Annotated in this window: 56 protein-coding genes and 1 tRNA gene (1 of these 57 running past the window's edge); 6 read left to right on the plus strand and 51 right to left on the minus strand. The window is 42.6% G+C overall.

Annotated features, from left to right (window positions below):
* Positions 1-234: 234 nt before the first annotated feature.
* Positions 235-306: transfer RNA gene (locus HPK16_RS12990), tRNA-Arg, on the minus strand.
* 201 nt (positions 307-507) lie between these two features.
* On the opposite strand from HPK16_RS12990, the gene clpP reads away from it, so the two are divergent.
* Positions 508-1,101 carry an ATP-dependent Clp endopeptidase proteolytic subunit ClpP gene (gene clpP, locus HPK16_RS12995; RefSeq protein WP_181677364.1) on the plus strand — a complete coding sequence of 198 codons (594 nt, stop codon included), beginning with the start codon at positions 508-510 and terminating at the stop codon, positions 1,099-1,101.
* A 49-nt stretch (positions 1,102-1,150) separates the two neighbouring features.
* Here the strand turns inward: clpP and HPK16_RS13000 are convergent, their stop codons facing one another.
* The 7 genes from HPK16_RS13000 to HPK16_RS13030 form a co-directional block, all read right to left on the minus strand.
* On the minus strand, positions 1,151-1,915 hold the full coding sequence (locus HPK16_RS13000) for a LytR/AlgR family response regulator transcription factor (protein ID WP_181677365.1): 765 nt from the start codon (positions 1,913-1,915) through the stop codon (positions 1,151-1,153).
* A gap of 15 nt (positions 1,916-1,930) precedes the next feature.
* Entirely contained in the window at positions 1,931-2,998 is a 1,068-nt protein-coding gene (locus HPK16_RS13005; protein WP_181677366.1) for a sensor histidine kinase, read from the minus strand.
* Positions 2,999-3,301: 303 nt separating this feature from the next.
* Positions 3,302-3,463 carry a cyclic lactone autoinducer peptide gene (locus tag HPK16_RS13010; protein WP_181677367.1) on the minus strand — a complete coding sequence of 54 codons (162 nt, stop codon included), beginning with the start codon at positions 3,461-3,463 and terminating at the stop codon, positions 3,302-3,304.
* Positions 3,450-4,052: an accessory gene regulator B family protein gene (locus HPK16_RS13015; protein ID WP_181677368.1), complete on the minus strand. Its 603-nt coding sequence runs from the start codon at positions 4,050-4,052 to the stop codon at positions 3,450-3,452. Before HPK16_RS13015 ends, HPK16_RS13010 begins: the two co-directional genes overlap by 14 nt.
* A 14-nt stretch (positions 4,053-4,066) precedes the next feature.
* Complete coding sequence (locus tag HPK16_RS13020) at positions 4,067-4,645, minus strand: hypothetical protein (RefSeq protein WP_181677369.1); 579 nt, start codon at positions 4,643-4,645, stop codon at positions 4,067-4,069.
* A gap of 336 nt (positions 4,646-4,981) precedes the next feature.
* Positions 4,982-5,302 (minus strand): hypothetical protein, encoded by a 321-nt coding sequence (locus HPK16_RS13025; RefSeq protein WP_181677370.1) that lies wholly within the window; start codon positions 5,300-5,302, stop codon positions 4,982-4,984.
* Positions 5,251-5,625 carry a hypothetical protein gene (locus HPK16_RS13030; protein ID WP_181677371.1) on the minus strand — a complete coding sequence of 125 codons (375 nt, stop codon included), beginning with the start codon at positions 5,623-5,625 and terminating at the stop codon, positions 5,251-5,253. Before HPK16_RS13030 ends, HPK16_RS13025 begins: the two co-directional genes overlap by 52 nt.
* A 227-nt stretch (positions 5,626-5,852) precedes the next feature.
* Here HPK16_RS13030 and HPK16_RS13035 point away from each other — a divergent pair, with 227 nt between their 5' ends.
* Positions 5,853-6,494 (plus strand): hypothetical protein, encoded by a 642-nt coding sequence (locus tag HPK16_RS13035; protein ID WP_181677372.1) that lies wholly within the window; start codon positions 5,853-5,855, stop codon positions 6,492-6,494.
* A 225-nt stretch (positions 6,495-6,719) separates the two neighbouring features.
* Here the strand turns inward: HPK16_RS13035 and HPK16_RS13040 are convergent, their stop codons facing one another.
* The 5 genes from HPK16_RS13040 to rapZ form a co-directional block, all read right to left on the minus strand.
* A complete protein-coding gene (locus HPK16_RS13040) occupies positions 6,720-7,148 on the minus strand; it encodes a hypothetical protein (protein WP_181677373.1) in 429 nt (142 codons plus the stop codon).
* Positions 7,149-7,330: 182 nt separating this feature from the next.
* Positions 7,331-8,347: an NADPH dehydrogenase NamA gene (namA, locus tag HPK16_RS13045; protein WP_181677374.1), complete on the minus strand. Its 1,017-nt coding sequence runs from the start codon at positions 8,345-8,347 to the stop codon at positions 7,331-7,333.
* Positions 8,348-8,377: 30 nt separating this feature from the next.
* Positions 8,378-9,346: a DNA-binding protein WhiA gene (gene whiA / locus HPK16_RS13050; RefSeq protein WP_181677375.1), complete on the minus strand. Its 969-nt coding sequence runs from the start codon at positions 9,344-9,346 to the stop codon at positions 8,378-8,380.
* Positions 9,347-9,352: 6 nt separating this feature from the next.
* Positions 9,353-10,318 carry a gluconeogenesis factor YvcK family protein gene (locus tag HPK16_RS13055; RefSeq protein ID WP_181677376.1) on the minus strand — a complete coding sequence of 322 codons (966 nt, stop codon included), beginning with the start codon at positions 10,316-10,318 and terminating at the stop codon, positions 9,353-9,355.
* A gap of 1 nt (position 10,319) precedes the next feature.
* On the minus strand, positions 10,320-11,195 hold the full coding sequence (gene rapZ, locus HPK16_RS13060) for an RNase adapter RapZ (RefSeq protein WP_181677377.1): 876 nt from the start codon (positions 11,193-11,195) through the stop codon (positions 10,320-10,322).
* Positions 11,196-11,575: 380 nt separating this feature from the next.
* Here rapZ and HPK16_RS13065 point away from each other — a divergent pair, with 380 nt between their 5' ends.
* A complete protein-coding gene (locus HPK16_RS13065; RefSeq protein WP_181677378.1) occupies positions 11,576-13,663 on the plus strand; it encodes an immunoglobulin-like domain-containing protein in 2,088 nt (695 codons plus the stop codon).
* Positions 13,664-13,721: 58 nt separating this feature from the next.
* Here the strand turns inward: HPK16_RS13065 and lipA are convergent, their stop codons facing one another.
* Both lipA and HPK16_RS13075 read right to left on the minus strand, forming a co-directional pair.
* Entirely contained in the window at positions 13,722-14,624 is a 903-nt protein-coding gene (gene lipA, locus HPK16_RS13070; RefSeq protein WP_036076734.1) for a lipoyl synthase, read from the minus strand.
* Positions 14,625-14,639: 15 nt separating this feature from the next.
* Positions 14,640-15,455, minus strand: a complete 816-nt coding sequence (locus HPK16_RS13075; RefSeq protein WP_425487938.1) for a lipoate--protein ligase family protein — start codon at positions 15,453-15,455, stop codon at positions 14,640-14,642.
* A gap of 122 nt (positions 15,456-15,577) precedes the next feature.
* Here HPK16_RS13075 and HPK16_RS13080 point away from each other — a divergent pair, with 122 nt between their 5' ends.
* Positions 15,578-16,432 carry a helix-turn-helix transcriptional regulator gene (locus HPK16_RS13080; protein WP_181677380.1) on the plus strand — a complete coding sequence of 285 codons (855 nt, stop codon included), beginning with the start codon at positions 15,578-15,580 and terminating at the stop codon, positions 16,430-16,432.
* A gap of 17 nt (positions 16,433-16,449) precedes the next feature.
* On the opposite strand, the gene HPK16_RS13085 is transcribed toward HPK16_RS13080, so the two are convergent.
* From HPK16_RS13085 to HPK16_RS13115, 7 genes are all read right to left on the minus strand, one after another.
* Positions 16,450-17,091, minus strand: a complete 642-nt coding sequence (locus HPK16_RS13085) for an endonuclease III domain-containing protein (protein WP_181677381.1) — start codon at positions 17,089-17,091, stop codon at positions 16,450-16,452.
* 65 nt (positions 17,092-17,156) lie between these two features.
* Complete coding sequence (locus HPK16_RS13090) at positions 17,157-18,884, minus strand: phospho-sugar mutase (protein ID WP_181677425.1); 1,728 nt, start codon at positions 18,882-18,884, stop codon at positions 17,157-17,159.
* 14 nt (positions 18,885-18,898) lie between these two features.
* Positions 18,899-19,891, minus strand: a complete 993-nt coding sequence (locus HPK16_RS13095) for a LacI family DNA-binding transcriptional regulator (RefSeq protein ID WP_181677382.1) — start codon at positions 19,889-19,891, stop codon at positions 18,899-18,901.
* Positions 19,892-20,013: 122 nt separating this feature from the next.
* Complete coding sequence (locus tag HPK16_RS13100; RefSeq protein ID WP_181677383.1) at positions 20,014-21,063, minus strand: aldose epimerase family protein; 1,050 nt, start codon at positions 21,061-21,063, stop codon at positions 20,014-20,016.
* A 3-nt stretch (positions 21,064-21,066) separates the two neighbouring features.
* Positions 21,067-22,566 (minus strand): UDP-glucose--hexose-1-phosphate uridylyltransferase, encoded by a 1,500-nt coding sequence (gene galT / locus HPK16_RS13105; RefSeq protein ID WP_181677384.1) that lies wholly within the window; start codon positions 22,564-22,566, stop codon positions 21,067-21,069.
* A 21-nt stretch (positions 22,567-22,587) separates the two neighbouring features.
* Positions 22,588-23,577, minus strand: a complete 990-nt coding sequence (gene galE, locus HPK16_RS13110; RefSeq protein ID WP_181677385.1) for a UDP-glucose 4-epimerase GalE — start codon at positions 23,575-23,577, stop codon at positions 22,588-22,590.
* A 3-nt stretch (positions 23,578-23,580) separates the two neighbouring features.
* The gene (locus HPK16_RS13115) at positions 23,581-24,753 is read right to left on the minus strand and encodes a galactokinase (protein ID WP_181677386.1); all 1,173 of its coding nucleotides are present in this window, start codon (positions 24,751-24,753) and stop codon (positions 23,581-23,583) included.
* A 216-nt stretch (positions 24,754-24,969) separates the two neighbouring features.
* On the opposite strand from HPK16_RS13115, the gene HPK16_RS13120 reads away from it, so the two are divergent.
* Entirely contained in the window at positions 24,970-26,019 is a 1,050-nt protein-coding gene (locus HPK16_RS13120) for a bifunctional transcriptional activator/DNA repair enzyme AdaA (protein ID WP_181677387.1), read from the plus strand.
* A gap of 225 nt (positions 26,020-26,244) precedes the next feature.
* Here HPK16_RS13120 and HPK16_RS13125 read toward each other — a convergent pair whose 3' ends face one another.
* The 18 genes from HPK16_RS13125 to HPK16_RS13210 all read right to left on the minus strand — a co-directional run bounded on the left by HPK16_RS13125 (position 26,245) and on the right by HPK16_RS13210 (position 44,952).
* Positions 26,245-26,442, minus strand: coding sequence for a hypothetical protein (locus HPK16_RS13125; RefSeq protein WP_181677388.1), 198 nt, complete (start codon positions 26,440-26,442; stop codon positions 26,245-26,247).
* 123 nt (positions 26,443-26,565) lie between these two features.
* Positions 26,566-27,522, minus strand: coding sequence for a thioredoxin-disulfide reductase (trxB, locus tag HPK16_RS13130; RefSeq protein ID WP_181677389.1), 957 nt, complete (start codon positions 27,520-27,522; stop codon positions 26,566-26,568).
* A 67-nt stretch (positions 27,523-27,589) separates the two neighbouring features.
* Complete coding sequence (locus HPK16_RS13135; protein ID WP_181677390.1) at positions 27,590-29,065, minus strand: tetratricopeptide repeat protein; 1,476 nt, start codon at positions 29,063-29,065, stop codon at positions 27,590-27,592.
* 105 nt (positions 29,066-29,170) lie between these two features.
* The gene (locus HPK16_RS13140; protein ID WP_181677391.1) at positions 29,171-29,659 is read right to left on the minus strand and encodes a DapH/DapD/GlmU-related protein; all 489 of its coding nucleotides are present in this window, start codon (positions 29,657-29,659) and stop codon (positions 29,171-29,173) included.
* Positions 29,659-30,309, minus strand: a complete 651-nt coding sequence (gene ppaX / locus HPK16_RS13145) for a pyrophosphatase PpaX (RefSeq protein WP_181677392.1) — start codon at positions 30,307-30,309, stop codon at positions 29,659-29,661. Before ppaX ends, HPK16_RS13140 begins: the two co-directional genes overlap by 1 nt.
* A gap of 21 nt (positions 30,310-30,330) precedes the next feature.
* Positions 30,331-31,164, minus strand: coding sequence for a prolipoprotein diacylglyceryl transferase (lgt, locus tag HPK16_RS13150; protein WP_220132347.1), 834 nt, complete (start codon positions 31,162-31,164; stop codon positions 30,331-30,333).
* A gap of 30 nt (positions 31,165-31,194) precedes the next feature.
* Positions 31,195-32,133 (minus strand): HPr(Ser) kinase/phosphatase, encoded by a 939-nt coding sequence (gene hprK / locus HPK16_RS13155; protein ID WP_036059725.1) that lies wholly within the window; start codon positions 32,131-32,133, stop codon positions 31,195-31,197.
* A gap of 195 nt (positions 32,134-32,328) precedes the next feature.
* The gene (locus HPK16_RS13160) at positions 32,329-32,682 is read right to left on the minus strand and encodes a phage holin family protein (RefSeq protein WP_181677394.1); all 354 of its coding nucleotides are present in this window, start codon (positions 32,680-32,682) and stop codon (positions 32,329-32,331) included.
* Positions 32,683-32,691: 9 nt separating this feature from the next.
* Complete coding sequence (locus HPK16_RS13165) at positions 32,692-32,886, minus strand: PspC domain-containing protein (RefSeq protein ID WP_181677395.1); 195 nt, start codon at positions 32,884-32,886, stop codon at positions 32,692-32,694.
* A 21-nt stretch (positions 32,887-32,907) separates the two neighbouring features.
* The gene (locus HPK16_RS13170; protein WP_181677396.1) at positions 32,908-34,182 is read right to left on the minus strand and encodes a PspC domain-containing protein; all 1,275 of its coding nucleotides are present in this window, start codon (positions 34,180-34,182) and stop codon (positions 32,908-32,910) included.
* A gap of 95 nt (positions 34,183-34,277) precedes the next feature.
* The gene (locus HPK16_RS13175; RefSeq protein WP_181677397.1) at positions 34,278-35,501 is read right to left on the minus strand and encodes a DUF4097 family beta strand repeat-containing protein; all 1,224 of its coding nucleotides are present in this window, start codon (positions 35,499-35,501) and stop codon (positions 34,278-34,280) included.
* A gap of 358 nt (positions 35,502-35,859) precedes the next feature.
* Positions 35,860-38,727, minus strand: coding sequence for an excinuclease ABC subunit UvrA (gene uvrA / locus HPK16_RS13180; RefSeq protein WP_181677398.1), 2,868 nt, complete (start codon positions 38,725-38,727; stop codon positions 35,860-35,862).
* Positions 38,728-38,733: 6 nt separating this feature from the next.
* Positions 38,734-40,710, minus strand: a complete 1,977-nt coding sequence (gene uvrB / locus HPK16_RS13185) for an excinuclease ABC subunit UvrB (protein WP_181677399.1) — start codon at positions 40,708-40,710, stop codon at positions 38,734-38,736.
* 378 nt (positions 40,711-41,088) lie between these two features.
* Positions 41,089-41,331: a CsbA family protein gene (locus tag HPK16_RS13190; protein ID WP_181677400.1), complete on the minus strand. Its 243-nt coding sequence runs from the start codon at positions 41,329-41,331 to the stop codon at positions 41,089-41,091.
* A gap of 21 nt (positions 41,332-41,352) precedes the next feature.
* Entirely contained in the window at positions 41,353-42,003 is a 651-nt protein-coding gene (locus HPK16_RS13195; RefSeq protein WP_036131767.1) for an HD domain-containing protein, read from the minus strand.
* A gap of 13 nt (positions 42,004-42,016) precedes the next feature.
* On the minus strand, positions 42,017-42,400 hold the full coding sequence (locus tag HPK16_RS13200; protein WP_181677401.1) for a hypothetical protein: 384 nt from the start codon (positions 42,398-42,400) through the stop codon (positions 42,017-42,019).
* A gap of 143 nt (positions 42,401-42,543) precedes the next feature.
* Positions 42,544-44,625 (minus strand): heavy metal translocating P-type ATPase, encoded by a 2,082-nt coding sequence (locus HPK16_RS13205; protein ID WP_181677402.1) that lies wholly within the window; start codon positions 44,623-44,625, stop codon positions 42,544-42,546.
* A gap of 18 nt (positions 44,626-44,643) precedes the next feature.
* Positions 44,644-44,952, minus strand: coding sequence for an ArsR/SmtB family transcription factor (locus HPK16_RS13210; protein WP_036089755.1), 309 nt, complete (start codon positions 44,950-44,952; stop codon positions 44,644-44,646).
* Between the two features lie 235 nt (positions 44,953-45,187).
* On the opposite strand from HPK16_RS13210, the gene HPK16_RS13215 reads away from it, so the two are divergent.
* Positions 45,188-45,583 carry a helix-turn-helix domain-containing protein gene (locus HPK16_RS13215; protein ID WP_036076692.1) on the plus strand — a complete coding sequence of 132 codons (396 nt, stop codon included), beginning with the start codon at positions 45,188-45,190 and terminating at the stop codon, positions 45,581-45,583.
* A gap of 50 nt (positions 45,584-45,633) precedes the next feature.
* Here HPK16_RS13215 and phoU read toward each other — a convergent pair whose 3' ends face one another.
* The 11 genes from phoU to HPK16_RS17025 all read right to left on the minus strand — a co-directional run.
* Positions 45,634-46,293 (minus strand): phosphate signaling complex protein PhoU, encoded by a 660-nt coding sequence (gene phoU, locus HPK16_RS13220; protein ID WP_181677403.1) that lies wholly within the window; start codon positions 46,291-46,293, stop codon positions 45,634-45,636.
* A 12-nt stretch (positions 46,294-46,305) separates the two neighbouring features.
* Positions 46,306-47,079, minus strand: coding sequence for a phosphate ABC transporter ATP-binding protein PstB (pstB, locus tag HPK16_RS13225; protein ID WP_181677404.1), 774 nt, complete (start codon positions 47,077-47,079; stop codon positions 46,306-46,308).
* A 217-nt stretch (positions 47,080-47,296) separates the two neighbouring features.
* Complete coding sequence (gene pstB, locus HPK16_RS13230) at positions 47,297-48,097, minus strand: phosphate ABC transporter ATP-binding protein PstB (protein WP_246369424.1); 801 nt, start codon at positions 48,095-48,097, stop codon at positions 47,297-47,299.
* A 45-nt stretch (positions 48,098-48,142) separates the two neighbouring features.
* Positions 48,143-49,027 (minus strand): phosphate ABC transporter permease PstA, encoded by an 885-nt coding sequence (pstA, locus tag HPK16_RS13235; RefSeq protein WP_036089747.1) that lies wholly within the window; start codon positions 49,025-49,027, stop codon positions 48,143-48,145.
* Positions 49,024-49,944: a phosphate ABC transporter permease subunit PstC gene (gene pstC / locus HPK16_RS13240; protein ID WP_181677405.1), complete on the minus strand. Its 921-nt coding sequence runs from the start codon at positions 49,942-49,944 to the stop codon at positions 49,024-49,026. The genes pstA and pstC overlap by 4 nt, the downstream gene beginning before the upstream one ends.
* 103 nt (positions 49,945-50,047) lie before the next feature.
* Complete coding sequence (locus tag HPK16_RS13245) at positions 50,048-50,953, minus strand: phosphate ABC transporter substrate-binding protein (protein WP_181677406.1); 906 nt, start codon at positions 50,951-50,953, stop codon at positions 50,048-50,050.
* Positions 50,954-51,172: 219 nt separating this feature from the next.
* Positions 51,173-52,945, minus strand: coding sequence for a two-component system histidine kinase PnpS (pnpS, locus tag HPK16_RS13250; RefSeq protein ID WP_181677407.1), 1,773 nt, complete (start codon positions 52,943-52,945; stop codon positions 51,173-51,175).
* On the minus strand, positions 52,942-53,655 hold the full coding sequence (locus HPK16_RS13255; RefSeq protein ID WP_181677408.1) for a response regulator transcription factor: 714 nt from the start codon (positions 53,653-53,655) through the stop codon (positions 52,942-52,944). The genes pnpS and HPK16_RS13255 overlap by 4 nt, the downstream gene beginning before the upstream one ends.
* 359 nt (positions 53,656-54,014) lie before the next feature.
* Complete coding sequence (locus tag HPK16_RS13260; RefSeq protein ID WP_181677409.1) at positions 54,015-55,193, minus strand: PDZ domain-containing protein; 1,179 nt, start codon at positions 55,191-55,193, stop codon at positions 54,015-54,017.
* A 12-nt stretch (positions 55,194-55,205) separates the two neighbouring features.
* Positions 55,206-56,657, minus strand: coding sequence for a cardiolipin synthase (gene cls, locus HPK16_RS13265; RefSeq protein ID WP_181677410.1), 1,452 nt, complete (start codon positions 56,655-56,657; stop codon positions 55,206-55,208).
* Between the two features lie 115 nt (positions 56,658-56,772).
* On the minus strand, positions 56,773-57,671 hold the 3' portion of the coding sequence (locus HPK16_RS17025) for a murein hydrolase activator EnvC family protein (RefSeq protein ID WP_181677411.1). The gene runs 460 nt beyond the window's last position; 899 of the gene's 1,359 nt are visible here — the last part of the coding sequence; its start codon lies beyond the right edge, outside the window — the gene reads right to left on this strand; it ends in the stop codon at positions 56,773-56,775.

Genomic DNA, 57,671 nt, shown 5'->3' on the forward strand with positions numbered 1-57,671 from the left:
GAGCCAAAATACTAGCCCAACACTTTATCAAAGATTTTGACATCTCTGTAGGTTAAGAAAAGGCACGAGCTATTGACTCCCTAGCTCGCACCTTGATATTTCACCCCAACAATTGACATAGAGCCGAAAAATCATAGTAATACTATGCAAAACAAAAAATCGTTAAACTGCCTAGACCGCTTGTCATACCAACAAGTTATCCGCAGTTTAACGACTTCTTTTTTCACTCAGTTATGCCCTCGATAGGAATCGAACCTATATTTTGAGCTTCGGAGGCTCACGTGCTATCCGTTGCACTACGAGGACGAATCTTTACTACACTCACAATCAATAATTATAGCGGAAAACTGCCAATTACACAAGCTTTATCTTACAGGAATATTTCATTCGAGCCTTTCGTTTGACCTAGTTTGACCATTCGTGTAATATAGAAGCATCAAGTAAGAAATAAAAGGCAAGAAAGTCGTGCTTTTTAAATGAAATATACCTAAACAGGAGGGTTTTATTATGAATTTAATTCCAACAGTAATCGAGCAAACTAGCCGTGGGGAACGCGCTTATGACATCTATTCCCGTCTACTTAAAGATCGGATTATTATGTTAGGTAGTGCGATTGACGATAACGTTGCTAACTCGATCGTTTCGCAATTGCTATTCCTAGACGCGCAAGACCCTGAGAAAGATATTTTCCTTTATATCAACTCACCAGGCGGCAGTATTTCTGCTGGGATGGCGATTTATGACACAATGAACTTCGTAAAAGCGGACGTTCAAACAATCGCAATGGGTATGGCAGCATCGATGGGATCTTTCCTACTTACAGCTGGCGCGGACGGCAAACGTTTCGCACTTCCAAACGCTGAAATCATGATTCACCAACCACTTGGCGGCGCACAAGGCCAAGCAACGGAAATCGAGATCGCAGCTCGCCACATTTTAAAAATCAAAGAGCGCATGAACACAATCATGGCAGAGCGCACAGGTCAACCAATCGAAGTTATCTCACGCGACACAGATCGCGACAACTTCATGACGGCAGCAGAAGCCAAAGAATACGGCCTAATCGATGACATCGTAGTCAACAAAGCCGGTCTAAAATAAGCAAATAAAACTCCCGAGCCAACTTATAGCTCGGGAGTTTTATTGTTTTTTAATCTATGTCCCCACGACGCCTCCGAATAAAGTCACGAAAGTCCCTATTTGATCTCGTAGAAAGCAGACATTCCTCTTGATTCACCATCGTGATAATACCACTCACATAATTCACCGATACAATTTTGTCCGTATTCACAATGAAAGCCCGATGCGTCTTATAAAATCGCTCGTCAAGACTGTCTTCCAAACTCTTAAGCGTACCATAAAACTCGACTTGGCGTTCTTGCCCGTGCAAAATAATCCTCCGCGCTTTTGATTTCAACGTACTCAAAAACAAGATATCATCGTAAAGTTCATGAATCACTTTTTCATCCGTTTTCATTGTAAAAAACTTGCCGACCTCTTTACGTTCCCTGCCAACTCTTTCCTCCACACTTTTCATACAATCAAAAATCCGATTGCGCACTTTGTCGAAATCGTCCTTGATAATATAATCCATGGCCTCCACTTTATATGTAAAAGTTAAGTAACTGAGTTCTGCGTGAGTTGTGATGAAAACGATAAACCCTCTCGGATCGTATTCCCGAATCTTCTGCGCCAGCTCCAAACCGTCCAGCCGCGGATGCTTCAAGTCAACATCTAGAAAGTAAAGACCCATACCTTCGCCACCAAATTGGACGTAAGATAACAGCTCTTCAGGATCACCTGTGGATAAAGCGAGTTCCATGTCAAAATTCTCCATCATGATGTAATTCTCAACATGTTTGACAAGCTCGCTTCGTTGATTAACCTCGTCCTCACAGATAAAAACCTCAATCATCTCCTCACCCTCCAGTTAGCCTATTTCCAGTTCCTGCACAAAACCATGTTGCGTTATCTTCGTGTCCAGAGATACATTCGGATATTTCTTTAACGTCTTCTTCAAAGTCGAAAGCCCAATCCCGCGGTTCTCACCCTTCGTTGAAAATCCTTCCTCGAAAAAATGATGAATCGGCGGCGAATCTTCCGGTAAACTATTAGCAAAAATGAGTACAATCGCCTCTTTTTTCTGAATAATTGCAACACGCACAGTTGGATCAGCAGTTTCAACGACCGCCTCAATCGCATTATCCAATAAAATCCCCGTCACCCGACATAAATCAATACTATCCATATTCATTTCATCAATTCGCTTATAAACCTCAACCTGCGCATCCACGCCCAATTCCTGAGCCCGAATCATCTTCGTAGCAAACAGTCCCTTCAGTTCAACAACCTCCAGATTCTGCAACGTCGAAAGCTTCGAAATATTAACTTCCATATCAGAATTCATCGGAATAACCTTCGTCCGAAAATAAACACTGAGCCCATCCATGTCCGAGTTTGTGATGAAGCCGTTGATGCCGGATAAGATATTCACATAATCATGTCGGAAAACCCGCATGTCTTTTTGAAGCGCTTCGAGTGCCCCGACATATTCACGGAGTTGGCGCATTTGGAGAGCTTGAGCTTCGACTTTTGCGTTTTTGACTGCACTTTTGACGATAATGGAGAGTATGACTGCCATAATTCCTGTATAAGTTAAAAATACTACAGCATTTGTTTTCAGTGATTGATCTGAAAATCCTGAAACACTCCCTTGCCATATATATAGATAGAATAAGCATAGTGTAATAGAGCTAACTATAACTATTAGTAACAGATACTTATCCTTAATATCTACATCATTTCTAATCCTCCCCAAAATCATATCAAGTATCTTAAAGAAGATACTAACATAAAGAAGAATAAGAACACCTTCCACAAATGAATCATCTTTAACAGGTAATTCCATGAATAGCGACATTCCCAACATAGTAACATAAGCAAATGCGTATGCAACAATTGTAATAATGAATGCCCCAACTACGCTTATTATAGACAATTTAATACTCCTGGATTTTGAATATAGAACCGAAAACAAAACTATCATAATGAATATAACTGACAAGTAGCTAATATAGAAAAATAGCGGTACTGCAGTTACCATTAGTAAAATTGCCAAGATACATATTAATTTCCATGAGAATCTTATTCTACTAATAATCTGGACACCCACCACAAAGTAAATGATTTGCGTTATACAGCTGATTACAGTGGCCATACCTCTCCCCCTATGTTATAAATTATAAGCTATTCTATTTAAATTATAGATGAAAAAGCTCTAATTTACAAATCACAAAGGTACTTACTGTTCTTCTTTAGGAAAAAGTAGGGCATTAGGTACTTTCGGTTCATATATATACCCTGGACAACTTTTTTTGACTGAATCTTCAGCTAATTTGACTGAGTATTTTTCTATATGCTTCCTAAAAACCATTTTAACTTTATTCTCTCTACCTATTTTCATAATTATTATATCTCCTTTTTAAAATTTTGTATGTCCATGGGTGAATCAAGATTACTTGTAATAAGCATCCCAATAAAATCAATGACTTAATTGACTCAATAGGAATACAAATCACGAACAATAACACACAAAAAGAATTTTTTATAGATTTAACCCTCAATTCGTGTCTTTTTTTAGCGTTAAAAAGCGGCATATTTTCAGTATCCGAAGGTGAAAATATCGCAATATTCAGTAAAATAAAAGCACTTATAAGTACAATCATCCATCCAGACAATTGAACTTCCTTCACAAAATAAGGTAAAACCACAAACACTATAACACTCGTTATTGTGCACCCCAAACTAGTCTTCGCATGCAGACCAAACGAATGCCTACGAATCATCAAGTAAGAAAGATGTACAACCAACGTCTGCCAAATCATCCCTAACAAGGCAGCGGAGAGGTATACGGTAATTCCCTTCGTCACGTTCACTAAAAATATTTCTACACCATACTTTACAATCGCAAATCTGTCTTCGTCAACTTCCCTATCGCGGAAAATCGTTCTGGTAATCTTTGCTGCCATATTGGGGACGGTCAAACTAAACATTCCAATTCGCCTCCCTATTCATCGAGTGCTAATTCCCAGACAGAGACTAACGAGATTTCACTAGCTCTGTCCGAATTAACAAACTCTGCAATTTCTACCCTATCATTTGGTATTTCATTCTCATTCAATATTTTCTCTATATTTTGTGTGACTCTTCCGTCTTGAGAGAGAAGATTGTGCTTCCCTCTCAACGGCTTACTATACAGTGCCTCATCCCGGTAAACAATCATGTACAGCCTGTCGCGATTAAGTCCTACCAAAAACCGATTATCACTGATCCCAACGTGCCCTGTGATGCTATCCAAAAAATAGATGTAACCACGGTATGTAATCAACATTTTATATTTTGGTTGACGGCCAGCTACTGGAAATCGATCTAAAAAGTAGTCTTCTTTATTTATATAGTCACGTCCAAGCTTTGAAAATACTGCCAACATAAGACAATCCCATTTCGAATCCTCACTATTACGCTCTACTAAATTAATTTTAGCCAAGACGGGGCTAAAAAATTGCAAATCACGAACAATTTCCTTTTGGAAAAATAAGCATGGTTGTGTGCTAGCCATTTTTGCTTGAACAAACGGTTTCATCATCTCGTGATCTACTCCTTTCAGTATCGAATAATGTGGTTCAAAAAGCTCATCTCGGTAAGCCTTATTTCCATAAACCAATTATACGACAGAAAGGTAGAATTTTTATCATTTTGTCGTGAACGTAGCGATTCCGTTCGTAAGCGCGAAAAAAGCGATGTTTTTGAGTTATATATATAACATTAATTTTTTAGTAAACCAAAAAAAGGATAAAAAATCGGAAGCGAGCCCAATGTTTTATCCTTATTCTTATTTTTTAATCCTTTTATTTTCCATGTGGAGACCATACATTTTTCACCATTGGCCATATGCACCACGATTTTATTTCACTGCATATGGTTAGTAAAATATCAATCCAACAACATAAAATTCCTTCACATCCTTTTCAAGTTGCGCTTGGAAGGTTTCTGTATCTAAGACTTGCGAATTATTAGCTGTTTCTTCTTGTTTCTCAATAATCGCTTCGTCTAGGTCACTAATATCCTTCTTCTCGTGTAAGCTTGGCTCCGTGTCACCGAATTTTAACGTCGTGCCACCATCAACGAAATAAGTTCCATTCACTTGACCTTTAATCCAAAATGTCTTGCCATCACCTGAATCCATTAGCATCAAAATATAGGTTTCGCCTGATTGGAATAGAGGATAATCTTCAATCTCCATCCCATCTTTCCCCTCCTGTAAAACATATATAGCTTCATTTTTTTCTTGTTCCCGGCATATACTTTTTCTAGTGAGCCTTCAAATTTTGTTTTTGCGACAATATTATTTCCGCCTTCTACAATATTGTTTACTGCACCAATTTTAACTTCTGCAATTAAATCTGCTTCCTTAATTGCCTGATCATATGTAACGTCTTCAATCGATGTATGCACACTGGCTTTTAGCTCGTTGTTCGGTTTAGTAGTCTCCTCGACCTTTTCCTTACCACATGCAGCTAGTGCCAAACAACTTAAAATTAGGATACATATTTTCTGTTTTTTCATGCAAGCACTCCTCTTTGTCAGTGTTAATACGCTTTCATCTTAACACACTTTAAGCCTGCAAAACGGGTTTTTATCGTGAAATGACATTTATCTATCTTAAACGCTTCCATATTAGTGATACCAACTATTTTCTTAGTTTTAACTCGAATTTAAGTTAGGCATATTTGAGTAAAGATGTTATCATGTTTAGACATGGTGGAAAATAAAACCTAAAGGAGTCGTTACTCGTGAAAAAAATCGCAATGCCAAGCATTTTATTCGTATTTTTTGTAGCTGGATGCTCAGCAGATGTCACTACAAAAGAGCAAAAATTAGAAATGGTTGATGAAAAAACCATGATCTCATCCTCTGGAAAATACGTTTCTCTTGCTTCCAGTCTTGAGGAATTGGAGAACACTTCGCCAATCATTGTAGAGGTTGTTAAAAATAATGAACAACAGACTGTAACGAAGGAAACCGAGCAAAATATCATGCCGACCGAATTTTATACCATGAGCGGTGTCACCATAAAGAACATACAAAAAGATGCCACCAATACGTTAAAATTTGGTGACAATATTGAAATTCTGGAAGATGTAGCGATGAATGTTCCTGTTGAAGGCAAAAAGATTACGCTGACTTTGAATCATTACAAAAAAATGGAGATAGGGAAGTCTTATTATCTCTACCTCAAAAACAGTAAATCCGATGATAACTATGTCTTGTCAAACGCATTTCTAAGTAAGTATCCCATTAATAGAGAACCTAAGAGTGCGCTTTTCTTGGCAGAAGATGACGCGACCCTTAGTTTAGAAAATACCGATTATCAGGATTTGTATGCAGACATATACGCGAAAATTTTACAGAAAAACCAAGCATTTAAAAAGTAATAATCTCGATTAATTATCTGAAGTTAGACTTTGCTCTTACGTAATTAGAAGTAGGGAAAAAGCATTTAAACTCAAAAAACAGAACAGCAAGAATCGTTGTATAAAGCCATTTTAGAAATGGAGTATACAAACGATTCCTGCTTATTTTTTATTCTAGAAAGCCTTTATCCTGGGCTCCCTTCACATTCTATATAATACAAAATACTCATTTGAAATGCACTTTATTTAAAGTACATTCATAAGCCATATAACAATAACGATGGCAAATACTATTACAGTCCCCCAAATAACTTTAGCATCTTTCCATACAACTTTTCCTTCTGGAATTTCCTGTTTTTCTCGATGCGTTTCTATATTTAGATTTGATGGGCTATCTCCAATAATTTGCAATATAATTGGTAATTGGTTATGTATATCTATTTTTTCATTCAAAACAAAACGATATGGTTGATTATCCACTAAAAATTCCAACTCACAAGAATCTGAAGCTGGTAGGTATAAGCTTCTTTTTTCGCCAGCCTGAAAGTTAGCACCATTTTTCTTCTGATTACCACTCAACAAAGATGGTTGAGAAATTGTATAACCTGTTTTATTTTCTATTTTTATTTCATGGGCAACAATTGGGCCAGTAAATAAATTGTTTAAATTAGACATTTGCCTCACTCCTTTAAATACTCTAGACTTATCAAGAGTATACAATAAATATCTTATAAAATCCATTACTTTCCTTTTCCATCTCTAATTGCCTCATCTTTAGTACGTACTGAACTCCACAAAAAAGTCCAGCATCCTAATTATTTCTTAGAATGCTGGACTCTTATTTCCCCTCTATCTCCTCACCAACCACCACGCGAATACTGCTCAGGCGGCGTCACTTCTCCACGAACATCTTTCGCGGCTGTTCTCGCCCAATACGGATCACGCAACAACTCACGCCCTAAGAAAATCAAATCGGCGCGGTCATTTTGCAGAATTTCCTCTGCTTGAACGCCCGTTGTGATCAGGCCTACTGCGCCTGTCGCGATTCCTGCTCCTGTGCGAATTTTCTCAGCGAATGGTACTTGATAGCCTGGGTATACTTTCGGAACGGTATTTACTAGTGCGCCACTGCTGACATCTAGTAAATCGGCTCCGTCTGCTTTCATCCATTTTGCAAACGGGATGTAATCGTCTACGGTCAAACCGCCATGTGCGTAATCGGTCGCGGAAATACGAACGAAAAGTGGACCATCCCACACTTCACGCATTGCTTTAATCACATCTCCTAAAACGCGGTAACGGTTCCCTGCTGGGCCGCCATACTCGTCTTCGCGTAAATTCGAAATTGGCGATAGGAATTCATGTAATAAATAGCCATGCGCTGCGTGAATTTCAATGACATCAAATCCTGCTTCTTTCGCGCGGAAAGCTGCTTTTTTGAAATCAGCTACAACTTCTTCTATTTCGGCTGCAGTTAGTTCATGCGGTTTTTTGCTTTCATCATCAAATGCGACTGGGCTTGGTGCGACTGGATCTACGTCTAAAACAGCTTTTCGACCAGCGTGTGCCAACTGGATTCCGACTGCGCCTTTGTGATAATGCACGCCATCAACAATTCGCTTCAAGGCTGGAATCTGGGCGTCTTCCCACAATCCTAAATCGCCGTGAGAAATTCGGCCAACCGCTTGTACCGCTGTTGCCTCCAAGATGATAAGGCCAACTTGACCTGCCGCGCGGGAAACGTAATGGGCAAAGTGGAAATCGTTCGCCACTCCGTCATCCGTCTCTACAGAATACATACACATTGGTGACATTGCCACACGGTTTTTCAAAGTAAGACCTTTCACTTTATACGTAGAAAACAATTTTGACATGATTTGATCGCATCCTTTTCTTAGTTATATTTATTTCGATGGTATTCTAAGTCCTAATTGTGACGGGGATTCGCCGCTTCGCAATTGGTCCGCGATTTGGTCGAGTTTCCGCAAACGGTGGTTGATTCCTGATTTGCTGATTGGCCCGCTGGAGAGCATGTCGCCGAGTTCTTGTAACGTCACGTCTTCATATTGAACGCGCAGTACCGCGATTTCTCGCAATTTTTCAGGTAACGCTTCTAAGCCCACCGCCGCCGCGATAAATTTAATATTATCGATTTGTCGCACCGCCGCATTAATCGTTTTATTCAAGTTTGCCGTCTCACAATTCACGAGACGATTCACCGAATTCCGCATATCACGCATGATCCGCACATCTTCAAAATGAAGCAGCGCCCCAGTTGCTCCGATAATATTCAGAAATTCCGTGATCTTCTCCGCCTCTTTCAAGTACGTAATATAGCCATTTCGGCGCTCCAACGTCCGCGCATTAAGCTTGAAACTGTTCATCAAACTACAAATCGCGTCATTGTGCTCCTCATACACCGAGTTGATCTCCAAATGATACGACGACGTCTCCGGATTATTCACCGATCCACTCGCCAAAAATGCTCCGCGAAGATAGGCCCGGCGCGCGTTCTTCGTCTTTATCAGCGCTGGATTAATCGCATTCTGAAATACACCATCATTTAAAATCGCCAAATCGGCCAGAATCTCTTTCGTCTTAGCCTTCAGACGCACTATATAGACGTTATTTTTCTTCAATTTCATTTTTTTTCGTACCAATAATTCAATCGGAACTTGATACAATTCCTTCAAAAGTCGATACATTCGGCGCGCAATCGCTGCGTTCTCCGTCTGCACATCCACAACCATCATCTGGTTAGAGAACGAGACGGCACCATTCATGCGGATAAAAGCCGACAGTTCCACTTTTGCATCCGTCTTTGTAATATCTAAATTGGTTAACTCTTTCTTTGTTTCCGAGGCAAAGGACATAGACCCTCATTCCTTTTCTTTCAAATTCATCAGAATCTGTAATAATGTATTCGTCACTTTATCCGCAGCATGTCGCACCAAACCGCCTTCTGTGGAAAGTAGGTCCCCAGCAATGACGTTAATATTCAGCGCATGATCCTTCTCAAAATTCTGCTCGACTTGCATCACATCATCAGGGAACATCAAATGACGCGGCACTTCCGCCGTATTAATCATCATCGCGTCGATAATCGGCCGCCCCACATGGTTCAAAATAACCTGCGCATGATCCGCATCCGTGAAGAAATCCGTTTCCCCGACCTGCGTCAAAATGTTGCAAATATACACCTTATACGCCTTACTTTCAAAAATCGCATCCTGCAAATCCTGCACCAACAAACTCGGTAAAATACTCGTATACAGACTTCCCGGCCCAAGCACAATCAAATCCGCATCATGAATCGCTTCAATTGCAGCCGGCAATGCCTTCACATCATCCGGCGTAATAAACACGCGGTCAATAGGCTGGCCCTGCATTGGAATCACCGACTCCCCTTGCACGAGTGAGCCATCCTCCATAATCGCATTCAAAATTAGCGGCCGATCCGTTGCCGGAATCACTTTCCCCCGAATCCGCATCGCCTTGCTGAGCACTTCAATTGCCTCCACGTAACTATCATTCAGCTGCGATAACGCCGTCAAAATCAGATTTCCAATCACGTGGCCCGACAAATCACCCTCCACTTTAAAACGATATTGCATCAAAGCCTCCATCCGCGGGTCCGTATTCGACAGCGCCACCATCACGTTCCGAATATCACCAGGCGGCAATACATCCATTTGCTCGCGAATCTTGCCCGAACTTCCACCATCATCAGCAACCGTGACAATCGCAGTCAAATCAATAGGTTGTTTTTTCAAGCCTCGCAGTATGACCGGTAAACCTGTCCCGCCACCAATCACGACCACTTTCGGCTTTTCCGTCGCTGTCATCTCAGTTTCCCTTTCTGCGTTTCATATCCCGATGCGAAATTTGTGTTTCATATTTCGTTTTCAAATTATTACCAACGTACTCAGAAAGCGCCACAGACCGGTGTTGCCCGCCCGTACAGCCAATCGCAATGACAAGTTGCGTCTTCCCTTCCCGCTTATAATACGGCAATGTGAACAAGACCATATCCATCAATTTATTCAAGAAAGTCTCCGTCTCCGGCCATTTCATCACATAATTATACACATCTTTATCCAGTCCAGTCAGCGGGCGCATCTTATCAATATAATGCGGATTCGGCAAGAAACGCACATCAAACACTAAGTCCGCATCAATCGGCAAACCGTATTTAAATCCAAACGACATCACCTGCACGTTGAAAATTTCCCGATCACTCGTCTGAAACTCATTATTCATCCGCTCCCGAAGCTCACGCGGCGCCAATGTCGACGTATTAATCACAAGTTGCGAACGACCTTTCAAGTCCTCTAGCAAGTCCCGCTCCTGCTTAATACCCTCCAACACAGAACCATTCGGCTCGAGTGGATGATGACGTCTCGTCTCCTTATAACGCGATACCAAAACCTGATCATCCGCATCTAAAAACAGCATTTTCGTCGTAATAAATGACGTATTATCCAACTCATCCAATGCCGGCTGAATCGAATCAAAAAATTCACGTCCACGCAAATCCATCACGAGCGCAATCTTATTCATTTTTCCAGATTCCTTCATCAATTCCCAGAACTTCGGCAATAAACTAGGCGGTAAATTATCCACACAAAAATATCCTAAATCCTCCAAAGATTGCATTGCGACAGTCTTTCCTGCCCCACTCATCCCTGTAATAATAACTAATTGCAAATGATTCGTCGCCATCACTAGCCCAACCTTTCCTATCTCAAAAAGTAGTCACACGCTACACCTTTAACCACTTTCTTCTATACTAATATACAAATCCATTCTAACATACACCACCCCAAAAACCTAACAAAGTAAATCAGCCGGGCGTTTCATTTTTTTTCGTTAAACAGTCACAATTTATACACACTATTTTTCCATTTTGCAGAAGTACTGTATTTTTTAGCCGATTCAACCATGATACTATATAGAAGTGGTAAGGACAGCGCACATGAAGCTCCACACAGTAAATAGATTGAAGGAGGAAATCAGCAATAAGCTCGTAACTATCTTTCACTCACAGATCCAGACATAATAAAAACAGAAAATACAAAATTAAATGGAGGAATTAATAAACAATGAATAAGAATATCAAAAAAGTAGCAACAGTAATCCTAGCAACAAACGTCTTAGCAAGTACCGTATTAACAACATTACCAATTGGAACGCACGCATCAGAAACGCCTGTAACTCTAGCTGGTCCCTTCGTAGATACTATCGATATCACTTCGACACACATTACTGGTAAAGCAGACCCTAACGCAACATCAATCAAAGTAGAGTTGCATAACGAGTATACAACTCTATACAAAACTATCGAATATACATCTATCTCAGCTGATGGTTCCTTTAGTATTTCAACTAGCGGCTTTGATCTTCCCCCAGCTGGCTCCGTATTTATTAGTCAAGTAGTAAACGGTGTTGAGAGCTCTGTCACAAAAACACCAGTTAGATATCCACAACTGCAAATCGGCGATGAAGCTGTAACTACCTCTACCAAGAGTATTGTAGTAAGTAACGCTCTGGCTTACAGCTCAATACGAGTATACATTTATGATGCTAGTGGAAAATATATATCAAGTATAGCTAAGACACCAATGACTAATGGTCCAGTGGAATTCAAGCTAGATTTATCCAATTACGCACCAGGTAGTTATATGGTGATTAATCAAGGTTATGCTGGCTCTCTCCCTGAATATCTTAGCTCAAGTATACCAACAAAAGCCATTATCTATGATGGTTCCCTAGACAAGTCAAAATCTCTAGTCGACGCTTTATTCATCGATAATGACCCAGCAAAAGGTATCAAACCGACAACAACGCAAGCAGATATCGATGCCGTTCAAGTAGCATTAGACCTAGTTGTTGACACAATCGACAAATCTACCGTACAAACAGCTATCGATAACGCAAAACAAGAGCTTGCAGATCAAGCCACAAACCTAGAATTAAAACAAGCTGCCCAAAAAGCAGTCGATGCACTATTCGTTGATGGCGATGCTTCAAAAGACATCAAATCAGACCTTACACAAGCTACAATCGACGCAGCACAAGCTAAAGTAGACGCCATCACAAACACAACCGACAAAGCGGCCATCCAAGCAGAACTAGACAAAGCCATCACAGCATTCAACTATATCGCGCCAACAACGATTGACGCCCTATCAAACAACGCTACAAAAGTTACCGGTAAAGGTGAAGCAAATGCACCAGTAGTGATCAAAAACGGCGCAACAGTAATCGGTAGCGGTACAGTCAAAGCAAACGGCACGTACGAAATTACAATCGCAAAACAAGCCGCAGAGGCAACCATCACTGCCACAGTTACAAAAGCATCGAACGGCAAAACAGCAACAGCTTCCACAAAAGTAACACAAGCCTTCGATTACGCTTTAACAACAAATCCATTCAAAATGGGCGACACAAAAGTTACCGGAACTGTTGGCAAAAACGTTTCTAAAGTTCGCCTATGGGTCAACGGTGCCATTGCCGTTCAAGGTGTAATCAATGCTGACGGCACATATGAATTTCCAACAGCAGCAAACTTCATTAAATTAGTTGGTGACAAAGTAGAAGTTGTAGCCGTAGATTCAAACTATGCAGAAGTGAACCGCCAAGACGTCGCCGTTTCAGGAACATCAACTTTTGATAATACATTAACTGTTGATAAATTAAATGTTGGCGACCAAAACATTACTGGTAAAGCCGGCAAAGATGTTTCTAAAGTCCGCCTATGGGTTAATGATAAAGTCGTAACACAAGCATCGATGAATACGGATGGCACTTACACATTCCCTAATGCAGCTAAATTCATCACAAGTCCTCTAGATAAAGTAGAAGTTGTAGCCGTAGATAGCCAATATAAAGAAATCAACCGCAAAACAGTAAGCGTTCCTGGCTCCGATTCTTACGGCAACACTTTTACAGCTGACACTTACTTTATCGGTCAAAATACACTAAACGGTTCATACGGTGAAGGTACATCTAAAGTTCGCCTATGGGTTAACGGTGTTGTCGTGAAACAAGCAGATTTAGATACGGCAAATGGCACATACACACTTAAAGGTATCTTCGGACTAATCAAAAATGCAACAGACAAAGTCGAAATCGTATTCGTGGATGCACAATACAAAGAAATCAAGCGCATGAACGTTACAGTAAAATAAATCGCAATAACCAAAAACCATCGCCCCGTATTATCGGAAGCGATGGTTTTTCTACATATTATAAACCAGCCTGTTCCCGTCGTCTCTTCGCGGCGGCATTCACCTGCTCATCCGCATGGTAACTCGAGCGCACCATTGGGCCTGACTCGCAATGAATAAACCCTTTTTTCCGAGCCACCCGTTTCAATTCACGGAACTCCCGCGGATCATAATAACGCACCACCGGGAAATGCTTTTTAGACGGCTGCAAATACTGCCCAATCGTCAAAATTTCAACACCATGCGCTAACAAATCATCCATTGTCTCCAATATTTCCTCGCGCGTTTCGCCAAGCCCCACCATAATGCTTGATTTCGTTGGCAACTCAGGTTCCATATCCCGAACCCGTTGCAATAACTCAAGTGATCGATCATACGTCGCGCGATGCCGAATGCTTGGCGTCAAGCGCCGAACCGTCTCAATATTATGATTGAAAATATCCGGTTTCGCATCGAGCAACGTTTTCAAGCTCTCATAATCACCCTTCATATCCGATGGCAAAACTTCGACCGTCGTTTGCGGCATCCGATACCGAATCGCATTCACCGTATTCGCGAACACCTGCGAACCACCATCTGCCAAATCATCCCGCGCCACCGCAGTAATCACGACATGGCGCAATCCCATCGCTGCAACCGAATCCGCCACACGCTTAGGCTCACCCAAATCCAAATGCGTCGGCGCTCCCGTCGTTACCGCACAAAATCGGCAAGCCCGAGTACAAATATCACCTAAAATCATGAACGTCGCCGTTTTCCGATCACCAAAACACTCTTGAATATTAGGACATTTCGCCTCCTCACAAACCGTATGTAGCCGATTTTCCCGCAAATTATTCTTAATCGCTTTAAAACCTTCACTGTTACTGATCTTCGTTTTCAACCAATCCGGTTTCCGTACATGCTCTTGTTTTTTCTCCACTGCTTATTGCCCCTTTCAACGCGAAAATAAATAACTCTCCTGCCTAAACTTGTTCGCGGCCAACGCATGAATCTCATCCCACTGCGCATCCGACAAAGTAAACTCCTCAAACGCCACATCAAAAACCTGTGCAAACCCATCTTGGAAAGCCTTCTTCATCTCATCAAGTGGTATCTCTCTACCGATCAAATCCAGAATTCCCGACGCTTTCCCACCGAAAGCCCGCAACATTCGCTCCTTCACCCGTGCATTTTCAAATACAAAAAGGTCAAACAGCTCCGTCGCGTTCATATGTAACGGAATCGATCCGTGCTGTAGCAAAATCCCCTGATGCCGACCTTGCGCGCTACCAATAATTTTGCGGTCCTGCATCGTAATCTCATACCAAGACGGCTCCTCAAAACAAATTGCAGTCCCGCTTCCCGTCTGTTTCGCCTCAGGTATCGCAAAGCTCGCCTCGATATCAAGCTTGGCCAATCCTACCAACAACGCCTCAGAAATCAGTTTATGCGCTGCTTTAATAGTTTTTGGAATGGCTTCATGTTCCTCTGAAATAACAAAACTATACGTCAGCTCATCATCGTGCAGCACCGCCTGACCACCCGTAGGCCTACGAACCATCTCAAAACCATGCTTTTGCACAGCATCATAATCAATCTTGCCCTGCGTCCGCTGAAAATAACCAACCGAAAGTCCCGCTGGCGCCCAACCATAGAATCGCAAAACTGGCGGAATCTGTCCAGCTCGGTGCCAATCCGTCAACTTCTCATCAATCGCCATATTCACCGCCGGTTCCAATTTTTCCTGATTCAGAAGCAACCACCGTTCCACCCTCATTTCCCCTCTCAAAAACGCATACTGCTTGAATTTTAATCGTTATCCCTTATACTAAGGAAGAATGCGCTATCTTTCAAATGACTATTCGCATAAATTGATCAATGAGGTGACGAACGATGACAAAAGAACTCGGAAAGAGCATTAAACAATTACGAACCAACCTGGAATTAACGCAAAAACAACTCGCAGAAGGCATCTGTTCCCAAAGTTTGCTGAGCCGCGTTGAAAAAGGCTTGGAAATTCCCAGCGTGCTGATTATACATAATATTTGCCAGAAACTCGGCATCACCGTTGATTCTCTTTTGTCCTCATCCCAACTTGACTCCCCATTTATCCAATTAAAAAAAGAGCTACAAGAGCTCTTTTTCCGGCATGATTTTGAAACGCTTTATCCTAGTCTACATAAGAAAACACTCGCCTTGTTTGAGACACACTCCCAAGCCACCCATTACTATTTTTTCCTCGGTGTTTGCGAATTGCTTTATAAAACCAATCCTCAGAATGCCATCGCCGCTTTAGAAGAAGCACTTTCGCTTAATAGTCGTCGCTCTAATTCCCTGACGACACACGATATCTTAATCAGCAGCTACTTAACGCTCGCCTATTCCGAAGTGAGTGATGAGATTCACGCCTTAAAACACCTCAATCAATGTCTCCTTTTTTTACATAAACAAGTCGAGCCATCCGAACTTATGCCGTCTATTTATTTAAATATCGCCCGTTTCTATGCACAACAATCGGAAAGCCTAACAGCCATCGAGTACGTGCACCTCGGCATCGCTTGCTGTCAGAAGCAAAACAGCACGTTCCAGCTGAGCCATTTATTTTTCGAACTCGGTGTCCTCTTCATCCAAACCGACAGAAAACAAAGCGGCATCCGTAAAATCAAATTCAGCTTGGAGCTATCTTCCTATCTAGACGAACAATTCGTCACCGCTGAACTCACCAAACGAAGAAAGCTACTGTACTAAATATGCAAATAATCATATTAAGCGATACCAACTTTTAAACAGTCCGATTCTAATGGACAACCGCTACAAATCGGTGTTTTCAAGCAATATTCTTTGCAGTGCATCAGAACCAAACCGTGGAACGTTTGCACAACCGCCAATTCCCGTGGCAAGCCTTCCTCTAACATCCGCCGAAAATCATCATACTTCTTAGGCACTTCAAATCCAACTCGTCCAAAAATACGTCTTGTGTACGCGTCCACAACAACCACCGGCTTATCGAACGCATACGCCAACATACAATCCGCCGTCTCAGGCCCAATTCCCTTAATCGCAACTAATTCGGCGCGCAACACATCAAATGATTGCTTCTTGACCTCCGCAACATCAAAATTATACATGCCAAACCACGCGACAAATGCCTTGAGCTTCATCGCCTTCTGATTGTAAAAGCCACTCGGTCTGATACGCTGCCCCAACTCCTCGAGCGGCATATCCCGAATTTTCTCTGGCTCCATAAACGTGGCTAGATTCCCAAGCGCCTTCTCCACATTTCGCCAATTCGTGTTTTGTACCAAGATCGCGCCAAGCAGCATTTCGAAATCACTCTCCGCCGGCCACCACTGCTGCATCCCTTGTCTCGCTAGCAATTTTTGATATATTTCGTGTACCGTTATCATGTCATAGTCCTCCATAATAGCAAACATCGCCCGACCATTTCTCGGTCAGGCGATGTTTGCATGCATTATTTTTCAACGATTTTCAGTAAGCCTTCACGAACGCGTTCCAATTTATCAATTGCCGCAGCCTCTGTCTCATCTTTAATACTGAAATAAAACTTGATTTTCGGCTCCGTTCCAGATGGACGTAGGCAGAACCATGAACCGTCTTCTAAGAAACATTTGATGACGTTCGATTTCGACATATCAATCGCTTCTTTTTTATCAGTCTCGATATAATGACGCTCACTTAGCTGGTAATCCTCGACTTTTGTAATTTTCTCGCCGCCCATTTCAGCAGGCATTGATTCGCGGAACGACTTCATAATATTGCTAATTTGTTCCGATCCGTCCTTACCACTCATCGTCAAGGAAACTAAATCATCTTTGAAATAGCCAAACTGCTCGTAAATTTCCTCTAAATCTTCCGCCAGCGTTTTCCCAGCTTGTTTACTATCAAGCGTCACTTCGCAAATCGCAAGCAGCGCCTGAATCGCATCTTTATCACGCGTAAACGGCTTCACCATAAACCCATTACTTTCCTCATAACCGAACTCATACGTATGCGAACCAGTCGTTTCGAAGTTATGAATCTGCTCCGCAATAAACTTGAATCCAGTCAAAACTTCAATCATCTCTACATCAAAATGCTTCGCGATTAAGGTTCCTAAGTCAGATGTAACAATCGATTTCAAGACTGCCGCATTTTTTGGAAGCTCATTTTGTGCTTGTTTCTGCTTCAATAAATAATGCAAAATCAGCGCGCCAATCTGGTTCCCGCTAAGCACATCATATTTTCCAGATTTCGTACGAATCACAACGCCAAGACGATCGGCATCCGGATCCGTTCCAACAAGTATGTCCGCATCGTATTTCTCGCCATAGCCAATCGCAACTTCAAAAGCTTCCCGGTTTTCCGGATTCGGCGACTTCACCGTCGTAAAGTTTGGATCAGGCTCGAACTGTTCGGCAACTTGAATCACATTTGTGAATCCAACGCTTTCCAAAGCTTTCAAGCCTAGCATGCCACCAGTCCCATGAAGTGGTGTGAAAACAATCTTCAAATCCTTGCCATGTTTTTCAACCAAATCATTGTTCACAATCACGGTTTTTACATCTTCTAAGTAAGGCGTATCAACTTTCTCGCTAATCACATCAAGCATCCCATCCGCAATCAACACATCTTTATCCGCGACCTTGACGGCAAAAATATCAGTGATTTCTTCAATGTAACGCGTCACCGCATCCGCACCATGTGGCGGCATTTGCCCACCGTCTTCCCCGTAAATCTTGTAGCCGTTATACTCCGCAGGGTTATGGCTCGCCGTAATGACAATCCCGCTAAACGTATTCAAGAAACGCACCGCATACGACAATTCTGGCGTCGGACGCAACGTCTCAAACACATAACTCTTAATCCCGTGATAACCGAGCACGCGCGCCGATTCATACGCGAATTCCGTCGACATATGGCGGCAATCATACGCAATCACAACGCCACGCTTCTTCGCCTCTTCACCATTTTCCGCAACGTAACGCGCCAAACCCTCAGACGCCTTGCGAATCGTATAAATATTCATCCGGTTCGTCCCAGCGCCTAACACGCCACGCATCCCAGCCGTACCAAATTCCATATTGCGATAGAAACTATCCTCTAGTACTTTCTCATCTTTCTCCGCATGCAATGTCTCTTTCAAGCTAGTTTCAAGCGCATCATTTGCCAACCATTTCTCGTACTCTTCTCTCCACTTCATCATTTCTGCCCCTTTCACAAACTACTTTCCCGAATGACTAAATCCGTAGATAGCGTTACTTTTTTCGTAATCGACCGGCCAGCAAGCAAGCGCTCCTGTAAAAGTTCCACGCCCGTCTCACCCATCAATTCAGTATATACTTTCACCGTACTAAGCGGTGGAAAAACATATTTTGAAACACTCACATCATTCAGACCAATCACGCTCACACGTTCCGGCACAGCGATTCCCTGCTCTTGAAGCGCCCGTAAACACCCAATTGCAATCGAATCATTCGCCGCAAAAAATGCCGTTGGTAAATCCTCACCAAGTTCCGCGATAGCCTTCAACATTAACTCATATCCTGTCTTGACGGAAAACTTACCCGAAAAACAGTACTTCTTTTCATAGAGCCCTTTTCGCTTCATATAATCCCGAAAAGCAAGCCATCTCGCATCAATAATATTCGCCGAATCGTCGCTAAACTGCTCTTCACCAGCGATAAATCCAATATTCCGATGACCATTCCCAATAAAATGATCTAACACCGATAGCGTTGCCTGCTGAAAGTCGACAATCACCGAATCATATTTCTGTACAGACTGATCAAAATCCACAAAACAAATGTTAGCATTCCAGTTCGTCAGCGCCCGTATTTGTGCCTGGCTGAACTTCCCAATCGCGATAATCCCCTCAACATTGCCAAGCGTTTGCTCCGGAATATCTTGAAAAACTCGCAACACTTGATACCCTTCCTCTTCCGCTTTACGTTCCGCACCGACCCGAATGGACAAGTAATACAAATCATTCAATTCTTCTTTTTCTGAATACCAGTGCACGATTGCGATTTTTGCATTCTTCTTTTGCTGCTTCCGTTTATGTTTCGTATAAGAAAGCTTTTCTGCTGCCTCAAAAATACGTTTCTTCGTATCATCACCTACAGAAAGCGTCTCGTCATAATTCAGCACCCGTGAAACCGTAGCAATGGAAACGCCAGCCTGCTCTGCAATATCTTTAATTGTTGCCATTATCTAACACGCCCTCCTGTCCGCATTCCATGAAGCTTCACCTCCATTTTATCAGTTAAGCCTCACCGCGTCTATTTTTTACAATAAAAGGGCTAGGAACATCACATTCCTAACCCCGATGCTTATAATGTCTTAAATGTAAAAATTGTCTCAGATTCAAAAAGTTCGTCTTTCTCGATAACCGCCGAGCCGAATCCCTCATGATTCATCGAGTCTGGCAGTCCTTGCGTCTCCATCGTCACACCCGCATATTTGGGAACCGTAACACCATCTATTGCAAAATTCCCCGTCAACTGATTTCCCGAATAAACAACGACAGAATCACAATCAGTACGCATTTCCACAACGCGCCCACTCTCTGGGTCAACTAAACGCGCATCCGGCAAACTATCATCGTGCTCTAGCACAAACGCGTGATCATAACCATTTTTGATAATCACATTTTGCGGATGTTCACTCGTCGCACCATCGCGAATCGCACGTGGCGTCCGGAAATCAAACACTGTCCCCGTCACATCCACTAATTCCCCAGTCGGAATCAAGTCCTCGCGCAGAGCTACAAACCGACTACTTCTCATTTGCAATTCCTGATCCAAAACGGTCTTCGCCACATTTCCCGTCAAGTTAAAGTAAATATGATTCGTCGGATTAAACACCGTCTTCGCATCCGATTTCGCCTCATATTTAATTTTCCACTCATTCGCATTGTTCAGCGTATACGTCACCCGAACATCCAATTTCCCAGGAAAACCATTGTGCCCGTCCTGACTCGTAATCGCGAAAACAACACCAATCTCATCCGTCGTTTCCAAACGTTCCGCACGCCAAATCTGCTTACTAAAATTATCAGGTCCACCGTGCAATATATTCTCGCCCTCATTTTTCGCCAGTTGATACGTCTTCCCGTCCAGCTCAAAACGCGCGTCACCAATCCGCCCAGCAACCCGTCCAACAAGCGCACCAAAATAAGGAGAATGCGCCAAATACTCGTCCAGCGTCGCAAAACCAAGCGAAACGTTCGTAAAATCACCTTTTGCGTCAGGAGCCCACGTTTCCGTCACAATCCCACCATAATCCAGCGCCCGAACTCGCACACCGTTATCATTCTCCAAACAATACTCCGTCACATCTTGCCCATTTAACGCACCAAATTTACGCTCACTAATCCTCATCCTCTATTCCCCCGTCTCCATCACCGATTTCATAAATCTTCCAAACGCGCTGTTGCCATTCTCCGTATCCTTAAAAACACCAGCATCCGTCAACACTTGCAGAAACACCTTCCCAACTTCCTGTTGCAAAAAGTGTTCTACCGTCTCCTCGTCAAAGCCACCCTCACGCCTCAATTGGTCCGCCCATTCCCTATGGTAATCCGCCATCTCATTCGGCTGATCCATCAAGTAACGCGCAACCTCCTCAAGCTCCGGCTTCAAACGCGGTGGCAATACCGCAAGCCCCATCACCTCAATCAGGCCAATATTCTCCTTCTTAATATGATGTAACATTTGATGTGGATGAAAAAGCCCGTCTGGGTGCTCCGCTGTCCGCCGATTATTCCGCAACACCAGCGACAACTCAAACAACGATTCCCCGTCCACCACACAACGATTCGCAATCGGCGTAATCGTATTATGCCTTTCCTTACCACTATACGCCAAAATTCCAACCGATGCATCTGAATAACCCTTCCATTTTTGTAAAATCGCATCCGCCGCATCCACAATCGCCGTCGGACTCGCCGAACGCAACCGAATGACTGACATCGGCCATTTCACAATTTCCACCGTCACATCCGGAAAAGCCTCCCACGAATAATCCGGAAAAGCCTTATGTACAGGCGCTTTCACCATCGCGAACTTGTGCCCGCCACCCTGATAATGATCATGCGATAAAATCGACCCACCAACAATCGGCAAATCCGCATTCGATCCCACAAAATAATCCGGAAACTGCCTCGTAATCTCGACTAACCGCGCAAACGTCTCCCGCTCAATCACCATCGGCCGATGCTCCGCCGAAAGGAAAATACAATGCTCATCATAATACGCATACGGCGAATACTGCAATCCCCACGCCTCATCACCAACCTGCATCCGTATAATCCGGTGATTCGTCCGCGCCGGAAAATCAACACGTCCCGCATACCCTTCATTCTCCACACAAAGCGCACACAACGGATAAGCAACCGTTTTCATAGATTTCTCCAGGGCAATCTGCTTCGGATCCTTCTCCGGCTTCGACAAATTAATCGTCATTTCCAGCTCGCCATACGCCGTTTCCACCAAATATTCAATGTTCTTCGCAATACTCCGTGTCTTAATATAATCACTCGCCTTACTAACCTCATAAAAATAATCCGTCGCTTCCCGAGGAGACCGTTCATATAATTCCCAAAATTCAGCATTCAATTCCGACGGTTTAGGGACAAATAAATCCATCACCTTACTCTGCCAAATTTCCCGCTCCGAAAGCGTCTCGCCAATGACACCCGATTCCATGGCCAATTCCGTCAACTGATCGAGGATTACCAAGCGATCTGCGGTGACATTTACTGCCACCGCACGCTTTTCCGACCAGCCTAGCAAATCGAGCAACCGGTTCGTCGCATAAATCCGATCCAATTCCGCCAATTCGCCCCTTTTGACCGCTATATCAATAAACTGATCTACTATCATTATTTTTGCACCCCATCGTTTTTAGTTAGCATAACCATCCGGATTCTTAGAGTGCCAATTCCAAGCATCCTCAATAATTTTATTAACATCCGTAAACTGAGGATTCCACTTCAAAACGGCCTGCGCCTTATCACTCGAAGCAATCAACGTACTAGGATCACCCGCACGTCTCGGCACGATTTTCGCAGGAATCTCTTTTCCAGTCACTTTTCGAGCAGCCTCTAGCATTTCCTTCACCGAAAAACCTTGGCTACTACCCAGATTGAAAATGTTACTTTCGCCGCCATTCTTCAAATATTCCAATGCCAAAATATGCGCATCAATCAAATCCACCACATGCACGTAATCACGAATACACGTCCCGTCCGCTGTCGGATAATCGTCACCAAAAATTGAGAGTTCCGAACGTTGACCAAGCGCTGTTTGTAAAATAATCGGAACCAAATGCGACTCTGGATTATGATCCTCACCAATCGTTCCATCAAACTTCGCACCCGCAACATTGAAATAACGCAACGCTACAAAACGCGTATCATAAGCCTTATCACACCACTTCAGAATTTTTTCCATCATCAATTTCGTTTCGCCATATGGACTTTCTGGATTCGTTGGTGCATCTTCTGTAATCGGAATCACTTTCGGTTCGCCATACGTCGCTGCTGATGAAGAAAAGACGATATTTTTCACGCCAAACTCTTCCATCACCTCAAGCGTAACCTGCGTCCCATACACGTTATTATTAAAGTATTCCAGTGGCATTTCCACCGATTCCCCAACCAAAGAATTCGCCGCAAAATGAATCACGCCCTCAATCGCTTCCTTTTTGAAAACATCTTGCATAAAAGCTTTATCACGAATATCACCTTCATAAAATACAGCATCCTTGTGTAAAGACTCCGCGTGACCCGTTTGTAAATTATCGACGACAACAACCTTATAACCCTTGTCTACCAATTGATCCACCGCGTGCGAACCGACATAACCTGCGCCACCTAATACTAAAACACTCATTTCCTATTCCTCCTTGATGGCTTTTGCTCCATCACTAATATTTGCAATATAAAACGCTGCTGGATAGCCAATTTTTTGCTCGTAGGCCGTTCCAACTTCCTGAATAAACGCATCCACTCGAGCTGTCTCCACGATGGCAATCGCACATCCGCCAAAACCAGCTCCGGTCATCCGCGCTCCTAAAACGCCTGCTTGCTTCCAAGCCGTTTCTGCTAGCATATCTAATTCTACACCAGTAACATGATAATCGTCACGTAAAGACATGTGAGATTGATTAATTAATTCACCAAACGTCACTAAATCTTCATCTTTAAGCGCTTTCGTTGCTAAAATTGTTCGCTGATTTTCACTCACAGCATGACGAGCCCGCATCACCAGCGTCTCACTCGAAATCAAATGTTGATACTTTTCAAACGTTTCCATATCCAACTCACCCAGCGACTTTATCGATAGTTCGGCTTGCAACTCTGCCAATGCCTGCTCACATTGACTACGCCGCTCATTATACTTCGAATCCGCCAACTCACGCCGTTTATTTGTGTTCATAATCACAATCGTATAGCCATCAAGCTTCACCGGCACCATTTCATACTCAAGCGTGTTACAATCCAGCAAAATCGCCATATCCTTCTGTCCCATACCGATCGCAAACTGATCCATGATTCCCGAGTTCACACCGATAAACTCATTTTCCACCCGTTTCCCCGTCAAAACCAACTCCAAATTCGCCAGTTCCAATCCAAACAAATTCTCTAAAACAACACCAGTCAGCAACTCAATCGAAGCCGAAGAAGAAAGTCCCGCCCCATTTGGAATATTACCCCAATATAGAATATCCATTCCCTGATCAATCGCATGCCCCGCCTCTTTCAAGTACTTCATCATGCCCTTCGGATAGTTCGTCCAATTATCCGCCTTCCGATAATCCAAATCTGCCAAATCAAACGAAATAACCCCCAAATCCTCAAAATTAAGCGATATCAATCGAACCAACGTATCCTCCCGCTTCGCCGCCGCCGCATAAGTTCCCAACGTAATCGAACACGGAAAAACATGCCCACCATTATAATCCGTATGTTCCCCTATTAAATTAATACGACCCGGTGCAAAAAACAACGCACCATCCGTCCGATCAAAAATCCGCGCAAAATCCGCTTTCAGTTTTGAATAATCCATTTTCCCAATACCTCCACCTTCAAAATAAATCTCTTGGCTTCATTATAATTTATTTAGTAAACTTTATCAACTAATTTTACTAAATATTTTTAGTAGCGTCTGACATTGGTGTTAATTTTCTTGGTATCGCTCATCCAATTATTCGTTATAATAGCTTTATCAACCAATTTAGAGATGTTAAAATGAATCTATATACCAACGAAACGAGGCGAAATTATGATTACGGAACAAGCAAAAATCGACCATTTTTACGACATGCTTGTAAAAAAAGAGTCCAATTACGAAGGTATCTTCTACGTTGGCGTGAAAACAACCGGGATATTATGTCGCCCAACCTGCCCCGCCAAAAAGCCTAACAAGGAAAATTGCGAGTTTTTTGAAACAGCTCAAGAAGCCCTTTTAGCCTCTTATCGGCCATGCAAAAGATGCCAGCCGCTGAATAATCCTAGTAAGCTATCCAAAGAAGTTAAACTCCTCGTCCAAGCAATCGAAGCCAATCCCGAGCGTAAATGGAGCGATAAGGATTTTGACGAGTTAGCTATCAGCGCGAATACTGCGAGACGCCAATTCAAAAAACAATTCGGCATGACGTTCATTGAATACGCCAGAGCTAGACGACTCGGTTTTGCTTTCAATCATATTCGAAACGGCACACCAATTATCGAAGCACAGCTAGATGGTGGCTACGATTCAGGCAACGGTTTCCGCGATGCTTTTACAAGAACCATGGGTATCATACCTAAAAAAGCAAAATCGCTAAATATGTTTGTATCAAAATGGATCGAAACACCGCTTGGATCCATGCTTGCAATCGCAAACGACGACGCCTTAATTTTGCTGGAATTCGTTGACCGGCGCGGGCTTGAAACAGAAATCGAAGTCCTACGAAAAAAATGGCATGCCGCTGTGATTCCAGGAGAGAGTCCTATTTTTGAGCAATTAATATTTGAATTAAATAGCTACTTTAGCGGCAAACTTCAGACTTTCCAAACGCCACTCGCCTATATCGGTTCACCATTCCAGCAAGACGTATGGCGCGCATTACAAGCGATTCCCACTGGTACCACTATCTCCTATGCACAATTAGCCGAACAAATTGGGAATCCGAAAGCATTCCGCGCCGTGGCCAGAGCAAATGGCGCTAATCAAATTTCAATTCTCATTCCCTGTCACCGCGTTATTGGAAGTGACGGCACATTAAGTGGTTATGGTGGCGGCATCGCGCGCAAAGAATGGCTACTTGCACACGAGAAAAAGAATGCATAAAAATAGGAGCGCCGAATCATATCTAACATCGATTCGGCGCTCCTATTTTCAATTATCTTATTTACGTACTAGTGGCTTGCCAGCATAAGTATTCTTCAAGGCTTCTTTGATCATTTCTGCGTTTTCTCGCTTTAGTTCTTCCAGCGTCTTCTTCAGTAATTCTTCGACCATATCAACCACTCCTCATCTCTCATTGTACCATCTCTCCTTCCTTAAGTCACCTTCCTACTCAACAATTGTTCTTTTTTCTGTTCTAATTCTTTCATTATTTCGTTGCATTTCTGAACGCTTAAATTGGCGAACAGTATAGACCAGGGCGATAATTCCAAGTATTGTTGTAGCCTCAGTCAATATGGAAAATATTTCTCTACACACGATAACCCAATCTGCCAAGGCTAACTCCCTACCTTCATTTTTAGCCATTATATCACGCTATCTTAACAAATAAAAATCACTAAAATACGATAGTTATCAAAAATAGCACGCAAAAAAACAGCCAACTCAATCTAAAATCTAGATTTCATCGGCTGTTCTATATTTTTGACCTTATAATTGTGTTTTTTCTACTAAAGCTTCTTTTAATTCTTCCACAAATTTTTGTGCATTTTGTCCAGCTAAACCACCATCACCAGTCGCTGTAACTACTTGGCGTAGCGATTTCACGCGAACATCTCCTGCTGCAAAAATTCCCGGAATCGATGTTTCCATTTCTTCATCTGTGATAACATAACCTTCATCATCCAGAATTCCAAGTCCTTTAAAAGCACTCGAAAGCGGTACAAGACCGACATAGATAAACGCACCATCCGCACTTAATTCAGAGGTAGAACCATCCACCGTTGAAACAAGACGGGCACCCGTTACTTTCATGTCATCGCCCACAATTTCCTCCACTGTGCTGTTCCAAACAAATTCGATTTTCTCGTTTTTGAAAGCACGATCTTGCAAGATTTGTTGCGCACGCAATTTATCACGACGATGTACAATCGTTACTTTGCTTGCGTAACGCGTCAAATAGGCGCCTTCTTCTACAGCCGAATCTCCACCACCGACAACAATTAGCTCCCGATTTTTGAAAAATGCACCGTCGCACACCGCACAATAAGAAACGCCGCGACCACTGTATTTATCTTCGCCGTCCGCGCCTAGTTTACGATGTTCCGCACCTGTTGCAATAATAATCGAACGTGCTTTGAACGTCTTGGAACCCGCGACAACCGTCTTATATTCCTCGCCATTCTCCACAGATTTAATATCACCATACGCATATTCCGCACCAAATTGTTTCGCGCCAGAAAACATTTTTTCCGACAAATCTGGACCCAGAATACTGTCAAAACCGGGATAATTTTCAATATCCGCCGTGTTTACCATTTGACCACCTGGAACACCGCGTTCGATCATTAAAGTATCTAAATCAGCACGGGAAGTATAAAGCGCCGCAGTCATTCCCGCAGGCCCAGCACCGATAATAATAACGTCATAAATTCTCTCTTCACTCACTGTTATTCCTCCAATCTAACTCTAGAACTATCGTAAACCCTCACGCGTTTTCCGTCCATTTATCTGCTCAAAACCCTTTGATTTCAAGCGTATATTTACGAAGTGTCGCAACTGAAATATCAAATAAATCCGCAACCACTTTCTGCGTTCCAAATTTATAACGGTACAAAATCGCCGCAGCCACTCCATCTAAATTTTTGATTCGTAAATCATATTTCTGATCAATCGAACGCTTCATAAAATCAAGAACGAACAAATACATCGGAGCCGTCTCCACTGTCGCAGGAAAATCAAGCTCTTCAAAACGTCCCAATATCGCAATAGCAGCGTTACAATTAGCAGCATCTCGACTATCTGGCAAAAACTCGAACTCTGAGAAAATCAAATGCTCGAAGAAATCCCACCCAGTCATATCGAAATAATCATTGAACATAATCAGCGCTGGTTGTTTATCCGAAACCGTCAGCAAATACACGCCAAATAAGTGCTCTGCCCGATTATTACTCGCCAACTTCTCCAAAACCGCACGCTCATCATTCGCCAATAAACCAGGATAATCCCACGGAAAATCAAGCTCTTCCCCATCAATCTGCTTGAAATGCTGCCAAAAATCCCGAGCCTCATTTAAACGCCCCAAAAAGAACGCCGTCTCCGCTTGATAGTAATAATACGCATACCGATCTAGAATTTCCAGCTGATCCACTTTTGCAAAGAGATGATCTGCATGTCCATAATCCCCAGACATCGCATAAATCCGCGCCAACTTCTCACGCTGCGACGACATAAACGGCTCCACTTTTACAAGCTCATTCAAAACCGCATCTGCCTGCTCCCACTCCGCTTGGTAGTACGCATACAAATAAAGCTCGCACAACGCCATGAAATTTCCTGGGTCACGTGCCAACACATCTTCCAATATCGAAAGTCCTTCTGCAAACCGTTCTTCTTTAAAACGAATACCCGCAAGCTCAATATACGCCTGCCAAAAAGTAGGTTTATCCTCGATTTCAGCAATAAGAAACTGGCTGACCTCATCCAATTTATCCTCCGAAACAAGCTCGTCTACCTTCGCTTTGAACGCAAAAGATGCTTTCTCTAGTTCTGACATATCACTCACACCAAAACTCGCAAGGGGCGCCTCTTCCATAATAAGCTGGATTAAGTCTTTCGCTTCCTCGACATATTCCCCTTCAGAAACGAGCGCTAAATACTTATTCGCGTGCTGTAATGCCTGTTTAAAATCTTTCGTATACGCATAATTATTCGCCATGAAATAATAACAATAATGAATATCATCCGCTTCATCCAAAACACGACGCAAAATCTGATTCGACTTATCAAACTGGCCTAATTCCGTATAACAAATCGCCAGTTGACACATAATTACAGGTTCGTCCGGCTCAAAAAAAGCTGCCCGCTCCAAATACCGCAATGCTTCTGGCATCTCCTGATTACGAAAAGCCTCAATGCCTCGCTGAAAATAAAACTCACCATTCGGCCTAAACGGATAAATTTTGTTACTATCTTCTTTACTATTTTTCAAATTTTTAACCTCCGCGCATTTTCCAAGTAAGTTGAGTATACCATATATTACAGCAATAAAACGAAAAATGTCTCCATAAAAAAACATCGTTCGCTTCCAAGCCGATTAATTCTCTAATTCACTTATAATAACCGGATTCCCTCGAGCAAAACATCGAGCCGGTACATCCTTCGAAACAACTGTACTCGCACCAACCACCGCACCATCGCCAATACTAACGCCTGGCAAAATCGTCACATTAGCACCAATCATAACCTCATCGCCAATCACGACTTCACCAATGCGGTACTCTCGAATCAGATACTCATGCGTCAAAATCGTCGTATTAAAACCAATCACCGAATTCCGCCCAATCGTAATTTTCTCCGGATAAAAAAGATCCACCGTCACTTTGTAAGCAATCGATGTATTCTCGCCAATCTTCATTCCTAATCCATGCCGATAAAGCCATCGTTTTCCGCGCATAAAAGGAAAAATACGCCCGAATTCAATCACAAGCGTATTCTTCAATGTACGGCCAAACGACACGGTTTTATATACGTTCCAAAGTGGATTAACACCATCATTCGTCTCAAACCGTTTCGTTCTGCGCACTAATCTTCCCTCACGATATCCAAAAGGTCACCCATCGATTCCAAAATATACGTTGGATTATAGCCTCGTAAATAATCTGCACCACGAATCGCCCAAGAAACACCCGCGCTTTTCACGTTCGCATTATGAGCGGCCTCAATGTCATGATAATTATCCCCGACCATAATCGCCTCATCCGCCGTCGAATTTAGCAATTTCAACGCCATATTAATTCCTTCTGGATCGGGTTTTGGCGATGCCACTTGATCCAAACCAATCACCACTTGGAAATACTTGTCCAAGCCAGTCGTTTTAAGCCCTTTAAGAATCATATCGTACATCTTAGTAGAAACGATTGCTAATTTATAATCTTCCTCATACAACGCTCTAATCGTCTCATACACACCATCATACTCCAAAATCAATTCATCATGATGCTCCTTGTTAAACGCCCGATAATGATCCACCATCTCCTGCGCACGCTCCGGATCAAACCCGGTAAACGTGTCAATCAACGAAGGCCCAATAAACGGTAAAATATCTTCACGTTCAAAAGTCCGCTCTGGATAATAAGCTCCAAGCGTATGTTGAAACGTTTTAATAATTAATTCATTCGTATTAATCAAAGTCCCGTCTAAGTCAAACAACAATGTCGTAATTTTCCTAGTCATGTGTACTCCCTCTCTAAAACCCTATTTCTTCTTCGCAATTCCGTACTTGTCTTCCAAATAATAAGGACGATCCCGCTTCACTCGGAAATAAGCGATCAATGCCACCGAAAGCGCCACAAGCACAATCGAAATGAACTGCGCCATCCGAAGCGTATCCGTTAGCATCAAGCTATCCGTCCGCAAGCCTTCGATAAAATAACGCCCAACCGAATACCAAATAACATACGACAAGAACAACTCTCCACGCAAAATTCGCGTCCGACGCAATATAAGCAACACAATAAAACCAAGCACATTCCAAATCGACTCATATAAAAATGTCGGCTGATAATAAATACCGTCAATATACATCTGATTAATAATAAAATCAGGTAAGTGTAAACTCTCTAAAAAAGTACGCGTCGTCGGCCCACCGTGAGCCTCTTGATTCATAAAGTTGCCCCAACGCCCAATCGCTTGCGCAATAATCAAACTCGGCGCTACAATATCTGCCAACTGCCAAAACGAAACTTTCTTAATGCGAGAAAAGATAATCGCGGTCAACACAGAGCCAATCAACGCTCCATGAATCGCAATCCCGCCGTGCCAAATTTTGATAATCTCATTCAAATGATCCTTATAGTAGCTCCATTCAAACAACACATAATAAATACGTGCACTGATAATCGCAATCGGAATCGCCCAGATAAGCAAATCCACCAATATTTCTTTATCTACATTACGCTTTGTCGCTTCCTGTAACGCAATAAGTAATGCCACAACAACAGCCGTCGCAATAATAACGCCATACCAGCGTATCGATATTCCACCTAATTGAATGGCCACTGGATCCAGCGCCGCAAAATTCAAGTTCATCATGCCCCTACTTTCTAAAACAGACTATCCTCAATCTGTCATACTACTATTTTGACCAATAAGGTTGTTTAAATCTTGTGTAAAGCGCTCCGCCGCATTGTAACCCATATTTTTCAAGCGGAAGTTCATCGCGGCAACTTCGATAATAACCGCCAAGTTACGTCCAGGTCGAACCGGTACCGTAATTTTTGGCACATCAATATCAAAAATCCGAATCTTCTCTTCATCCAGTCCAACGCGGTCATAATGCTTGTCCGGATCCCAGCTTTCAAGATGAACAACAATCGTGATTTTCTTGCTCGAACGCACCGCACCCGCACCAAATAGTGTCATCACGTTAATAATTCCTAATCCACGAATCTCCAATAAATGCTCGATAATCGGCGGTGACTGACCAATAAGCGTCAACTCATCTTCCTGTCTAATCTCCACATTATCATCCGCAACCAATCGGTGTCCGCGCTTCACAAGCTCAAGCGCCGTCTCACTTTTACCAACACCACTCGATCCCATAATCATCACGCCGAGACCATAAATATCGACCAATACTCCATGCATCGAAATCACAGGCGCCAATCTACTTTCCAAATAATTCGTAACATATACCGATAAACGCGTTGTTTTCAGCTTCGAGCGCAAAACAGGAATTTTTGCTTCCGTCGCGGCTTGCACCAACTCTTTCGGCGCTTCCAAATGGCGCGACACAACAAATGCCGGCGTCCGATTCGTACACATTTGGCGGAACCGTTTCAAACACTCATCGCTCGACATCCCCTCCGAAAAAGAGATCTCCGTCATTCCAAAAAGCTGCACCCGATCCTCTGGGTAATAAGAAAAGAAGCCAGTTAATTCTAAGCCTGGACGTGATAAGTCACTCGTCAAGATTGGTCGTTCCAATCCCTCTTCCCCACAAATCAATTCCAAATTTAGACGTTCCATTAAATCTTTCACCGTTACTGATTTTGTCATGAAAGTACCTCCATTAAGTCAACAGGCACAAAGCTCAAAACACAGCCCATCCCGCTAATCCTTTTTGTCTGCAATCTATATCTCATTTTAGCACTTTCTCATTTTTAAGGCTACCTATTTTTGTACATGCGAAAAGAAACCCCGAAAGTAAGCGATTCTTCATTTTGCGAAGTCCTGCTATTTCGGGGTCTCATCTTATCGTGGTTCTTTACTCCAAAGTACTGAATTGATTACCATATTAGCAAGCGACATCAGTAGCGCGATTAATAACGCTGTCCCAAATCCATCAATTTGAATGTACGTATCTAGGAAGAAAGATGTCAATTCTAACATCATCGCGTTCACGACGAATGTAAACAATCCTAGTGTGAAAATATTGATTGGCAATGTCAAAATGAGGAGAATCGGTCTCACCAACATGTTCAAAATCGCCAATACAAAGCTCGCTATCACGGCTCCTGTAAAGCCTTCTACATGAAAACTATCGAAGAATCCAGATAGAGCGACAAATAATATCGCATTAATTAAAACTCCTGCTATCCAACGCATTTACTTGGATCACTCCCAACTTGTATTAGCTGGCATAAGAATGGCTAAAATAATGTAGATTAATATTCCAGTTCCAAAACTTAGGAAAGATAGTAACACATAGGCGATACGCACCCATGTAGCGTCCCATCCGAAGTATTCAGCAATTCCGCCACATACACCTGCTATCATTTTTTGTGATGATGATTTCGTTAATTTTCTCATGTTAGTTCCTCCTAAAGTAGATTATACTTGTTTTTCTTCTAATTCGGTAATTTTAATGATGCCATTGTCCACTGCTGCTTGCAATGTCGCAACGCTCATCTCTTCTGAATTTTGTGTGAACACAAGGGATTTATTAGACTCATCCCAAACTTTAGCATTTTTCAAATCAAAATAAATTTTTTCGCGCTTCGTTCCAAGTGTTCCATCGACGTTCCATGTTGCTGGAATTTGGATACGAATATCGCCATGTGGTGCCTTCAAATCAGCCGCTGTCGCTTGGTCATTTTGAAGAATATAGCCTACATCACCATTTTCGGCGACAGCGACGGTTGTTTGGAAATCTCCTGTAATAGAGACATCACCTTTTGTCGTGTGCAACTCGATGTTTTCAACTTTACCACTCTTGAATAGAATTTCGCCGTCCTCCGTGCTAGCAACGAGGAATTTTCCAGCAGTACCAGTCGATCTGATATCACCGTGACGAACTTTAAGCGTACTATCATCCACTTCCATATCGTCATACTTCAAGTTACCATTCAACAATTGAATTCTCACTTGCTCGTAGGCACGTTTTGGAATAGTTAACACGACATCAGTTTTCAGTGCATCATTTTTGGATTCAAAAACAAAACGATCATTGGTCATTTCAAGCGTTGTTTGGCTGAAGAAATAATCCCATAACTTCTCTTCACTTAATTGTTGGATCGCTCTAGCTTTGTTATGAACAGAGAGCACCGTACGCATCTTCACATCGTCTTTATCCCAAGCACGAATAATGATGTCACCCGTTGCGATTTTTAATTCCATCGTACGGAAAGTTGTATTGTTAAACTCAAATTCACGAATTGGTCTTGGACGTGCAGTCTTTGGTTGCCCGTGGATTTTATTTTCTATGTTTCTACGATTTTGATGATGGTTACCGTGGCGTTCACGAACTTCTCTTGCACGCTCGATATGACGCTGTTGCATTTCTTTAGCGCGCTCTGTATGCATTGCTTGCGCTTGTTTGATACGCTCGCCTTTTGATTGCATTTTTCTTTCATGACGATTGTATTTATCTTTCATTTTCTGCTGGTGGCGATCGATTACCTCATCATAACTCGTATCCTCGGAAGGGATGATAAACAAGGCAATAATATAAGCAATAACCCCGATCATCGTTTTCCAAGAAATAATAATAAGTACAACATAGATAATACGTAAAATGTTAGCGTCAATGCCGAGATATTCAGATAATCCGCCAAAAACCCCACCTATTTTACGATCTGATCTGGATCTCCTTAATTTTTTGTCCATCATTGTTCCTTCCTTTCATTTATAAATATGTAGCAAAACGCGCTATCCCTGAAACTATTTCGAATGAGATAATCCCAAGCGATAGCGCGGCTTTCTTATTTCACGTCTTTTACTCTCACGTTACCAGTCGTTGCTTCTGCTTCGATTTTCAAAACAGCTTCGTTCGATTTTGGTAGTTTTGTGAAAAGAATCGTTTTGTTTACAGAATCAGATGTTTCGTCAAGCACGTCAGCATCTGAAATTCCTAGATTAATCTTACCTAGATTCGTATGCAGTTTACCATCCACACCTAGTTCGCTCGGCACTTGAACATCGATGTTACCAACACCCGTTTTTGTTTTCAAGAAACTAGAATCATGGTTCGTTAATGTGAATGAAATATTTCCTGTTTTTGTTTGTAGATTAGTTGAATCGAATGCACCTTTAGCAGAAACATTACCGTGGAATGTTTTTAGCGATAAATCACGAACCGTACCACTATTGACACGGACATTTCCATTGATAGATTCGATCTCTGTTAGTGTCGTATTCAACGTACCAACGCTGATATTACCATTCGTTGTTTTTGCAAACATGTCGCGACCTGTCAAGCCTTCAATATGAAGATTACCGTTCAAAATCTTGATAGATACATAATCATATTCGCGTTCTGGCAAGTAAACCGTCAAGTTCGTTACCACTTGTTTCGATGGCGATTGGAAACGCAAAGTCTCTTCGTCTACACGCAATGTCGTTTTGTCAAAGAAGATTTGTAATGCTTCCTCTTCTGGATACTCTTTGAAAAGCTTGATATTCGCGTGCACCTTCACATCGTTGCTATCCCATGTCTTGAATTCCACATTACCGTTCGCAATTTCAAACTCTAAAATCGATAAAGTCGTGTCATGATAAACAAAATCGCGTTCTAATTTCGTAGATGTCAAGAATGGAATCGGCATATCCTTCACTTGCTCAAAAGCACTGTTCAAGAATTTACCGAACTTTTCTCCTGCTTGAGAAAGCTCATCCATGATTTGGCGACCAGTGTCTTGCTGTTTCTCTTGACCAGCTTCTGGTTTTTGTTTTGGCTGTGGGCGTTTTTTGTAAGAAGCACCACCACGATAAGGATTTTCTTTCGTATTCCAGCCTTGCGAATAATCGTATTCTTCTTCCACAACCTCTTCTTGCACATCTTCTACTGTTTGAGAAGAACGAATATCCTCTGCCGCTGCACTTTTTCCTTCTTTTTTGGAAATGTTCTCAAGTAACGTTAGCGCTTCTTCCGTAGAGATAATACCTTGTTTCACTAGTTCTAAAATTCGTTTGCGTTCATTTTCCATTGTTTTCTTCCTCCTCGTGGAAATATAGCGATATCCATTAAGTATTTGTAAACTAAATTATTGGTTTCTAACTGATAACTCTATTATGAAGGACAAGACGATTTCTGTCATACAACCAGAGTATGATTATTTCTTTAGACTTTCGGCACTTGGGAATAGGTGTATACGCAAAAAAAATCGGCGGCAAGCGTTCGCAATGCGGTCGTTTCGTGGACTTCCGGTTCTCACATACGGGGGTATGCTCCGCTTCCGGCTTCCACGAAACGACCGCATTACAAACGCTTTCGCTCGATTTGTGTAAAGCTTAGTTTACATCCTACCCGAAAAAATTGGGTTGGGCGCTCTTCGGCTTATTTTGCTAGTCTGCTTTGCTTGCTATTTTTTCTTTCATTCGGGCTTTGTCGCGAGTTAGGATTGGCTTAAGGTATTTTCCAGTGTAGGATTTGGCTACTTTTGCGACTTGTTCTGGTGTGCCTTTTGCAATGATTTGGCCGCCACCATCTCCGCCTTCTGGTCCTAAGTCAATAACGTGGTCGGCTTGTTTTATAACGTCTAAGTTGTGCTCGATTACCAGAACGGTATCGCCATTCTCATCTACTAAACGCTGTAGTACTTTTAGTAAGCGCGCGATATCGTCGGCATGTAGACCAGTTGTTGGTTCATCTAAAATGTAGAACGACTTGCCGTTGCTGCGTTTGTGCAACTCGGAAGCTAGTTTCACACGTTGCGCTTCTCCGCCTGATAGCGTCGTCGCGGGTTGTCCTAGACGAATATATCCTAGTCCCACATCTACTATTGTTTGTAGTTTACGGCTTATACGTGGAAGGTTTTTAAAGAAATCTAGGCCTTCTTCTACCGTCATATTTAATACTTCAGCAATATTTTTTCCTTTAAAACGGATATCTAGTGTTTCACTATTATACCGTTTACCGTGGCAAATTTCGCATGGTACATACACATCGGGCAAGAAATGCATCTCTATTTTGATAATGCCATCGCCTTTACATGCTTCACAACGACCGCCTTTTACGTTGAAGCTGAAGCGACCTTTTTTGTAGCCACGAATTTTTGCTTCGTTTGTGGACGCGAATAAATCACGGATATCGTCAAATACTCCTGTATAGGTAGCAGGGTTGGAGCGAGGTGTCCGCCCAATTGGTGATTGATCAATATCGATAATCTTCTCTAGATGCTCCATACCATTTATGGTTTTGTGTTCACCCGGTTTTGCGTGTGCCCTATTGAGATGTCGCGATAAAGCTTTACGCAGTACTTCATTCACTAGCGAACTTTTTCCTGATCCAGAAACCCCAGTCACACATGTAAAAGTTCCTAACGGGAATGTTGCGGTCACATTTTTTAGGTTATTCGCTTTGGCACCGATAACTTCTAGCTTATTGCCACTGCCTTTACGACGATCAGAGGGGATTGGGATAAACTTCTTCCCAGATAGATAGGCTCCCGTGATAGAATTCTTATTATTCCGCACTTCTTCAGGCGTTCCAGCAGCTACAACTTCTCCACCGTGTTCTCCAGCGCCTGGACCAATATCAATTAAATAGTCCGCCGCAAGCATTGTATCCTCATCGTGTTCTACTACAATCAGCGTATTACCGATATCACGCATGCTTTGAAGTGTATGAACCAGTCGATCATTATCACGTTGATGCAACCCAATTGAAGGCTCATCCAAAATATACAATACGCCTGTTAAGCGTGAACCAATCTGTGTCGCTAATCGAATTCGTTGTGCTTCTCCACCCGAAAGCGTTCCGGCAGCGCGACTCAATGTTAAATAATCCAATCCAACATTCTTCAAAAATCCTAAGCGCTGTTTTACTTCTTTCAAAATTGGTTTCGCAATCTGCGTTTCTTTTTCAGATAGGGATACTTCATCAAAAAAGTTCAGCGCTTCTATAATAGAGAAATTACTCACGTCACCGAGATGCGTCTTATTAATTTTGACGGCTAGCGCTTCTTCTTTAAGACGATAGCCTTTACAAGATGGGCACGGTAAATCCGTCATGTATTGCGCCATTTGCTCTCTAGTGAAATCCGAACTTGTTTCACGATAACGACGCTCCACATTGGGGATGATACCTTCGAACGGTATATTTGTTTCACGCGTCATTCCAAAATCATTTTTATATTCGAAATAGAACTCTTTACCGTTTGAGCCGTTCAGAATAATATCTAAATGCTCTTTCGGTAAATTTTCTAATGGCGTATCCATGTCAATAGCGAACTCTTTACAAGCCGCCGCAAGCATTTTCGGATAGTATTGAGAGCTAATTGGCTTCCAAGGAATAATTGCCCCGTCGTTAAGTGATAGACTCATATCTGGGATAACTGTATCAATATCTACTTCTAGTTTAGTTCCAAGGCCGTCACACGTTGGACAAGCGCCAAATGGGCTGTTAAAGGAGAACATTCTTGGCTCTAACTCACCAACAGAAAAACCGCAGTATGGGCAAGCGTAATGTTCGCTAAATAGCAATTCTTTATCGCCAATAACATCAACAACAGCATAACCATCTGCTAATCTCAATGCCGACTCGATAGAATCAAATAAACGGGAAGTAACGCCTTCCTTCACAACGATACGGTCAATCACGATATCAATGGAGTGTTTCTTGTTCTTTTCAAGCTCAATCTCGTCTCCAATATCATACATATCTCCGTCGATACGAACACGTACATAGCCCTCTTTTTTGATACCTTCTAACGTCTTCTTGTGCGCACCCTTTTTCCCTGAAACGATTGGCGCTAAAATTTGTATACGCGTTTTGTCTGGCAATTCTAAAACACGATCTACCATCTGCTCAATCGTTTGTGATGAAATCTCAATGCCATGATTGGGGCAAACCGGATGTCCTACTCGTGCATACATTAAACGTAAATAATCATGGATTTCCGTCACAGTTCCTACCGTCGATCGTGGATTTCGACTCGTCGTCTTTTGGTCAATAGATATCGCTGGTGATAGACCTTCAATTAAATCTACATCAGGCTTATCCATTTGCCCTAAAAATTGGCGTGCATAAGAAGATAACGATTCCACGTAGCGTCGCTGTCCTTCTGCATAAATCGTATCAAAAGCTAACGACGATTTCCCCGAACCAGACAAGCCTGTCATAACAACAAGCTTATCTCGTGGAATTTCGACATTAATATTCTTTAAATTGTTGGCTCTTGCGCCTTGTATCACAATTTTATCTTTTTCCAACTCTAATCATCCTTCCGCTTTTAACTCGAGTAAGGTATCACGAAGTTGCGCTGCACGTTCAAAGTCGAGTGCTTTTGCCGCATCTTTCATTTCATGTTCTAATTCTTCGATAAATGCCATTCGTTCTTTCTTATTCATCTTGCTAAGGTCTTTCAGGTGCTCAGCCTCTCTTGTTTCAGCAGCAGTTGTTGCAGCGATGACCCCACGAACATCCTTAATAATCGTTTGCGGCGTAATACCATGCTCTATGTTATAAGCCTCTTGTATCTCACGACGACGCGATGTCTCACTAATAGCAAATTTCATAGAATCCGTCATCTTGTCCGCATACATAATAACTTTACCGTTCTGATTACGCGCGGCACGGCCGATTGTTTGAACAAGAGCACGCTCTGAGCGAAGGAAGCCTTCTTTATCAGCATCAAGAATTGTGACTAGCGAAACCTCTGGTATATCGATTCCTTCACGCAACAAGTTAATCCCGACAAGGACATCATACACACCAAGTCGCAAGTCTCGAATAATCTCTATCCGTTCCAACGTCTTGACCTCTGAATGAAGATACTGTACTTTAATACCTGTTTCTTTCAAGTAATCCGTCAAATCCTCTGACATTTTCTTCGTTAGCGTTGTAATCAAAACACGCTCATTTTTCTTGATACGTTCATTAATCTCGTCTATTAAATCATCAATTTGTCCTTCGATTGGTCGAATTTCTATAATCGGATCAAGCAGACCTGTGGGACGAATGATTTGTTGGATAACATCTGGATTTAAGGCCAATTCATATGGACCTGGTGTCGCCGAAATGTACATAATTTGATTAACATGCTTCTCGAATTCTTCCAAACGCAACGGACGATTATCCAGCGCCGATGGAAGCCTAAAACCATGGTCTACCAACATCTGTTTGCGCGCTTGGTCCCCGTTGTACATACCACGAATTTGCGGCATCGTTACGTGGGATTCATCAATCACGATTTGGAAATCATCCGGGAAAAAGTCTAACAGCGTATAAGGTGTGGAGCCAGCTTCTCGCAACCCTAAATGACGTGAATAGTTCTCAACGCCTGAACAATAACCCATCTCTTCCATCATTTCAATATCATAATTCGTACGTTGCTCCAAACGCTGTGCCTCGAGCAGTTTATTATCTTCACGCAGTACTTTCAAGCGGTCCTCTAACTCCGCCTTAATGTTCACGATTGCCTTCTTCATAATGTCTGGACGCGTAACAAAGTGGGAAGCTGGGAAAATAGAAACGTGTTCCCGTTCTCCAATTATTTCACCTGTTAAGGCATCCACTTCACGAATCCGCTCAATTTCATCACCAAAAAATTCGACACGCATACAGTGTTCATCACGTGACGCTGGGAAAATCTCCACAACATCTCCGCGGACACGAAAACGACCGCGCTGGAAATCAATATCATTGCGATCATATTGTATCTCTACTAAATCGCGTAACAATTGATCGCGACTAATCTCCATTCCAGGTCGCAGAGAAACAAGCATAGCGCCATATTCTTCTGGAGAACCCAACCCGTAAATACAGGATACACTGGCTATAATAATAACATCTCGTCGTTCAAACAACGATGCTGTCGCAGAATGTCGCAATTTATCAATTTCATCATTTACACTGGAATCCTTTTCTATGAAGGTATCTGTTTGCGGTACGTATGCCTCTGGTTGATAGTAATCATAGTAACTCACAAAATATTCCACTGCATTATCTGGAAAAAACTCTTTAAATTCACTATATAATTGTCCTGCCAACGTCTTATTATGAGCGATGACTAGGGTCGGCTTATTGACTTCTTGAATTACATTAGAAACTGTAAACGTCTTCCCTGTTCCCGTTGCTCCAAGTAAGGTTTGATGTTTTGTACCACTTCTAAGTCCTGCAACCAACTTCTCGATAGCTTTCGGTTGATCCCCTTGTGGCGTATATTTCGAAACTAGTTGAAATGTATCCTTCACCTTTTTTCCTCCTTTAGCAAAACGAAAGTGAGTCTAGGCAAATCCCAGACTCATCACTTGTATTCATTTTATCATAATTGTTCCAAATCCGCTAGCAAAAAGCGAACGTATTTTCGCATCCGTATAACACGAAGAGGATGGGACATAATCCAAAAAAATCGGCGACAAGCGTTCACATTCAGGGGATTTGGCGGACTTCCGGTTCTCACATACACAAGTATGCTCCGCTTCCGGCTTCCACCAAATCCCCTGAATACAAACGCTTTCGCTCGATTTGTATAAAGCAGAATTTTTCGTCCTACCCGAAGAAATGGGAGAGAATTTTTGCTTTATCTTGAGTTTTGTCTCAACCTCTTTCATCATATACACGCGCCTTTTTCACGCTTCTTTATCTGCCTGACGTAATCTACCGAGCATTCGTGTTGCTAGGAAGAAGCCCATCGTCATCGAAATCGCGTCTAAGCATATAAGCCACCATGTATTCGTGAAACCCATGCGAGCGGAAACAGCTATTAAAATCACGGTGAGTCCTAAACCTACAAAACGTTGGTACGTAATTCGCGATAATATAATAACCAACAATCCTGGAAAAAATAATGCCGAAATTAGCTGATCCCACATAGGCTTCGCTCTCCCTTTTTTTTAACTATCCGCTTTTAAAACGCGTGCTTTTATTTCATCTGTTAGGGCTGGTAAATCCGTTTTTTCAATCCCTTTTTCTGCGAGTAGATCTGGCAATATTTCACGTAAGAAGTACTGGACGCAGTTCATGTCGCGGAATTGATAGATGGTTTCTAGTGCCTCACTGTAAATTTTGGTGAAGGTTGGTTCTGGATTGCCTTTCTGGATTTCGCCGAATGATTCGTACAGCAAGTCTACTTTATCAGCTACTGCCAAAATTTGTCCTTCTAGTGTATCGTCTTTGCCTTCTTTAAGTAAAACGTGATAAATCGCTTGAAACTCTTTCGGAATCTCATTATTAATGAAGTTTCGCGTCATCGTTTCTTCTACTTCGGACAGCATTTCGCGAAGTTCTGCGGTGGCATATTTGACGGGTGTTTTGATATCCCCAATGAACAATTCTGGATAATCATGGTTCAGTGCTTTTTCATATAAAGCGCGCCAATTAACGGTTTGACCGGCTTGTTCCTCTACATTACCTAGAAACTGTGCTACTTGAGTAACTTTGAATGAATGCTCAGCAACAGAGTGTTCTTGATATTTGAACTTGCCTGGACACCGGTAAATATTCTCTAAATCTGATAAGCTACGAAAATATTGATGAATTCCCATTTTGCTTCACTCCTCATTGTTCTTCTTGTTTTTTATTGTCTGGATGCGTATTTTCTACTTCACGCATGATTAAAGCTGAACTGAAGCCGAGTAAGGCGATAATAGCCGCCGAATATTGTCTGAAATTGTCTGCTGCAAAAATATAGATAAGTCCCATAAAAATAAGCGTTGTCAAGATGCCCCATGTAAATAATTTATGCCCGCGCGTGACTCCAACTTTCATAACGGAATAAATCCCCACATAGCAAACCGCTTGAATCAAAATGAATTGAACGATAGAAATGATAATGACCGATGTTAGATCATCATTGAACATCACTGCTGCAACAGAGACGGCTAGTAGAACTATGATGCCTAAAATAACGATTATTTTTTTACTATTAGATAGTTGCTTCATGTTCTTCCCCCAAATGGTTTTCTTTTTTTACTAGTATAACGAGGATACGTATTGATAGCAACCTAAAACACTTGATGGTATGCGGTTTATCGGTTTATTTCACCAAAAACAAGAAGCATTGCTACTCCTTGTTTTTGGTTTGCTTATTTGATTTCCTTTTCAGCCTTACTTCGGAACAAGATGGAGAGCCCGAAGATGGTTACAACGATGGTTGCGCCCATATCTGCCATGATTGCCATCCATAGGGTTAGATAACCTGTTAGAGCGAGTAATAACGCTACTATTTTGAGGCCTAACGCGAAGGCGATATTGAATCCTACGACGAAACGTACCTTTTTAGCGATTTTTACTGTAATTGGTAATTTGCCTAAATGGTCCTGCATAAGTACGATATCTGCCACTTCAATCGCGCTATCAGTTCCTTTCCCCATTGCGATTCCAAGGTCAGCGGTTGCTAGGGCCGGGGAGTCGTTGATACCATCGCCAACCATTGCAATACTACCATTTTGAGCCTGAAGTTCACCGATTTTGGTTAATTTATCTTCTGGTAGCAAGCTCGCATAATAGTGATCGATGCCGATTTCGTTCGCTACTTTTTCAGCAGTTTTTTCATGGTCACCGGTTAGCATAATAATATTGGTTATGCCCTCTTTATGAAGCTCTGTCACGAGTTGTTTACTTTCTTTGCGCAAGGCATCTTGAATACCAAACATGCCGAGAACTGCGGTTTCTGATGCAGTAATAACGACTGTATATCCTGTTTCTTTCAGTGCTTTGACGTCCATTCTAGCCACGTCTGTCCAACTCGATTCTGGGATTTGTTGCTCGTTACCCAAGAAATACTGTGTTCCTTCGAATGTGCCGACAAGTCCTTTTCCGCCAACCGTCGTTAAGTCATCCATTTCCGCGCTTACTGAACCGATACGAGCGATGATGGCGGCTGCGATTGGATGCCCTGAGCTCTGTTCCATCATACTGGAAATTCGGAAAAATTTCGCTTCATCATACACAATTTCTTTCTCAACAACTGGTTTTCCTTCTGTTAGCGTCCCTGTTTTATCAAACGCAATTTGTTTTGTTTTGGCAAGTTGTTCTAAGAAAACGCCACCTTTAATCAAAACACCGTTCTTGGCGCTGCGCGTAATTCCAGAAACAATCGCAACGGGTGAAGATAAGATTAGCGCGCATGGACAACCGATAATTAATACGGCAAGTCCTTCATAACCCCAGTGACTCCAAGCTCCACCGAAGAAAAGTGGGGGCACGATAGTCACTAATACGGCAAACATCATAATAATTGGTGTGTAATATTTCGCGAAACGATCGATGAATAGCTCCGTCGGTGTCTTCGTTTCCTGTGCTTCCTCTACTAAATGCAAAATTTTAGCTAAAGACGAGTCCTCATAAACAGCAGTGATTTCAGCTTTTAGCGTTCCTTCATTATTGACCGAACCGCCAAACAAAGCGTCACCAATTTGTTTTTCAACGGGCATCGACTCACCCGTAATTGCAGCTTCGTTCACAGAGCTTTTTCCATCAACAATCACAGCGTCAGACGGTACTTTTCCGCCTGCTTTAATCAAAATCATGTCGCCAAGTTGGAGGTCAGTAATTGGTACTTCCGTTGTAACACCATCTTTCAAAAGGTTCGCCGTTTTTGGCACAACTTTCAATAATTCAGCCATCGACTTGCGTGCTTGGCGCATTCCGAAGCCTTCCAAATATTCATTCACGCCGAACAATATCGCCACGACCGTCCCTTCGCGCCAGTCCCCAATAATAAAGGCACCGACTAGCGCAACCGTCATCAATGTATCGATATTAAATTTCAAACGGAATAAATTTTTGAGCCCTTTGAAAAATGTTTGGTACCCGCTGAGTGCTGCCGCAACGAAATAAATACTAAATGATCCCCACGTTGGCATATATTTGTCCGTAAAAAAGGCGAGGAAGAATAGCAACGTTGAAATGACAATCTGAACGATGAGTTTCGTGTCACCATGGCTATGATCGTGATCGTGCTCGCCATCTGGTTGCACAATCGAAACACCTTCTTGTTTCAATATTTTTTCTACGTCCGGCATCGCCATCTTATTCGAAATAATCATTTTCCCAGAGTTATAGAGTACTTTCGCATCCTTGCCATGCTTCAATTGCTTCATTTCGGCTTCCATCTCTTGCGCGCAGTGTGCACAAGAAAGCCCACTTAATTTGAATTCTGCCATTGTCCTCCTCGTCCCTTCTCAATTTGTGTGTTCCACGTGCCTAATCGCTTGCGAGAGCAGTTCCAGAACGTGGTTGTCATCTTGCGTATAATAAATCGTCGTGCCTTCACGTCTTGATTTCACTAAGCGTAAATTTTTTAAAAAGCGTAATTGATGGGAAACTGTCGTCTGATTGAAACCCAGTGTCCGCGCAATATCGTTCACCGAATACTCTTGATCCTGCACCAAGTTTAAAATTTGAACGCGCGTCGGATCAGCCAATGCTTTAAAAATTTGCGTTACACCAAAAAGTGTTTCTTCGCCTAATAGTTGTTTGCTTTGTTCCATCTCTTATCACTCCAATTCTCGTATATGTTCACATACACATATAATAGACCAAAAAACGAAACTTAGCAAGGTTTAGCCAGCACAACTTTTAATATATGTTTATATACACATATATTAATATAGATTTGATAAAATTGCAAGTATTTCAGTCATTATGTACAAAATGAGTTTATTTATGTAAAAAAAGAGCTCAATCCGCAAAATCATGATATAATTTACACAAAGGAGTGATAGCATGCCAGATTTAAGCGGACGATTGACAGTTTTAAGGGAAAAGCAAGGCTGGTCGAAAGCCGAAACAGCAAGAAGACTCGGACTGAAGGCCCCTTCTACATACGGTAACTGGGAGTATGGCATTCGAGAACCGGATTTGGATACGGTTCGCCATATTGCAACGTTATTTGATGTTTCGGTAGATTATCTAATTGGCCAAAATAGTGAACCCTCATATAAACCGGTCACAACGAAAGAAAAGAATGACATCGCAAAACGAATCGAGAAAATAATTGAGGATTTGCGTTACGAGGAACATCAACATTTAAACGGGGAATACTTACAAGAAGAAACAACAGAATTTATTATGGATTCCCTTGAATTCACTTTGAAACAAGCTCGGAAATTAAATAATTGATACATGAAGAAAACCTCTGCCGCAGTGATGTGACAGAGGTTTTTTGCGTATTAGTTATTCAACTCTTCAATTTCGCCACTCTTCAAATACACAATCCATTCGCAGACGTTTGTTACATAGTCCCCAATCCGCTCCAAATACTGTGCAACAAGGAGTAAATACGAAATTTCCTCTAAATGATCTGGATCTTCTTGCATGAAATGAATGCATTTTGTATAAATGACGCGCTGGAGTTTATCTACTTCATTATCACGCGTCGCTATTTCGCGAGCCGCCTCTTCGTCCTCTGCCAGATAGGCTTTGAGAACGTCATGTACCATTATTTTGACGATATCGCCCATCTCTTGAATTTCTGGAATTGGCTTCACGACTTTTGTTCGCCCTACTAAAATGGTGGTTTTGGCAATGCTGACGGCGTGGTCACCAATTCGCTCCAAATCAGAACTCGCTTTTAAAACCGTGACAATTTTGCGAAGGTCGATGCCTACTGGTTGTTGAAGCGCAATGAGTTCAAACGATCTTTGCTCCAGCGCCAGCTCCATATTATTGATAGAACGGTCGCTTGCAATCACGTTTTCCGCTAGTTCATGATCTCGGTTAACAAGGGACTTCACGGCTTTATAAATCGCCTCGTTGACTAGCATTCCCATCTCGAGTAAGTGTTGGTGCAGCTCATTTAACTGTTCATTGAAAATTTTTCTAACTGGCATATGCTTCGCTCCTTATCCAAATCGTCCTGAGATATAGTCTTGCGTTTGTTGCTCTGCTGGATTTGTGAAAATGGTGGTTGTATCGGTGAATTCAATGATTTCTCCGTTAAGGAAAAAAGCTGTCTCATCAGAAATCCGCGATGCTTGTTGCATATTATGCGTCACGATAACGATGGTGTACTCTTTTTTCAGCTCTAAAATCAGATTTTCCATTTTAGCTGTGGAAATTGGATCGAGTGCAGAGGTCGGCTCATCCATCAGGATAACTTCTGGTTGTACTGCCAGAACCCTCGCGATGCAAAGCCGTTGTTGCTGTCCGCCAGACATGCCGAGCGCTGATTTGTGCAAACGGTCATGCACTTCATCCCAAAGTGCCGCCTGACGCAAGCTACGTTCGACGATTTCATCAAGTTTTTTCTTATTCTTGACGCCATGCGTTCTCGGACCGTAAGCGACGTTATCATAAATCGAAAATGGGAATGGGTTCGGTTGTTGGAAAACCATCCCGACTTTTTTACGCAAATTTACCGTATCGATTTTGGAACTTTGAATGTTTTCGTCGGCAACTTTAATCTCGCCTTTGATCGTGACATTTGGAATTAAGTCGTTCATTCGATTCAGTGTACGAAGAAAAGTTGATTTACCGCATCCAGACGGCCCTATAAGCGCCGTCACACGATTTTTTTTGAAGTTTAGGTTTATCTTATTTAGCGCTTGTTTTTGTCCGTAGAATAGGTCTACGTCTTTTGTCTCGATGACGAATTCCGTGTCGGTTATTGTTGACATTGCGATTTCCTCCTTTGTTGAGTCTCTTATGAAGCATCCCTTGCCGATTTAGAAACTCAATGTGCATGAGAACGTAGTAAGCATGTAATTCTTTTTTTGTGTCATGTCCAGCATCTTTGAATCTAGCTTCGACGGCTAGCTCCTCGAAAACTTCACGCCCTCCATAAAAACCAAGAGCCGTTTTTTTCGGAGCTGAACGAGCCGTCTCAGCTTTTCATTATCCGAAATTCCCAGAAATATAGTCCTGCGTCTGTTTATTCGCTGGGTTCGTAAATAGTGTTCCTGTATCGGTCACTTCTACTACTTTTCCGAGATAGAAAAAGGCAGTGTGATCGGATACCCGAGCGGCTTGTTGCATATTGTGTGTTACGATAATAATCGTGTATTTTTTCTTCAGTTCATGGATTAAATCCTCTATCTTACTCGTTGAAATCGGATCGAGCGCAGAAGCTGGTTCATCGAGTAGTAAAACTTCTGGTTGCATCGCAATCGCGCGCGCAATACATAGGCGTTGTTGCTGTCCGCCAGATAATGATAAGGCACTTTTGCCCAAATCATCTTTGACTTCATCCCAAAGTGCGGCGCTACGCAAACTTTTTTCGACACGTTCTGCGAGCTCGGCTTTATTTTTCATACCGTGGCGCTTCAAACTAAAAGCAATATTTTCAAAAATCGATTTTGTGAATGGATTCGGCTTTTGGAATACCATCCCGATTTCTTTGCGAACGTTGTATAAATCCACTTCTTTGCGGTTAATGTTGATGCCGTTATATAGAATTTCGCCTTCCATTCGGCAGCCATCGATTTCGTCATTCATTCGATTGAGCGCGCGGAGATACGTCGATTTCCCGCATCCAGACGGGCCGATGAGTGCCGTCACTTGGTTTTCATGGAATTCTAAGTCGACACCTTGAATCGCGTGGTTGTCGCCGTAATAGACGTGCAAATCATTAGTAGCCATCGCGGGCGCACCTGCTGTCACGATTTCATCTTTTGCTTCATTTATCGCGAACGACATATTAGTAGTTGCCATCATTTTAAAAAACTCCTTTTGTCCGCCAAATCAGGAAGACGTCATCTTTTTAAATACGTATTTCCCTAGAATGCGGGCTAAAATATTGAAAAGTAGCACGGAAAGAATGAGTACGGCGGACGCTCCCGCGGACACGGCTGCAGCGTCTGGCATGATTCCTTCCCCATTAATTTTCCAAATGTGAACGGCAAGTGTTTCTGCTGGACGGAAGATGTTAAGCGGTGACGTTGGGTTCATTGGATTCCAGTCCCCGAAGTTCAGTGTTGGTGTACTTTGTCCAGCAGTGTAGATTAAGGCGGCTGCTTCACCAAATACGCGTCCTGCGGCTAAAATAACGCCGGTCACGATGGCTGGTAGCGCGGCTGGAACTAGAACCCGTGTTATGGTTTCCCAGCGCGACAAGCCTAGTGCAAGTCCTGCCTCTCGTTGCGTATTTGGAATAGCATTGAGTGCTTCCTCAATAACGCGAATGAGTAGCGGTAGATTAAAGATGGTTAGTGTCAGCGCCCCGGAAATAACCGAGAAACTCCACCCCATCTGTAACACGAAAATTAAGAAGCCGAACAAACCGACCACGATCGACGGTAAAGAAGACAGGACTTCAATCGTTGTCCGGATAAAATCTGTAATCCAATTTTTGCGGGCGTATTCTGCCATGTAGATACCGGCTCCCAGCGCAATTGGAACAGATAAAATCATCGTGATAAGTAACATGTAAAAAGAGTTCCAAATTTCTGGACCAATCCCGCCGCCCGCTTTGAACGATTCTGGTGGGGAGGTTAGGAAATGCCAGCTCAGATGAGGCACGCCTCGAACTAGGATATAGCCAAGTAATCCAGCCAAAATAACGACAATGAGTAGCGCAATCAAATAGAAAACGGAGGTCGCAATCTTATCTTTTGTTTTTACATTCATTTGACTTTCCTCCTACGGCCGATAAAGCGGATCATAATGATAAAGAACAGCGACATTGCCAGTAGCACCATAGCTAGCGACCAAAGCACGTTATTATCAAGTGTCCCCATGACGGTATTTCCCATTCCCATTGTTAAAATACTAGTTAACGTGGAGGCCGGTTCGAATAACGAAGTCGGGATAACCACGGAGTTTCCAATAACCATTTGTACAGCAAGTGCTTCACCAAACGCGCGCGCCATTCCGAAAACAACGGCGGTCAAAATGCCTGGTCGTGCACTCCGCAAAATTACTTTCCAAATCGTCTGCCAACGCGTTGCACCAAGCGCAAGCGAAGCCTCACGATAATGACGTGGTACCGATTGAATCGCATCCACTGTCAAGCTTGTCACAGTCGGCAAAATCATGACGGTCAAAACCGCGGTCGCCGCTGCAATCCCAAAACCACTTCCTGAAATATGTTCCCGAATAAACGGGACAACCACGCTGAGTCCGATAAACCCGTAAACAACGGACGGAATCCCAACAAGTAACTCCATCACCGGTTGCAAAATTTTCTTACCAAACTTCGGCGATATTTCCACCATAAAAATTGCCGCGCCAATCGCGAGCGGTGCAGCAATACAAGCTGCGAGTAACGTCACACCAAAAGAACCAAGAATCATCGGCAAGGCGCCAACGAGTGGATTTCCAGCCGCATCTGTTTTAGAAGGATTCCAATCTGTCCCTGTAATAAAGTCAACAAATGAAACATCATTGACAAAAAAAGTAGCCAGTCCTTTCGAAATAACAAAGAAAAGAATGGATGCCGCTGCAATCACCATGATGCTGATGCAGATAAATGTTATGATTTTCCCTCTTTTTTCAAGACGGGCTTTTTTGGAAGTTTGCGTTAATGCTTTTTCTCGTGCTTCCACTGCGTAGACTCCTTTCCAATGCTGAGTTCTTATTTTTATACCCAACAAACGGGTTTGCGCCCACTTCTATACTTAGAAGTAGACGCCTTCCCCAATATATTTTTTATTTAACGTCTGTAATATTTCCTTTAGCGTCGCGTTCTACTTTCATCGAGTGAATCGATTGGTAACCAAGTTGTGGCACCAAGTCATTTTGAACGTCTTCGCTCGTGATGTAAGCTAAGAATTGTTTCGCAAGTCCTGTCGCTTCACCATTTGTGTACATATGCTCGTAAGCCCAAATTTTCCAATCGTTTGTTGCTACGTTTTCTTCTTTTGGCTCTACATTATCAAGGGAAAGTCCTTGGATTGAATCGTCAATGTAAGAGAATGCTAGGTAACTGATAGCTCCTGGTGTTTCGCTTACGATTTTACGAACGGTACCTGAGGAATCTTGTTCTTGCGCCTTAATTGGAGTCGCGCCATCTAAGCCCCATTTTTCAAAAGTTGCGCGTGTTCCGCTTCCTTCTGCACGGTTGATGATGGTGATTTTTTCGTCTTTACCGCCAACATCTTTCCAGTTTGTAATTTTGCCAGTGAAGATGTCGATTAATTGTTGTTTTGAAATATTTTTCACGCCAGCGTCTTTGTTAACGACTGGTGCCATGCCGACTACTGCGACTCTGTGATCTACAAGTTTAGAAGCGTCAACGCCATCTTTTTCTTCAGCGAAAACATCCGAGTTGCCGATATCCACTGCGCCTTGTTGCACTTGTGTTAGCCCAGTACCAGATCCGCCACCTTGCACATTGATTTGTGCTTTAGGATTTTCAGCTGTAAATTGTTTCGAAGCAGCTTCGACAAGAGGTTGTAGTGCTGTTGAGCCGACCGCCGTGATAGAACCAGAAACTTCCTTGCTATCTGAATTTCCGTTTGCTTTATCTGATGATGTACTCGAATTCCCACATCCTGCTATAATCATTGTGAATGCTGCAATAACAGCTACTATTCCTAAAAATCTCTTCTTCATAAACTGTAAACCACCTTTTTTATCGATTTAACTTACAAACCTACTATACCTCTTCTGGATTAAGGTGATGTGTAGCTAATGTTAAGAGAATGTAAAGATGATGATTGTGTAAATTTCTTTATCAGAAAATGACAAAAAGACCGCAGAATGGGCGGTCGGATGGTGGATTTTATGTAAAGAAAAACGCAAGCCGCTAAAATCACGACTTGCGTTACATCTTTATTTTGGAAGTGTTACGGTGAAAGTTGTGCCTGAACCTTCGATGCTTTCCACTTGAATTTGACCGCCACAACTCTCCACAATATGTTTTACGATAGAAAGCCCCAGTCCTGTACCACCAGAATGTCTACTACGCGCACGATCCACGCGGTAAAAACGCTCAAAAATCCGATCAATATCCTTAACTGGTATACCAATCCCATTATCCGTGACTGTGATAGCAATCGTATCATTCGCCTCGTTTTCCGTCACACCAACCGACACTGTACCATCCTGTGGTGTATACACAATCGCGTTGGAGATGAGGTTAATCAAGATTTGCTGCAACCGATCACGTTCTGCTTGGATAATAACCGGTGAGGTCAAATTTGGCGGCACGAGCTGAATCCCTTTTTCGAGTGCCATCGAGCGAACCGTATCCATCGTCGTGATTACCACGTCCTCAACATCCACCTGCTCCAAATTCATCGATACATGTTTCTGCTCAATTCGCGACAATTCCAAGATATCCATGATTAAACGGTGCAAACGATCGCTTTCCTCTTTTATAATGGTGAGGAATTTCTTGAGTAGCGCTTCATCATACATCGCACCATCAAGTAGCGTTTCTGCAAAACCTTTTAGCGCGGTTACTGGTGTTTTCAGTTCATGTGACACATTCGCGACAAACTCCGAACGTACATTTTCCAATCGTCTAATTTCTGTAATATCGTGTAGCAGCAAAATCACGCCTGTTATGTTACCCGTTTTTGATAAAATTGGCGAAACGTTAGCATCTAAAATAAGCTCCCTCGGGAAATAAATCGTAATCTCCTCTTGTTGGAAAACTTTCTGCTCTAAGCATTGATCGACAAGCTGCGTCAACGCAAAACTTTTTAAAACCTCGTAATATGCTTTTCCAGTGAGGTCTTTTTCCCCGATAATCTGTTCTATCATCGGATTCGTCATCACAATCAGTTTTCGTTGATCAATCAGCATCACGCCACTCACCAAGTTCTGCACGATGCCGCTTAGCCGCTGTTGATTAAGCTCGATTTCCTGCATCTGCTTCTCTAAACTTTGCGCCAATTGATTCACACTTAGCGATAGATCCTGCAACTCGCCGCTCGTTTTCCCAGTAATTCTGCTGTAATAACGATTGTTCGCCAAGTCCATTGACACATCGATAATTTCATTGACTGGTCGCGTAATCCGCCGCGCAATCACCGCACTTATGAAGCCAATAAACACCAACGCCAAGCCAAATATCAAGGTGAGGCTGAGCCATAATTGATGGACTGCTTTTTCGACTGATTCTAGTGAAATCGAAATCCGAAGTACACCGTCCGTCACCCCATTATGCGTAATTGGAACCGCCACATACAGCATACTATAGCCAAGTGTAGAACTTTTTCGCGTGGCAATCCCAACCTCTTTCCCTTGCTTAAGAACTTCCTGCACCTCGGGACGATCCATATGACTGCCCAAACTGTGCGGATCTTCCTTCGTATCAGCAACCACGTGCCCCGTCCGATCAATGACCGTAATTCGTGCGTCAATTTTATCCTCCAGCGGTTTTAAGTCCGACTGAATTTTATCCGCATCCTGATCTAGATCAACATCTTCCAGCTTCGTCGTTGTCAGCAATATTTTCGCATCATCCTGCAGCTGGCTTTCTTTCATATGCAAGTAAACGCTCTTCATCAGTTCCCCCGAAAAGAAACCCACAATGACCATGACAATAAAAAATAAGATAAAAAAAGACAGTCCTATTTTCAGCCATAATTTTTTCATGATTTCACGTTCTCCATTTTATAGCCAAAACCACGAATCGTCTTAATGTACCGAGGTTGCTTCGTATCCGCCTCGATTTTATCCCGCAAATGACTCACATGCACATCCACAATCCGCGTTTCACCAATATAATCATAGTTCCAAACCGCGTCCAGCAGCTGATCTCGCGAAAAAACCTTGCCCCTGTGGTTCGCCAAATATACCAACAACTCGAATTCCTTCGGTGTCAAATCCAGCAACTCATCCTGTAAATACACCTCATAACTATCCGTCAGAATCTTCAACTCGCCAATATGCAACGCCTTCTCTTTCTGCGAGTCTTCCGGTTCCACATCTGCCGCTTTCCCAGCACTCCGTCTCAAAATCGCCTTGATTCGCGCCACAACCTCACGCGGGCTAAACGGTTTCGTCAAATAGTCATCCGCACCAAGCTCCAGACCAATAATTTTGTCCAATTCGTCATCTTTTGCCGTCAACATCAAAATCGGCGTCTCCACCTTATCTTGGCGCAACTGCTTACACACTTCAATCCCGTCCATCTCAGGTAACATCAAATCGAGTACAATCAAATCCGGTTTTTCCGACAAAGCAAGCTCGTATCCTGTCCTACCATCCTCCGCCGTCACTACATCAAAGCCAGCCTTTTCAATGTTAAATTGCAGTAAAGTTACAATAGAAGACTCATCATCCACTACTAAAATCTTGGTCAATGCTCTTTCCTCCCCATTCATAACGCGCGGCCATTACATTCTCGCCACAACTTGTTATGTATTCTTCCACTAAAATATAGCACGAATTTACCTTTTTCGGGTAGAAAACGGTCACTCTTAACACAATCTTAAAAGTCAGGGGCACGAGAACTACTCATCTCCGTCGTTAAAAACTCCGTTCCGATGCTCATGTACAGTCGTACATTCCGCTTTGTTGTGGCACTTTGAAACAACGTGAGTTAGAGCCTCAATATGCAGAGGAGCACAGTGAGTCTGTAGTCCTTAACTCGCTTTTGCCTAGGAGCTAAGCAGCTCTCGTGCCCCTGAGTCGCGGTTTGTGGCTACTTGTAATCACGTTTTTATTTGGATTCTACCATGAATAGACCTAGTTCGAAGGAGTCTTCTTCGTGGATGGCGGTTTGGACGATTCGTGGTTCGCCGTTGTTGTCGCGGACCTTTAGTTTGCAGTAGGCTCGGTTTTCGTTTAGTGCCTCATACAAATCTTCGCGATCCATCACTGGCATGCCATTTACCTCCATTATTACTTCTCCTGCTAAAATTTCCATTCGGCTAGCTGGCGTATTTTCCCGAGAGCCTAAGACCATGATGCCGTCTGTTTGTGGTGTAAACTTAAACGCGGCATCCCGTTCCTCGTTACGATGACGATAAGAAATCCAGAACCGACCCGCGATTGCCACGATAAAGGCGAGCAAACTCAAAATTGGTATCACAATACTCACGACGCCAAGTAGCGCAATCAGAATTGATAAACTTGTCACTCGAACCGCGATTTTATGCGTGGCTTGTGCTGGTAGCTGAGACTGGACTTGTTGCTGGAATCCAATCACAATCGGCAATACCATTATGGAAAACGTCTGATTCCCAATTTGAAAAATCGGCCACCAATCAAACAATGCTGCAAAACCATGTCCTGGAATGAAACAAACGAGTGGTAGCAACCATAAGCGGCGTAACTGAAATGCGCCAATCCATTTTCCACGGCCACTTTTCCGAAGCATTGGTGAGGCCTGGTTTGCTCCTGAGAATTGAATCAAGAATGCCTCCACCGCAAGTAATAATGCTAAGACAAACACGATGACAATCATGAAATTATCGATATACAAATCACGAATTGGCAACATCCGATCCTCAAACGGTGCCAACTGCCAATCAAAATAATAGGCCGCATAATAAACCAGACTAGCAATACCAATCGTATATGCCGTCGAAGCCATCCGAAATAGCCCAACTATTAGCAACACAATGAGTACAACATTAAATATCGCTATCCATCCAATCGTCAATGTAAAGCCCACAAACACCATGATAATCGAAAGTGCCACACCGAAAACAATACCTAATCCGAAGAATCCTTTTAATTCCTGCCAAGGTGAATGTATCCGTACATGAAAAGATTTCCGTTCCCATTTTATTCGATTAAATCCAGCAATAATCGCTATCAATATCGACACATATAATGCCGGTTGCACCAATATACTGCCAATCCCTTTTACAACTTCTACTATTATTGTCTCCATCTTATCCACCTCTTATAGTATCGGAGAGAGTAGCCGCGACACCGCCTCTTTCACTTTTATCCAAAACGATCGCTCTGCATACAGCTCTTCCGTCAACTGATATGATTTTAAAATATCCTGCAGAAAAATATCTTCCAACTTTTGTGCAATCTTCTTCTCATACATAAACGCATTCACTTCAAAATTTAGTCTAAAACTGCGAAAATCCATATTAGCCGTTCCAACCGAAGCAATTTCCCCGTCTACAACGAGCGTTTTTGCGTGAATAAAGCCATTATCGTAAATATAAACCTTGGCACCACTCTCAATCAATTCCCCGCAATAACTCGTCGTGGCACGATAAACAAAAGCATGATCCGGCTTGTTCGGAATCATCAAACGCACGTCAACACCAGACAGCGACGCAATCTTAAGCGCCTCGAGCAAACTCACATCCGGAATAATGTACGGCGACTGCAAATAAATCGATTTCTTCGCCGAATTTATCATTTTGATATAGCCATTCTTGATTTGCTGCCATTCCGTATCAGGACCACTCGACACAATCTGCATACTTGTCTGCCCTTTGCCATGAAAACTTGGAAAATAGCGCTTTTGGTAATCCAACTTCTGACTAGCAGATGACGCTGAATTCCAGTCCATAATATACCGCGTTTGCATCGCAAAAACGGCCTTTCCGCGAACACGCAAATGTGTATCACGCCAATATCCGAAGCTATCATCAAGTCCTAAATACTCATCTCCAACATTGAATCCGCCAATATAGCCAATTTCTCCATCGATAATCGCCAGTTTACGATGATTTCGATAGTTCAGTCGGAAATTTATCAATGGTAATTTGGAAGGGAAAAACGGCCATACTTTGACACCATTCTGCTTCAGTTTATTCCAAAAAGCATTTTTCGTCGTCCGGCATCCCATCGCATCATAAATAACACGAACGTCGAGACCTTCCTCCGCCTTTTTAATCAACGCTTTCTGCAAACGATTTCCCAGCATATCCGAATGAATAATATAGTAAATCAAATGAATATGATCCGTCGCCATCTCGATATCTCGCATCAACGCATCAAACTTCTCATGCCCATCTGTGAAAATTGTCACTTCATTATCCTGCGTCAAAATCGCGCCATCGTTCACCAATAATAAGTAAATTAAATCCCGATGTTTCGCTACATTTCGATCGCTAAAAGGAAATTCTTGCTGCCTAATCATGCTAATCTGATTATCCGTCGACTCTCGCAATCCAATTTTCTCCTGTCCCTTCCAGTCAAAAATTTTGCGATGTGAAAGCTTTCGGCCGAATATTAAATATATAATAAATCCAAGAACAGGTATGAAAGTCAGTACAAGTAACCAAGCCCATGTTGCCGATGTGTCTCGTCTTTCCAGAAACACCATCACAGCAGCAAAAAATAGATTGATTACTAGTAAAACAATCAGTAATCCCGCGATAATCCCCATAATGTACCTCCCAATAATATTGCTACCTTTTTATCATATCACAAATTAAGAGTTAAGTATTGCCTTAGTATCATACAAAAACTCGGCTACCAATAGCGGTTAGCCGAGTTTGATATTAGATATAAGGAGATGGGTCTACAGGAACACCATTTTTATGAATCTCAAAATGAAGATGTTGTCCCGTTGATTGCCCAGTCGAGCCCATCATACCAATGCCTTGCCCTTGAGAAACGCTTTGTCCTGCAACGACTTGCAAGCTTCCCGCTCTCATATGACCATACAATGTTTGATAGCCATTACCATGATCAACTTCAACAACATAACCGTAGCCGCCATAACCACTACCAGGAGCCCCGAAACCAGAGAAAACGACTGTTCCGCCAGCAGCTGCATAAATTGGTACACTACCACCCGCAGCAATATCTTGCCCTTTATGGGATTCATGTTGACCAGTTACTGGATTCGTTCTATCGCTAAACCCAGACGTCAAGATTCCTGCTGCTGGTTTAATAAACATTCCGGTCTGAGAACCAGCACTGATCGACGGGATGGAAACAGGTGGTGCTTCTGGTGTTGGAGTCGCAGCAGCCGTTTCTGTCCGCGTAACAACTTTTGATCTTGCTTGTGCCGCCGCTTCTCTTGCCGCCCGTTCTTCACTCGCTTTACGCGCTGCAGCCAATTGTTGTTGTGCTTGGCGATTTTTCTCCGCTTGAATATTGCCAGCGATTGCTTGTTCATTCGCCGCTAGTTCACCTTGTTGTGAGAGTAAATCATTCTTTTGTTGTTGTGTTAAGTCTTTTTCAGCCGCAATGGCCAAGATTAACTCATCTTTTTGACTTTTTTGGCTCTCTAAGTTGTTTTTGGAAAGCGCGATTTCAGTGGAAAGTTTCTTCAAACCCGCCAATTTCGTCTCTGTTTGCTTTTGCTTTCCGTTTAGCGCATCCTCATCTTTTTTCTGATCATTCATAATATCTTTATCCGCGTTGACAAGCGTCGATACCATGGTTGCGCGAT

This window comes from Paenilisteria rustica (genome assembly GCF_013820765.1).
Lineage (GTDB): Bacteria > Bacillota > Bacilli > Lactobacillales > Listeriaceae > Listeria_A > Listeria_A rustica.

What these genes read in the sequence shown, in the direction of transcription:
- HPK16_RS13085 (WP_181677381.1), bottom strand. Translation starts at nt 17,091, where the DNA reads ATGATAACGGTACACGAAATATATCAAAAATTGCTAGCGAGACAAGGG.
- HPK16_RS13080 (WP_181677380.1), top strand. Translation starts at nt 15,578, where the DNA reads ATGACAAAAGAACTCGGAAAGAGCATTAAACAATTACGAACCAACCTG.
- HPK16_RS13115 (WP_181677386.1), bottom strand. Translation starts at nt 24,753, where the DNA reads ATGGATTATTCAAAACTGAAAGCGGATTTTGCGCGGATTTTTGATCGG.
- namA (WP_181677374.1), bottom strand. Translation starts at nt 8,347, where the DNA reads ATGTCAAAATTGTTTTCTACGTATAAAGTGAAAGGTCTTACTTTGAAA.
- phoU (WP_181677403.1), bottom strand. Translation starts at nt 46,293, where the DNA reads ATGCCAGTTAGAAAAATTTTCAATGAACAGTTAAATGAGCTGCACCAA.
- HPK16_RS13200 (WP_181677401.1), bottom strand. Translation starts at nt 42,400, where the DNA reads ATGAAGCAACTATCTAATAGTAAAAAAATAATCGTTATTTTAGGCATC.
- HPK16_RS13160 (WP_181677394.1), bottom strand. Translation starts at nt 32,682, where the DNA reads ATGCGTTGGATAGCAGGAGTTTTAATTAATGCGATATTATTTGTCGCT.
- HPK16_RS13025 (WP_181677370.1), bottom strand. Translation starts at nt 5,302, where the DNA reads ATGGAGATTGAAGATTATCCTCTATTCCAATCAGGCGAAACCTATATT.
- HPK16_RS13260 (WP_181677409.1), bottom strand. Translation starts at nt 55,193, where the DNA reads ATGGAGACAATAATAGTAGAAGTTGTAAAAGGGATTGGCAGTATATTG.
- rapZ (WP_181677377.1), bottom strand. Translation starts at nt 11,195, where the DNA reads ATGGCGACGAATCATTTGCAATTAGTTATTATTACAGGGATGAGTGGG.
- pstB (WP_246369424.1), bottom strand. Translation starts at nt 48,097, where the DNA reads ATGTCGTTCGCGATAAATGAAGCAAAAGATGAAATCGTGACAGCAGGT.
- ppaX (WP_181677392.1), bottom strand. Translation starts at nt 30,309, where the DNA reads ATGACTAGGAAAATTACGACATTGTTGTTTGACTTAGACGGGACTTTG.
- cls (WP_181677410.1), bottom strand. Translation starts at nt 56,657, where the DNA reads ATGGGGATTATCGCGGGATTACTGATTGTTTTACTAGTAATCAATCTA.
- pstB (WP_181677404.1), bottom strand. Translation starts at nt 47,079, where the DNA reads ATGTCAACAATAACCGACACGGAATTCGTCATCGAGACAAAAGACGTA.
- HPK16_RS13205 (WP_181677402.1), bottom strand. Translation starts at nt 44,625, where the DNA reads ATGGCAGAATTCAAATTAAGTGGGCTTTCTTGTGCACACTGCGCGCAA.
- HPK16_RS13165 (WP_181677395.1), bottom strand. Translation starts at nt 32,886, where the DNA reads ATGAGAAAATTAACGAAATCATCATCACAAAAAATGATAGCAGGTGTA.
- HPK16_RS13015 (WP_181677368.1), bottom strand. Translation starts at nt 4,052, where the DNA reads ATGTTTAGTTTGACCGTCCCCAATATGGCAGCAAAGATTACCAGAACG.
- HPK16_RS13030 (WP_181677371.1), bottom strand. Translation starts at nt 5,625, where the DNA reads ATGAAAAAACAGAAAATATGTATCCTAATTTTAAGTTGTTTGGCACTA.
- HPK16_RS13190 (WP_181677400.1), bottom strand. Translation starts at nt 41,331, where the DNA reads ATGTGGGATCAGCTAATTTCGGCATTATTTTTTCCAGGATTGTTGGTT.
- whiA (WP_181677375.1), bottom strand. Translation starts at nt 9,346, where the DNA reads ATGTCCTTTGCCTCGGAAACAAAGAAAGAGTTAACCAATTTAGATATT.
- HPK16_RS13120 (WP_181677387.1), top strand. Translation starts at nt 24,970, where the DNA reads ATGATTACGGAACAAGCAAAAATCGACCATTTTTACGACATGCTTGTA.
- HPK16_RS13010 (WP_181677367.1), bottom strand. Translation starts at nt 3,463, where the DNA reads ATGAAAATAGGTAGAGAGAATAAAGTTAAAATGGTTTTTAGGAAGCAT.
- HPK16_RS13125 (WP_181677388.1), bottom strand. Translation starts at nt 26,442, where the DNA reads ATGGCTAAAAATGAAGGTAGGGAGTTAGCCTTGGCAGATTGGGTTATC.
- HPK16_RS13090 (WP_181677425.1), bottom strand. Translation starts at nt 18,884, where the DNA reads ATGAAGTGGAGAGAAGAGTACGAGAAATGGTTGGCAAATGATGCGCTT.
- HPK16_RS13040 (WP_181677373.1), bottom strand. Translation starts at nt 7,148, where the DNA reads ATGTCTAATTTAAACAATTTATTTACTGGCCCAATTGTTGCCCATGAA.
- lgt (WP_220132347.1), bottom strand. Translation starts at nt 31,164, where the DNA reads ATGAACTTGAATTTTGCGGCGCTGGATCCAGTGGCCATTCAATTAGGT.
- pstA (WP_036089747.1), bottom strand. Translation starts at nt 49,027, where the DNA reads ATGAATGTAAAAACAAAAGATAAGATTGCGACCTCCGTTTTCTATTTG.
- galT (WP_181677384.1), bottom strand. Translation starts at nt 22,566, where the DNA reads ATGATAGTAGATCAGTTTATTGATATAGCGGTCAAAAGGGGCGAATTG.
- HPK16_RS13210 (WP_036089755.1), bottom strand. Translation starts at nt 44,952, where the DNA reads ATGGAACAAAGCAAACAACTATTAGGCGAAGAAACACTTTTTGGTGTA.
- HPK16_RS13100 (WP_181677383.1), bottom strand. Translation starts at nt 21,063, where the DNA reads ATGAGGATTAGTGAGCGTAAATTTGGTGCGTTAAATGGGCAAGATGTG.
- hprK (WP_036059725.1), bottom strand. Translation starts at nt 32,133, where the DNA reads ATGACAAAATCAGTAACGGTGAAAGATTTAATGGAACGTCTAAATTTG.
- HPK16_RS13065 (WP_181677378.1), top strand. Translation starts at nt 11,576, where the DNA reads ATGAATAAGAATATCAAAAAAGTAGCAACAGTAATCCTAGCAACAAAC.
- galE (WP_181677385.1), bottom strand. Translation starts at nt 23,577, where the DNA reads ATGAGTGTTTTAGTATTAGGTGGCGCAGGTTATGTCGGTTCGCACGCG.
- HPK16_RS13055 (WP_181677376.1), bottom strand. Translation starts at nt 10,318, where the DNA reads ATGACAGCGACGGAAAAGCCGAAAGTGGTCGTGATTGGTGGCGGGACA.
- HPK16_RS13170 (WP_181677396.1), bottom strand. Translation starts at nt 34,182, where the DNA reads ATGGACAAAAAATTAAGGAGATCCAGATCAGATCGTAAAATAGGTGGG.
- HPK16_RS13175 (WP_181677397.1), bottom strand. Translation starts at nt 35,501, where the DNA reads ATGGAAAATGAACGCAAACGAATTTTAGAACTAGTGAAACAAGGTATT.
- clpP (WP_181677364.1), top strand. Translation starts at nt 508, where the DNA reads ATGAATTTAATTCCAACAGTAATCGAGCAAACTAGCCGTGGGGAACGC.
- HPK16_RS13095 (WP_181677382.1), bottom strand. Translation starts at nt 19,891, where the DNA reads ATGGCAACAATTAAAGATATTGCAGAGCAGGCTGGCGTTTCCATTGCT.
- HPK16_RS13020 (WP_181677369.1), bottom strand. Translation starts at nt 4,645, where the DNA reads ATGATGAAACCGTTTGTTCAAGCAAAAATGGCTAGCACACAACCATGC.
- HPK16_RS13195 (WP_036131767.1), bottom strand. Translation starts at nt 42,003, where the DNA reads ATGGGAATTCATCAATATTTTCGTAGCTTATCAGATTTAGAGAATATT.
- pnpS (WP_181677407.1), bottom strand. Translation starts at nt 52,945, where the DNA reads ATGAAAAAATTATGGCTGAAAATAGGACTGTCTTTTTTTATCTTATTT.
- HPK16_RS13215 (WP_036076692.1), top strand. Translation starts at nt 45,188, where the DNA reads ATGCCAGATTTAAGCGGACGATTGACAGTTTTAAGGGAAAAGCAAGGC.
- HPK16_RS13000 (WP_181677365.1), bottom strand. Translation starts at nt 1,915, where the DNA reads ATGATTGAGGTTTTTATCTGTGAGGACGAGGTTAATCAACGAAGCGAG.
- HPK16_RS13245 (WP_181677406.1), bottom strand. Translation starts at nt 50,953, where the DNA reads ATGAAGAAGAGATTTTTAGGAATAGTAGCTGTTATTGCAGCATTCACA.